Annotated in this window: 54 protein-coding genes, 3 pseudogenes and 1 riboswitch; of the genes and pseudogenes, 29 read left to right on the top strand and 28 right to left on the bottom strand. The window is 70.2% G+C overall.

Features of this window, described 5'->3' with window-relative positions:
- Positions 1-81: 81 nt before the first annotated feature.
- The 4 genes from GA0115233_RS17465 (at position 82) to GA0115233_RS17450 (ending at position 4,512) form a co-directional block, all read left to right on the top strand.
- Complete coding sequence (locus GA0115233_RS17465) at positions 82-1,062, top strand: tetratricopeptide repeat protein (RefSeq protein WP_093721155.1); 981 nt, start codon at positions 82-84, stop codon at positions 1,060-1,062.
- Positions 1,063-1,124: 62 nt separating this feature from the next.
- Complete coding sequence (def, locus tag GA0115233_RS17460; RefSeq protein WP_093721154.1) at positions 1,125-1,775, top strand: peptide deformylase; 651 nt, start codon at positions 1,125-1,127, stop codon at positions 1,773-1,775.
- Positions 1,776-2,053: 278 nt separating this feature from the next.
- Positions 2,054-3,139 (top strand): epi-isozizaene synthase, encoded by a 1,086-nt coding sequence (cyc1, locus tag GA0115233_RS17455; protein ID WP_093721184.1) that lies wholly within the window; start codon positions 2,054-2,056, stop codon positions 3,137-3,139.
- Positions 3,136-4,512 carry a bifunctional albaflavenone monooxygenase/terpene synthase gene (locus GA0115233_RS17450; RefSeq protein ID WP_093721153.1) on the top strand — a complete coding sequence of 459 codons (1,377 nt, stop codon included), beginning with the start codon at positions 3,136-3,138 and terminating at the stop codon, positions 4,510-4,512. Before cyc1 ends, GA0115233_RS17450 begins: the two co-directional genes overlap by 4 nt.
- A 4-nt stretch (positions 4,513-4,516) precedes the next feature.
- Here the strand turns inward: GA0115233_RS17450 and GA0115233_RS17445 are convergent, their stop codons facing one another.
- The 6 genes from GA0115233_RS17445 to GA0115233_RS17415 all read right to left on the bottom strand — a co-directional run bounded on the left by GA0115233_RS17445 (position 4,517) and on the right by GA0115233_RS17415 (position 11,101).
- Complete coding sequence (locus GA0115233_RS17445) at positions 4,517-5,482, bottom strand: GlxA family transcriptional regulator (RefSeq protein WP_093721152.1); 966 nt, start codon at positions 5,480-5,482, stop codon at positions 4,517-4,519.
- 232 nt (positions 5,483-5,714) lie between these two features.
- Positions 5,715-6,728 carry a ribonucleotide-diphosphate reductase subunit beta gene (locus tag GA0115233_RS17435; RefSeq protein WP_093721150.1) on the bottom strand — a complete coding sequence of 338 codons (1,014 nt, stop codon included), beginning with the start codon at positions 6,726-6,728 and terminating at the stop codon, positions 5,715-5,717.
- Complete coding sequence (locus tag GA0115233_RS17430; protein WP_093721149.1) at positions 6,728-9,079, bottom strand: ribonucleoside-diphosphate reductase subunit alpha; 2,352 nt, start codon at positions 9,077-9,079, stop codon at positions 6,728-6,730. The genes GA0115233_RS17435 and GA0115233_RS17430 overlap by 1 nt, the downstream gene beginning before the upstream one ends.
- A gap of 141 nt (positions 9,080-9,220) precedes the next feature.
- Positions 9,221-9,298, bottom strand: a riboswitch (cobalamin riboswitch).
- Positions 9,299-9,375: 77 nt separating this feature from the next.
- Complete coding sequence (locus GA0115233_RS17425; RefSeq protein ID WP_093721148.1) at positions 9,376-9,876, bottom strand: GNAT family N-acetyltransferase; 501 nt, start codon at positions 9,874-9,876, stop codon at positions 9,376-9,378.
- Between the two features lie 41 nt (positions 9,877-9,917).
- A complete protein-coding gene (locus tag GA0115233_RS17420) occupies positions 9,918-10,145 on the bottom strand; it encodes a DUF3311 domain-containing protein (protein WP_107406440.1) in 228 nt (75 codons plus the stop codon).
- A 191-nt stretch (positions 10,146-10,336) separates the two neighbouring features.
- Positions 10,337-11,101: a GntR family transcriptional regulator gene (locus GA0115233_RS17415; RefSeq protein WP_093721146.1), complete on the bottom strand. Its 765-nt coding sequence runs from the start codon at positions 11,099-11,101 to the stop codon at positions 10,337-10,339.
- Positions 11,102-11,410: 309 nt separating this feature from the next.
- On the opposite strand from GA0115233_RS17415, the gene GA0115233_RS17410 reads away from it, so the two are divergent.
- The 4 genes from GA0115233_RS17410 (at position 11,411) to GA0115233_RS17395 (ending at position 16,078) form a co-directional block, all read left to right on the top strand.
- Positions 11,411-12,688 (top strand): extracellular solute-binding protein, encoded by a 1,278-nt coding sequence (locus tag GA0115233_RS17410; protein ID WP_093721145.1) that lies wholly within the window; start codon positions 11,411-11,413, stop codon positions 12,686-12,688.
- A gap of 79 nt (positions 12,689-12,767) precedes the next feature.
- Positions 12,768-13,766: a carbohydrate ABC transporter permease gene (locus tag GA0115233_RS17405; protein WP_093721144.1), complete on the top strand. Its 999-nt coding sequence runs from the start codon at positions 12,768-12,770 to the stop codon at positions 13,764-13,766.
- Positions 13,763-14,593: a carbohydrate ABC transporter permease gene (locus GA0115233_RS17400; RefSeq protein WP_093721143.1), complete on the top strand. Its 831-nt coding sequence runs from the start codon at positions 13,763-13,765 to the stop codon at positions 14,591-14,593. The genes GA0115233_RS17405 and GA0115233_RS17400 overlap by 4 nt, the downstream gene beginning before the upstream one ends.
- Before the next feature lie 9 nt (positions 14,594-14,602).
- The gene (locus GA0115233_RS17395) at positions 14,603-16,078 is read left to right on the top strand and encodes a glycoside hydrolase family 3 protein (RefSeq protein ID WP_093721142.1); all 1,476 of its coding nucleotides are present in this window, start codon (positions 14,603-14,605) and stop codon (positions 16,076-16,078) included.
- Positions 16,079-16,205: 127 nt separating this feature from the next.
- On the opposite strand, the gene nagB is transcribed toward GA0115233_RS17395, so the two are convergent.
- Both nagB and GA0115233_RS17385 read right to left on the bottom strand, forming a co-directional pair.
- Complete coding sequence (gene nagB, locus GA0115233_RS17390; protein ID WP_093721141.1) at positions 16,206-16,991, bottom strand: glucosamine-6-phosphate deaminase; 786 nt, start codon at positions 16,989-16,991, stop codon at positions 16,206-16,208.
- 119 nt (positions 16,992-17,110) lie between these two features.
- Complete coding sequence (locus tag GA0115233_RS17385) at positions 17,111-17,863, bottom strand: SDR family oxidoreductase (RefSeq protein ID WP_093721140.1); 753 nt, start codon at positions 17,861-17,863, stop codon at positions 17,111-17,113.
- 92 nt (positions 17,864-17,955) lie between these two features.
- On the opposite strand from GA0115233_RS17385, the gene GA0115233_RS17380 reads away from it, so the two are divergent.
- The gene (locus GA0115233_RS17380) at positions 17,956-18,588 is read left to right on the top strand and encodes a TetR/AcrR family transcriptional regulator (RefSeq protein WP_093721139.1); all 633 of its coding nucleotides are present in this window, start codon (positions 17,956-17,958) and stop codon (positions 18,586-18,588) included.
- A 431-nt stretch (positions 18,589-19,019) separates the two neighbouring features.
- On the top strand, positions 19,020-20,486 hold the full coding sequence (locus tag GA0115233_RS17375) for a sensor histidine kinase (protein WP_093721183.1): 1,467 nt from the start codon (positions 19,020-19,022) through the stop codon (positions 20,484-20,486).
- 198 nt (positions 20,487-20,684) lie between these two features.
- On the opposite strand, the gene GA0115233_RS17370 is transcribed toward GA0115233_RS17375, so the two are convergent.
- Positions 20,685-20,942, bottom strand: coding sequence for a WhiB family transcriptional regulator (locus tag GA0115233_RS17370; protein WP_003992873.1), 258 nt, complete (start codon positions 20,940-20,942; stop codon positions 20,685-20,687).
- Between the two features lie 319 nt (positions 20,943-21,261).
- Positions 21,262-22,230 (bottom strand): diacylglycerol/lipid kinase family protein, encoded by a 969-nt coding sequence (locus GA0115233_RS17365; protein ID WP_093721138.1) that lies wholly within the window; start codon positions 22,228-22,230, stop codon positions 21,262-21,264.
- Between the two features lie 146 nt (positions 22,231-22,376).
- Here GA0115233_RS17365 and GA0115233_RS17360 point away from each other — a divergent pair, with 146 nt between their 5' ends.
- A complete protein-coding gene (locus tag GA0115233_RS17360; protein ID WP_093721137.1) occupies positions 22,377-22,811 on the top strand; it encodes a hypothetical protein in 435 nt (144 codons plus the stop codon).
- A gap of 17 nt (positions 22,812-22,828) precedes the next feature.
- Here the strand turns inward: GA0115233_RS17360 and GA0115233_RS17355 are convergent, their stop codons facing one another.
- From GA0115233_RS17355 to GA0115233_RS17345, 3 genes are all read right to left on the bottom strand, one after another.
- Positions 22,829-23,932, bottom strand: a complete 1,104-nt coding sequence (locus tag GA0115233_RS17355) for an RNA polymerase sigma factor SigF (RefSeq protein ID WP_093721136.1) — start codon at positions 23,930-23,932, stop codon at positions 22,829-22,831.
- Positions 23,929-24,342 (bottom strand): anti-sigma factor, encoded by a 414-nt coding sequence (locus tag GA0115233_RS17350; protein ID WP_015657891.1) that lies wholly within the window; start codon positions 24,340-24,342, stop codon positions 23,929-23,931. Before GA0115233_RS17350 ends, GA0115233_RS17355 begins: the two co-directional genes overlap by 4 nt.
- 258 nt (positions 24,343-24,600) lie before the next feature.
- Positions 24,601-24,861, bottom strand: coding sequence for a UBP-type zinc finger domain-containing protein (locus tag GA0115233_RS17345; RefSeq protein ID WP_093721135.1), 261 nt, complete (start codon positions 24,859-24,861; stop codon positions 24,601-24,603).
- Positions 24,862-24,943: 82 nt separating this feature from the next.
- Between GA0115233_RS17345 and GA0115233_RS17340 the strand changes: the two genes are divergently transcribed.
- Entirely contained in the window at positions 24,944-26,539 is a 1,596-nt protein-coding gene (locus tag GA0115233_RS17340) for a Na+/H+ antiporter (protein WP_093721134.1), read from the top strand.
- Between the two features lie 66 nt (positions 26,540-26,605).
- Here the strand turns inward: GA0115233_RS17340 and GA0115233_RS17335 are convergent, their stop codons facing one another.
- The gene (locus tag GA0115233_RS17335) at positions 26,606-27,523 is read right to left on the bottom strand and encodes a 1-aminocyclopropane-1-carboxylate deaminase/D-cysteine desulfhydrase (protein ID WP_093721133.1); all 918 of its coding nucleotides are present in this window, start codon (positions 27,521-27,523) and stop codon (positions 26,606-26,608) included.
- 156 nt (positions 27,524-27,679) lie between these two features.
- Between GA0115233_RS17335 and GA0115233_RS17330 the strand changes: the two genes are divergently transcribed.
- The 3 genes and pseudogenes from GA0115233_RS17330 to GA0115233_RS17320 all read left to right on the top strand — a co-directional run bounded on the left by GA0115233_RS17330 (position 27,680) and on the right by GA0115233_RS17320 (position 31,116).
- Positions 27,680-29,086 (top strand): family 2B encapsulin nanocompartment shell protein, encoded by a 1,407-nt coding sequence (locus tag GA0115233_RS17330; RefSeq protein ID WP_093721132.1) that lies wholly within the window; start codon positions 27,680-27,682, stop codon positions 29,084-29,086.
- A 143-nt stretch (positions 29,087-29,229) separates the two neighbouring features.
- Positions 29,230-30,254: pseudogene (locus GA0115233_RS17325) on the top strand (family 2 encapsulin nanocompartment cargo protein polyprenyl transferase).
- A gap of 229 nt (positions 30,255-30,483) precedes the next feature.
- Entirely contained in the window at positions 30,484-31,116 is a 633-nt protein-coding gene (locus tag GA0115233_RS17320; protein ID WP_093721131.1) for a GNAT family N-acetyltransferase, read from the top strand.
- Here the strand turns inward: GA0115233_RS17320 and GA0115233_RS17315 are convergent.
- The gene (locus tag GA0115233_RS17315) at positions 31,107-31,697 is read right to left on the bottom strand and encodes a TetR/AcrR family transcriptional regulator (protein ID WP_093721130.1); all 591 of its coding nucleotides are present in this window, start codon (positions 31,695-31,697) and stop codon (positions 31,107-31,109) included. The genes GA0115233_RS17320 and GA0115233_RS17315 overlap by 10 nt on opposite strands.
- 112 nt (positions 31,698-31,809) lie before the next feature.
- On the opposite strand from GA0115233_RS17315, the gene GA0115233_RS17310 reads away from it, so the two are divergent.
- The 5 genes from GA0115233_RS17310 (at position 31,810) to GA0115233_RS41760 (ending at position 34,769) form a co-directional block, all read left to right on the top strand.
- The gene (locus GA0115233_RS17310) at positions 31,810-32,394 is read left to right on the top strand and encodes a dihydrofolate reductase family protein (RefSeq protein WP_093721129.1); all 585 of its coding nucleotides are present in this window, start codon (positions 31,810-31,812) and stop codon (positions 32,392-32,394) included.
- Between the two features lie 18 nt (positions 32,395-32,412).
- On the top strand, positions 32,413-32,727 hold the full coding sequence (locus tag GA0115233_RS17305) for a hypothetical protein (RefSeq protein WP_093721128.1): 315 nt from the start codon (positions 32,413-32,415) through the stop codon (positions 32,725-32,727).
- A 96-nt stretch (positions 32,728-32,823) separates the two neighbouring features.
- Positions 32,824-33,237 carry a YciI family protein gene (locus tag GA0115233_RS17300; RefSeq protein WP_093721127.1) on the top strand — a complete coding sequence of 138 codons (414 nt, stop codon included), beginning with the start codon at positions 32,824-32,826 and terminating at the stop codon, positions 33,235-33,237.
- 5 nt (positions 33,238-33,242) lie between these two features.
- Entirely contained in the window at positions 33,243-34,442 is a 1,200-nt protein-coding gene (locus tag GA0115233_RS17295) for an RNA polymerase sigma factor (RefSeq protein ID WP_176711827.1), read from the top strand.
- 9 nt (positions 34,443-34,451) lie between these two features.
- A complete protein-coding gene (locus tag GA0115233_RS41760; RefSeq protein ID WP_176711826.1) occupies positions 34,452-34,769 on the top strand; it encodes a DUF952 domain-containing protein in 318 nt (105 codons plus the stop codon).
- 7 nt (positions 34,770-34,776) lie between these two features.
- On the opposite strand, the gene GA0115233_RS17290 is transcribed toward GA0115233_RS41760, so the two are convergent.
- A complete protein-coding gene (locus GA0115233_RS17290) occupies positions 34,777-35,610 on the bottom strand; it encodes an SDR family oxidoreductase (RefSeq protein ID WP_093721126.1) in 834 nt (277 codons plus the stop codon).
- Between the two features lie 150 nt (positions 35,611-35,760).
- On the opposite strand from GA0115233_RS17290, the gene GA0115233_RS17285 reads away from it, so the two are divergent.
- Positions 35,761-36,435 carry a TetR/AcrR family transcriptional regulator gene (locus tag GA0115233_RS17285; protein ID WP_093721125.1) on the top strand — a complete coding sequence of 225 codons (675 nt, stop codon included), beginning with the start codon at positions 35,761-35,763 and terminating at the stop codon, positions 36,433-36,435.
- A gap of 15 nt (positions 36,436-36,450) precedes the next feature.
- On the top strand, positions 36,451-36,702 hold the full coding sequence (locus GA0115233_RS17280) for a hypothetical protein (RefSeq protein ID WP_093721124.1): 252 nt from the start codon (positions 36,451-36,453) through the stop codon (positions 36,700-36,702).
- On the opposite strand, the gene GA0115233_RS17275 is transcribed toward GA0115233_RS17280, so the two are convergent.
- The 4 genes from GA0115233_RS17275 to sodN form a co-directional block, all read right to left on the bottom strand.
- A complete protein-coding gene (locus GA0115233_RS17275; RefSeq protein ID WP_093721123.1) occupies positions 36,681-37,433 on the bottom strand; it encodes a VOC family protein in 753 nt (250 codons plus the stop codon). The two genes, GA0115233_RS17280 and GA0115233_RS17275, sit on opposite strands and share 22 nt — an antisense overlap.
- A 28-nt stretch (positions 37,434-37,461) precedes the next feature.
- A complete protein-coding gene (locus tag GA0115233_RS17270; RefSeq protein ID WP_093721122.1) occupies positions 37,462-37,875 on the bottom strand; it encodes a VOC family protein in 414 nt (137 codons plus the stop codon).
- Between the two features lie 61 nt (positions 37,876-37,936).
- On the bottom strand, positions 37,937-38,338 hold the full coding sequence (locus GA0115233_RS17265; RefSeq protein ID WP_093721121.1) for a helix-turn-helix transcriptional regulator: 402 nt from the start codon (positions 38,336-38,338) through the stop codon (positions 37,937-37,939).
- A gap of 124 nt (positions 38,339-38,462) precedes the next feature.
- Complete coding sequence (sodN, locus tag GA0115233_RS17260) at positions 38,463-38,858, bottom strand: superoxide dismutase, Ni (protein ID WP_020123534.1); 396 nt, start codon at positions 38,856-38,858, stop codon at positions 38,463-38,465.
- 145 nt (positions 38,859-39,003) lie between these two features.
- Here sodN and sodX point away from each other — a divergent pair, with 145 nt between their 5' ends.
- Positions 39,004-39,438 (top strand): nickel-type superoxide dismutase maturation protease, encoded by a 435-nt coding sequence (gene sodX / locus GA0115233_RS17255; RefSeq protein ID WP_093721182.1) that lies wholly within the window; start codon positions 39,004-39,006, stop codon positions 39,436-39,438.
- On the opposite strand, the gene GA0115233_RS17250 is transcribed toward sodX, so the two are convergent.
- Entirely contained in the window at positions 39,342-39,971 is a 630-nt protein-coding gene (locus GA0115233_RS17250) for a CGNR zinc finger domain-containing protein (RefSeq protein ID WP_093721120.1), read from the bottom strand. The genes sodX and GA0115233_RS17250 overlap by 97 nt on opposite strands.
- Before the next feature lie 101 nt (positions 39,972-40,072).
- Here GA0115233_RS17250 and GA0115233_RS17245 point away from each other — a divergent pair, with 101 nt between their 5' ends.
- Positions 40,073-40,831 (top strand): class I SAM-dependent methyltransferase, encoded by a 759-nt coding sequence (locus tag GA0115233_RS17245; RefSeq protein WP_093721119.1) that lies wholly within the window; start codon positions 40,073-40,075, stop codon positions 40,829-40,831.
- Between the two features lie 63 nt (positions 40,832-40,894).
- On the opposite strand, the gene GA0115233_RS17240 is transcribed toward GA0115233_RS17245, so the two are convergent.
- From GA0115233_RS17240 to GA0115233_RS17230, 3 genes are read right to left on the bottom strand one after another with little or no spacing between them, the layout of a single operon-like run.
- Positions 40,895-41,656, bottom strand: a complete 762-nt coding sequence (locus tag GA0115233_RS17240; RefSeq protein ID WP_093721118.1) for an amino acid ABC transporter ATP-binding protein — start codon at positions 41,654-41,656, stop codon at positions 40,895-40,897.
- On the bottom strand, positions 41,653-42,621 hold the full coding sequence (locus GA0115233_RS17235; protein WP_093721117.1) for an amino acid ABC transporter permease: 969 nt from the start codon (positions 42,619-42,621) through the stop codon (positions 41,653-41,655). The genes GA0115233_RS17240 and GA0115233_RS17235 overlap by 4 nt, the downstream gene beginning before the upstream one ends.
- A gap of 31 nt (positions 42,622-42,652) precedes the next feature.
- A complete protein-coding gene (locus GA0115233_RS17230) occupies positions 42,653-43,615 on the bottom strand; it encodes an ABC transporter substrate-binding protein (protein ID WP_093721116.1) in 963 nt (320 codons plus the stop codon).
- Positions 43,616-44,221: 606 nt separating this feature from the next.
- Between GA0115233_RS17230 and GA0115233_RS17220 the strand changes: the two genes are divergently transcribed.
- The 4 genes and pseudogenes from GA0115233_RS17220 to GA0115233_RS17205 all read left to right on the top strand — a co-directional run bounded on the left by GA0115233_RS17220 (position 44,222) and on the right by GA0115233_RS17205 (position 47,731).
- The gene (locus GA0115233_RS17220) at positions 44,222-45,445 is read left to right on the top strand and encodes an NAD(P)-dependent malic enzyme (protein WP_093721114.1); all 1,224 of its coding nucleotides are present in this window, start codon (positions 44,222-44,224) and stop codon (positions 45,443-45,445) included.
- 460 nt (positions 45,446-45,905) lie between these two features.
- Positions 45,906-46,876: pseudogene (locus GA0115233_RS17215) on the top strand (zinc-binding dehydrogenase).
- Between the two features lie 82 nt (positions 46,877-46,958).
- Entirely contained in the window at positions 46,959-47,168 is a 210-nt protein-coding gene (locus GA0115233_RS17210; protein ID WP_093721113.1) for a helix-turn-helix domain-containing protein, read from the top strand.
- Positions 47,168-47,731, top strand: coding sequence for a Clp protease N-terminal domain-containing protein (locus GA0115233_RS17205; protein WP_093721112.1), 564 nt, complete (start codon positions 47,168-47,170; stop codon positions 47,729-47,731). The genes GA0115233_RS17210 and GA0115233_RS17205 overlap by 1 nt, the downstream gene beginning before the upstream one ends.
- Positions 47,732-47,735: 4 nt before the next feature.
- On the opposite strand, the gene GA0115233_RS17200 is transcribed toward GA0115233_RS17205, so the two are convergent.
- Both GA0115233_RS17200 and GA0115233_RS17195 read right to left on the bottom strand, forming a co-directional pair.
- On the bottom strand, positions 47,736-48,836 hold the full coding sequence (locus GA0115233_RS17200; RefSeq protein WP_093721111.1) for a PadR family transcriptional regulator: 1,101 nt from the start codon (positions 48,834-48,836) through the stop codon (positions 47,736-47,738).
- Between the two features lies 1 nt (position 48,837).
- Entirely contained in the window at positions 48,838-49,863 is a 1,026-nt protein-coding gene (locus GA0115233_RS17195; protein WP_093721181.1) for a DUF4097 family beta strand repeat-containing protein, read from the bottom strand.
- A gap of 158 nt (positions 49,864-50,021) precedes the next feature.
- On the opposite strand from GA0115233_RS17195, the gene GA0115233_RS17190 reads away from it, so the two are divergent.
- Positions 50,022-50,831: a hypothetical protein gene (locus tag GA0115233_RS17190; protein WP_255310242.1), complete on the top strand. Its 810-nt coding sequence runs from the start codon at positions 50,022-50,024 to the stop codon at positions 50,829-50,831.
- Positions 50,832-50,921: 90 nt separating this feature from the next.
- On the opposite strand, the gene GA0115233_RS17185 is transcribed toward GA0115233_RS17190, so the two are convergent.
- On the bottom strand, positions 50,922-51,101 hold the full coding sequence (locus tag GA0115233_RS17185; protein WP_003992906.1) for a DUF6104 family protein: 180 nt from the start codon (positions 51,099-51,101) through the stop codon (positions 50,922-50,924).
- 86 nt (positions 51,102-51,187) lie between these two features.
- Positions 51,188-54,513, bottom strand: a pseudogene (locus tag GA0115233_RS17180) (multifunctional oxoglutarate decarboxylase/oxoglutarate dehydrogenase thiamine pyrophosphate-binding subunit/dihydrolipoyllysine-residue succinyltransferase subunit); the annotation flags it as partial.

The following is a 54,513-nucleotide window of genomic DNA, read 5'->3' as shown; positions in this document are numbered from 1 at the left end:
TTGGATGCGAGGGAGAGGGTCTCCAAGAGGCTGTCCCGGGGGCACAGCCGGCCCACTCCTCGGAACTGGCAGGCGGGAATCGTGAGGATCTTCGGCAAGGGACGGCACCGGCCCTCCGCCTCCTGGCGGAAGGCGACCGACCGCGCGTTCACGCTGATCGGCGACGGCCGGTACGAGGACGCGGGCGCGCTCCTCACCCGCGCCGCCGACCTGGAGCCCTGGCTGTCCGAGTCCTGGTTCAACCTCGCCCTGCTGCACAAGTTCCGGCACGACTGGGAGCAGGCGCGGGCGGCGGGCCTGCGGGCCGTGGCGCTGCTCGACCGGGAGACCGGGGCGCCCGACTGGTGGAACGTCGGTATCGCGGCCACCGCGCTGCAGGACTGGCCGCTGGCCCGGCGGGCCTGGCAGGCCTACGGGCTGCGGGTGCCGGGCGGCGCCACCGACTCCGGGGAACCCGTCGGCATGGACCTCGGCAGCGCCGCCGTACGGCTGTCCCCGGAGGGGGAGGCCGAGGTGGTGTGGGGCCGCAGGCTGGACCCGGCGCGGATCGAGGTGCTGTCCATCCCGCTGCCGTCGTCCGGGCGGCGCTGGGGCGAGGTCGTACTGCACGACGGCGTCCCGCACGGCGAGCGGACCACCGCGGCCGGGCACGCGTACCCCGTCTTCGACGAGATCGAGCTGTGGGCGCCCTCGCCGGTGCCGACCTGGGTGGTGCTGCTGGAGGCGGCCACCGAGGCGGACCGGGACGCGCTGGAGCGGCTCGCGGCGGACGCCGGGTTCGCGGCGGAGGACTGGTCCTCCTCGGTACGGCTGCTGTGCCGGACCTGCTCGGAGTCCCGGATGCCCTCCGACGAGGGCGACGAGGAGCACCTGGACCCGCACGACCACAGCGAGCCGGGCCACCCCGGCCCGCTCGGGCACCGCACGGACGGGCAGTTGTGGGTCCCGGAGCGGGAGTGCGGAGTGGCCGCGCCGGCCTCGCTGGTCCGGGGGCTGCTGGACGGCTGGGTGGCGGACTCGCCCGATTCGAGGGACTGGCGGGACTTGGAAGAGGTCTGCTGAGCCCTCCCCTTTACCCTGTATTCGCAGAACTCACTTGGTTTTCAGGAAGGCGTACGTCGGTCATGGCGCAGCAGGACACCGATCAGCAGCACGCGGGCGTGCTCCCCGTGGACGACGAGGGCTTCGTCATCGACACCGAGGAGACCGAGGAGCGCGAGAACGCCTGGCGTGAGCGCGGTACCTCGCGGCCCATCACCGTCGTCGGCAACCCGGTGCTCCACAAGGAGTGCAAGGACGTCACGGAGTTCGGCGAGGAGCTGGAGCAGCTGGTGGCGGACATGTTCGCCTCGCAGCGCACCGCTGAGGGCGTGGGCCTGGCCGCCAACCAGATCGGCGTGGACCTGAAGGTCTTCGTCTACGACTGCCAGGACGACCAGGGCGTGCGCCACGTCGGTGTGGTGTGCAACCCCGAGCTGGTGGAGCTGCCCGCGGACAAGCGCCGGCTGGACGACAGCAACGAGGGCTGCCTGTCGGTGCCGACCGCGTACGCCTCGCTCGCCCGGCCCGACTACGCCGAGGTCACCGGCCAGGACGAGAAGGGCAACCCGATCAAGGTCCGCGGCACCGGCTACTTCGCGCGGTGTTTGCAGCACGAGACCGACCATCTGTACGGCTACCTGTACATCGACCGGCTCTCCAAGCGGGAGCGCAAGGACGCGCTGCGTCAGATGGCCGAGAACGAGCCCCGCTACCCGGTCGTGGCGAACGACTGACGTCTCCCAAGTCCCAGGCGCACGGCGCCTGTTCAGGAACCACTTCCGGAACAGGCGCCGTTCGTACGTCCGTCAGGTGTTCGATCCCATTGCCTTCTAGTGCCCCATATTCAGTCACACAAGGGGAGATTCTCGGCATCGTGGGGTAGTGAATGGAGCAAATCCGTTCCCAGACCGGTCAGTTGTAGTGCTGAATGGGAAGTGCGGGGATACGCAACGGCGCACGCCCGGCACGGCGGGAGGGGTGTGCGCAACTGGCGGCTGAGAGGGGCTTGTTCGTGCATGCATTCCCACACGGCACCACATCCACGCCGACTGCGGTCGCGGTCCCACCATCGCTCTCCCTTCCCGTGATCGAGGCGGCGTTTCCCCGGCAACTCCATCCGTATTGGCCCCGGCTTCAGGAGAAGACACGCGCCTGGCTGCTCGAAAAGCGGCTCATGCCGGCGGACAAGGTGAAGGAATATGCCGACGGACTTTGCTACACCGACCTCATGGCGGGCTACTACATCGGCGCCCCCGACGACGTCCTCCAGGCGATTGCCGACTACAGTGCGTGGTTCTTCGTCTGGGACGACCGGCACGACCGCGACATCGTCCACCGCCGCCCGTCGGCCTGGCGGCGGCTGAGGTTCCGCTTGCACGCGGCACTGGACTCCCCCGGGGACCACCTGCGCCACGAGGACCCGCTGGTGGGCGGGTTCGCGGACAGCGTGCTGCGGCTGTACGGGTTCCTGCCCGAGAGTTGGAACGCCCGGTTCGCCCGGCACTTCCACGCGGTGATCGAGGCGTACGACCGGGAATTCCACAACCGCACCCATGGTGTCATCCCCACCGTCGAGGAATACCTGGCGCTGCGCCGCCTCACCTTCGCCCACTGGATCTGGACCGATCTGCTGGAGCCGAGCGCCGGATGTGAACTGCCGGACTCGGTACGGAAACACCCGGCATATCGGCGGGCGGCGCTGCTCAGTCAGGAATTCGCCGCCTGGTACAACGACCTCTGCTCGCTGCCGAAGGAATTGGCGGGCGACGAGGTCCACAATCTGGGAATCAGCCTCATCAAACACGAGGGGCTGACCCTGGAGGAATCGGTGACGGAAGTACGGCGCCGGATCGAGGAATGCATATCCGAATTCCAGGTCGCCGAACGCGCCGCCCTCCGATTCGCCGACGATCTCGCCGACGGCACTGTGCGGGGAAAGGAACTGAGTGCCGCCGTACGGGCCTGCGTCTGCAATATGCGGAACTGGTTCAGCACCGTCTACTGGTTCCACCACGAGTCCGGCCGGTACATGGTCGACAGCTGGGACGACCGGTCCACGCCCCCGTACGTCAACAACGAAGCGGCAGGTGAGAAATGACCGTCGAGTCTGTGAAGCCCGAAGCGCAGATATATGCGGAATCCGAACTGCGGGAGCCTCCGGTGGCGGGCGGCGGCGTTCCGCTTCTCGGCCACGGCTGGAAGCTGGTGCGTGACCCCCTCGCCTTCATGGCGGGCCTGCGCGCGCACGGCGACGTGGTCCGGCTCAAGCTCGGCCCCAAGACGGTGTACGCCGTCACCACGCCGGAGCTGACCGGCGCGCTCGCCCTGTCCACCGACTTCAAGATCGACGGACCGCTCTGGGAGTCCCTGGAGGGCCTGCTCGGCAAGGAGGGCGTGGCCACCGCGAACGGCCCCCGCCACCGCCGCCAGCGGCGCACCATCCAGCCCGCGTTCCGGCTCGACGCCATCCCCGGCTACGGGCCGATCATGGAGGAGGAGGCGCATGCGCTGACCGTGCGCTGGCGGCCCGGCGAGACGATCGACTGCACCTCGGAGTCGTTCCGGGTGGCCGTCCGGATCGCCGCCCGCTGTCTGCTGCGCGGCGACTACATGGACGAGCGGGCGGAGCGGCTGTGCGTCGCGCTGGCGACCGTCTTCCGGGGGATGTACCGCCGGATGGTGATACCGGCCGGGCCGCTCTACCGGCTGCCGCTTCCGCCCAACCGCAAATTCAACCGGGCGCTGGCCGATTTGCACGCTCTGGTCGACGAGATCGTCGCCGAGCGGCGGGCATCTGGTCAAAAGCCGGACGATTTGCTGACGGCCTTGCTGGAGGCAAAGGACGAGAATGGCGAACCGATCGGGGAACAGGAGATCCACGACCAGGTGGTCGCGATACTCACCCCCGGAAGCGAAACCGTGGCGTCCACGATCATGTGGTTGCTACAGGTGCTCACGGAACACCCGGAGCACGCCGACCGCGTCGCCGCGGAGGTCGAATCCGTCACCGGTGGCCGTCCCGTCGCATTCGAGGATGTGCGGGCGCTGCGGTACACCAACAATGTCGTCGTCGAGGCCATGCGTTTGCGCCCGGCCGTCTGGATTCTGACCCGTCGCGCGGTGACCGACACAGAGCTGGGCGGGTATCGCATTCCGGCGGGAGCGGACATCATCTACAGCCCGTATGCGATCCAGCGCGATCCGCAGTCGTACGCGGACAACCTCCGCTTCGACCCGGACCGCTGGCTCCCGGAACGGGCGAAGGAGGTCCCGAAATACGCCATGAACCCCTTCAGCGTGGGCAACCGCAAGTGCCCGAGCGATCACTTCTCCATGGCGCAGCTGACGCTGATCACGGCGGCGGTGGCCGCGAAGTACCGCTTCGAGCAGGTGTCCGGCTCCAACGACGCCACCCGGGTGGGCATCACGCTGCGTCCGCACAACCTGCTTCTCAAGCCGGTGCCCCGGTAACGGCTCAGGCCGCCCGCGGGCCCCGGAAGGTGCGCCGGTAGGCGTTCGGGGTGACTCCCAGTGCGCGTACGAAGTGATGGCGCAGCGCGGCGGCCGCGCCGAACCCGGTGCGGCCCGCGATCGCGTCCACCGTCTCGTCCGTCGTCTCCAGCAACTGCTGGGCCAACAGCACCCGTTGGCGCAGGATCCAGCGGTAGGGCGTGGTCCCGGTCTCCTGCTGGAAGCGGCGGGCGAAGGTGCGCGGGGACATGTGCGCGAGGTCGGCGAGCTGCTCGACGGTGACCTCCTCGTCGAGGTGCCGCTCCATCCAGATCAGGACCTCGCCGACGGTGTCGCACTGCGAGCGGGGCAGCGGGCGGTCGACGTACTGCGCCTGCCCGCCGTCCCGGTGCGGCGGCACCACCATGCGCCGGGCGATGGCGTTGGCGACCTCCACGCCCTGCTCCTTGCGGACCAGGTGCAGACAGGCGTCGATGCCGGCGGCCGTGCCGGCCGAGGTGATCACCGGGTCCTCGTCGACGTAGAGCACATCGGGCTCGACCTTCGCGCGCGGGTAGCGGCGGGAGAGCTGCTCGGCCTGCATCCAGTGGGCGGCGCAGCGCCGTCCGTCGAGCAGCCCGGCGGCGCCGAGCACGAACACCCCGGAGCAGACGCTGAGCACCCGGGCGCCCCGGTCCACGGCGCGTACCAGGGCCTCCAGCAGCGCGGGCGGGTACTCCCGGTCGATGTAGTGGCTCCCGGCCGGGACGACGATCAGATCGGCCTCGTCCAGCCGGTCCAGGCCGTGCGGGGTGCTGACCGTGAAGCCGGGGACATGGGTGGTCAGCGTGGGGCCCTCGGCCGAGACGACCGCGAAGTCGTACACCGGGAGCCCCTGGTCACTGCGGTCGAGGCCGAACACCTCGCAGACCACTCCGAGTTCGAAGGGATGCACACCGTCGAGCAGGGCCACCGCCACGTTCCTCAGCATGCGGCCAGTGTCGCACGCCATTGGCAGTAATTCGACGGTGTCAGGCAGTCCTGCCACTGTCAGGAGTGTTCTTGCCGTACGACACTTACCTCATGGACGCATTCATCGGATTCCTGACCGTGACCGTTCTCTTCCTCCTCCTCGCGGCACCGGCGCTCGCGGGCATGCGCCACGAGCGCCGGATCGACCGCCAGCTGAACGCGGACCGCCCCACCGGGACGGACCGCCCGGCTCAGAAGTCCTCGTCGAGGTCGACGGTGCCCTCCACCGCCACCTGGTACGCCGAGGGACGCCGCTCGAAGAAGTTGGTCAGCTCCTGAACCCCCTGCAGCTCCATGAAGGAGAAGGGGTTCTCCGAGCCGTACACCGGGGCGAAGCCGAGCCGGGTCAGCCGCTGGTCGGCCACGCACTCCAGGTACTGCCGCATCGACTCGGTGTTCATCCCCGGGAGGCCGTCACCGCACAGGTCGCGCGCGAACTGCAGCTCGGCCTCGACGGCCTCCCGCAGCATGTCGGTGACCTGCTCCTGGAGCCGGTCGTCGAACAGCTCCGGCTCCTCCTTGCGGACGGTGTCCACCACGTCGAAGGCGAAGCTCATGTGCATCGTCTCGTCGCGGAACACCCAGTTGGTGCCGGTCGCAAGGCCGTGCAGCAGGCCCCGGCTGCGGAACCAGTACACGTAGGCGAAGGCACCGTAGAAGAACAGGCCCTCGATGCAGGCCGCGAAGCAGATCAGGTTGAGCAGGAAGCGCCGCCGGTCCGCCTGTGACTCCAGGCGCTCCAGCTTCTCCACCTCGTTGATCCACTTGAAGCAGAACCCGGCCTTCTCGCGGATGGAGGGGATGTTCTCCACCGCCGCGAACGCCGCCGCCCGGTCCTCCGGGTCGGGCAGGTAGGTGTCCAGCAGCGTCAGATAGAACTGGACGTGCACGGCCTCCTCGAAGAGCTGACGGCTCAGATACAGCCGCGCCTCGGGGGAGTTGATGTGCTTGTACAGCGTCAGCACCAGGTTGTTCGCGACGATCGAGTCACCGGTCGCGAAGAAGGCGACCAGCCGCCCGATCAGGTGCTGCTCGGCGGGGGTGAGCTTCGCCAGGTCGGCGACGTCCGAGTGGAGGTCGACCTCCTCGACGGTCCAGGTGTTCTTGATCGCGTCCCGGTAGCGCTCGTAGAAGTCCGGGTAGCGCATGGGGCGCAGAGTCAGTTCGAAGCCCGGGTCGAGCAGGTTCTGGTTACGGGTGGACATTACTGGCAGGCCTCGCAGGACTCGGGGTTCTCAAGGGAGCAGGCGACCGCCTCAGGGTCGGCGGCCTGCTGGACGGGGACGGTGGCCTGGGCGGCGCGGGCGATCCGGGTCGCCGGGCGCGAGCGCAGGTAGTACGTGGTCTTCAGCCCGGACTTCCAGGCGTAGGCGTACATCGAGGAGAGCTTGCCGATGGTCGGCGTCTCCAGGAACAGGTTCAGCGACTGCGACTGGTCCAGGAACGGCGTACGGGCCGCCGCCATGTCGATCAGACCGCGCTGCGGGATCTCCCACGCCGTGCGGTACAGCTTCCGCACGTCCTCCGGGATCCAGGCGAAGCCCTGCACCGAGCCGTTGGCGTCGCGCAGCGCCTCCCGGGTGCGGGCGTCCCACACGCCCAGCTCCTTGAGGTCCCTCACCAGGTAGGAGTTGACCTGCAGGAACTCACCCGACAGCGTCTCGCGCTTGAACAGGTTGGACACCTGCGGCTCGATGCACTCGTACACGCCCGCGATGGAGGCGATGGTCGCCGTCGGCGCGATCGCCAGCAGCAGCGAGTTGCGCAGACCGACCTCGGCGACCCGGGAGCGCAGCGCCGCCCACCGCTCCGGCCAGGTCAGCTCGACGTCGTAGTGGTCGGGGTGCAGCACGCCCCGGGCGGTACGGGTCTTCTCCCAGGCCGGGAGCGGGCCGTTGCGCTCGGCGAGGTCCGCGGAGGCCTCGTAGGCGGCGAGCATGATCCGCTCGGCGATCCGGGTGGACAGCGCCTTGGCCTCGGGGGAGTCGAAGGGCAGCCGCAGCTGGAAGAAGACGTCCTGCAGGCCCATCGCGCCCAGGCCCACCGGACGCCACTTGGCGTTGGAGCGGCCGGCCTGCTCGGTCGGGTAGAAGTTGATGTCCACCACGCGGTCCAGGAAGGTCACGGCCGTGCGGACCGTGGCGTCCAGCCGCTCCCAGTCCAGGTCGCCGTCGCGCACGAAGGCGCCGAGGTTGACCGAGCCCAGGTTGCAGACCGCGGTCTCCCCGTCGTCGGTGACCTCCAGGATCTCCGTGCACAGGTTGGAGGAGTGCACGACATGGCCGGGCAGGGCGGTCTGGTTGGCGGTGCGGTTGGCGGCGTCCTTGAAGGTCATCCAGCCGTTGCCGGTCTGCGCCAGGGTCCGCATCATCCGTCCGTACAGATCACGCGCCGCGATGGTCCTGCGGGCGAGCCCGGCCTGCTCGGCCTTGCGGTAGGCGGCGTCGAACTCCTCGCCCCACAGGTCCACCAGCTCGGGCACGTCGGCCGGGGAGAACAGGCTCCACTGCTCGTCGGCGTTGACCCGGCGCATGAACTCGTCCGGGATCCAGTGCGCGAGGTTCAGGTTGTGCGTACGGCGGGCGTCCTCACCGGTGTTGTCCCGCAGCTCCAGGAACTCCTCGATGTCGGAGTGCCAGGTCTCCAGGTACACCGCCGCCGCGCCCTTGCGCCGCCCGCCCTGGTTCACGGCCGCCACGGAGGCGTCCAGCGTCTTCAGGAACGGCACGATGCCGTTGGAGTGCCCGTTGGTGCCCCGGATCAGTGAACCCCGGCTGCGGATACGGGAGTAGGACAGGCCGATGCCGCCGGCGTGCTTGGAGAGCCGGGCGACCTGGTGGTAGCGGTCGTAGATGGAGTCCAGCTCGTCCTTGGGGGAGTCCAGCAGGTAGCAGGACGACATCTGGGGGTGCCGGGTGCCGGAGTTGAACAGCGTGGGGGAGGAGGGCAGGTAGTCGAGCCGGCTCATCAGCCCGTAGAGCGCGGTGACCTCGTCCACGGACCGGGCGCTGTCGTCCTCGGCGAGTCCGGCGGCGACGCGGAGCATGAAGTGCTGGGGCGTCTCGACGACCTTGCGGGTGATGGGGTGGCGCAGCAGGTAGCGGCTGTGCAGGGTGCGCAGCCCGAAGTAGCCGAAGCGGTCGTCGGCGGCCGGGTCGATCACCGCGTCCAGCCGCTCGCCGTGCAGCCGTACGAACTCGGCGGTCCGGTCGGCGATGAGTCCCTCGCGGTGCCCGACGGCCACGGACTCGGTGAAGCGGGTGACGCCCTGCGAGGCGGCCTCGGCGGCGATGGAGACCGTCAGTAGCCTGGCGGCCAGCCGCGAGTAGGCCGGGTCCTCGGAGATCAGCCCGGCGGCCGCCTCGGTGGCCAGCTCGCGCAGCTCCGCCTCGTCCGCGCGGGCGGACCGGCCGCGCAGCGCGGCGGCGGCGACCCGTCCGGGGTCGGCGTCGGGGAGGTCGGCGGTCAGCTCGGTCAGGGTCCGCAGCAGCGCGGCACCGGGACCGTCCGTCTCCACCGGTGCGGCTGAAGCCGGATCGGCTGGCGCGATGGTCACGTGGGGCTCTCCCTCGCTCGGCACGGGGCCACGCGGAGGACAGCGGGCAGCACGAGCGCACGGGGCGTCGCGTCCACCGGCCCATCCCACGAGGCCCGGACGTCGGGCACCCGGACCGGACGGCCGGGTGCACTGTCGGCAGGTCCTCGGACTGAACAGGCGTGCGGACACACGCCAGTACACCGTTGCGGGACAGTTCCGGATTCGCACCGGATTCCCCTGCGGCGACAGCGAGCATGAGCATACATCTTGTGCCGGGCTGCGATAGCACCCCCAGATGTTGTGTCGCGCTGGTCTCAGAGCGTCAACTCATAGGTGAGCAGAGTGAACTCGGGATGCTCCGGCAACGGGTGCCAGTCCCGCTCCGGGGCGCGGGTGAAACCCAGGCGTTCGTAGATGCGGTGGGCGGCGCGCATCGAGGGCTGGGTGGACAGGACGATGCCCGTGGCCGAGCCGGTGGCGCGGTCGACGCAAGCCTGGACCAGGGCCTGGCCGACACCCCGGCCGCGGGCCTCGTGGGCGACCGCGAGCATACGGATCTCGGCCTCTCCGGAGCGGGCGAGGTCGGCCATCGGACCGCCGGAGGGGACGTAGGTGACGCCGCCGAGGAGGCGGCCGGAGTCGGCGGCGACCAGGACGTCCGCGGCGGCGGCGCGCTTGGCGACGTCCTTCAGCTCGCCGAGGTACCAGTCGGCGTCGCCGAAGGCGAGCAGTCCGTCCCTCAGGTACGCCTGCGCGGTGATCTCACCCAGTTCGTCGTGCTCGGCGGGCCCGACCGGCCGGATCTCGAAGTCCATGGAGGGAATTCTGTACGAGTCCGGCCGCGCCCCGCGCCGGTTCACTCGCCGTCGGGTGCCGCCCCGCGGGAGCGCCGGTCGCGCCGGTGCAGCTTGTACGCGGCCAGGGTCAGCGCGGTGGACAGCACCACCCAGGCCAGCTGGTACCAGTAGAAGAACGGGACGCCGGCGACAGCCGGTTCGGCGCGCGCGTAGGAACCCACCCACAGCATCGCCACGAAGGGGGCGGTCAGGCACAGGGCGATGAGGACGCGGACCGGCGTCACCACAGGGCGTCGGTCCGCTTTCGGGGCGTCCGGCACCCGGGGTCCTCCCCTCACCGCAGATCCGTGCAATGCGCAGGCAATGTAGGCCACGGGCCGCGGCAGCGGAACCCCTCCGTGTCCCTCGATCGCCCCTGGGCAGCACGAAGGCCCTCCCGCCCCGCGTGGGACGAGAGGGCCGCCGGTGTGCAACGGGCCTATTCCGCGGGCCGCTTCAGGCGCGCCACGAACTTGTACCGGTCGCCCCGGTACACCGAGCGCACCCACTCCACCGGCTGTCCGTCGCGGTCCAGGGAGTGCCGGGAGAGCATCAGCATCGGCAGGCCCACGTCGGTGCCGAGCAGGCCCGCCTCGCGCGGGGTGGCCAGCGAGGTCTCGATGGTCTCCTCGGCCTCGGCGAGATGGACGTCGTAGACCTCGGCCAGCGCGGTGTACAGCGAGGTGTACTTGACCAGGGACCGGCGCAGCGCCGGGAAGCGCTTGGCGCTCAGGTGGGTGGTCTCGATGGCCATCGGCTCGCCGTTGGCCATGCGCAGCCGCTCGATGCGCAGGACGCGTCCGCCCGCGGTGATGTCGAGCAGGTCGGCGAGCCGGTCGTCGGCGGTGATGTAGCCGATGTCCAGCAGCTGGGAGGTCGGTTCCAGACCCTGGGCGCGCATGTCCTCGGTGTACGAGGTCAGCTGGAGCGCCTGCGAGACCTTCGGCTTGGCGACGAAGGTGCCCTTGCCCTGGATGCGTTCCAGCCGGCCCTCGACGACCAGTTCCTGGAGGGCCTGGCGCACCGTGGTGCGCGAGGTGTCGAACTCCGCCGCCAGCGTGCGCTCGGGCGGGACGGGCGTGCCCGGCGCCTGGGTCTCCGTCATGTCGAGGAGATGCTTCTTCAGGCGGTAGTACTTCGGCACGCGCGCGGTACGGACGGTCGCCCCACCCTCGTTCTCCGCACTGCTGACGTCGGTGCTCATGCTCTGCCTTCCAGGCTCCGGATGCGGCTCACATTCGTGATCCCTTCTATATACCGTCGCCACTGCTTTTGGTCTAGTCCATAAAGCCGAGTGGTCTAGCGGATGAGATTACTCCGGCAACGCTATTTTCGCTGCCTTCTTACTTAAAGGTTCCTGCATATGTAGGTCGCATAACGGCTGGTCAGCGCCCTTTCTGACCCCCTTGACAGGAATTTTGGTCTGGTCCAAGCTCCACCTACTGGTCTACACCATTGGTCCAGGTCCCGGCCCATGGGCGGGGGGTCCATGGGCATCCCTGAGGAGGGTGGCGTGAAGCGCAAGCTGATATCCGCGATCGGTGTCGCGGCAATGATGGTCTCCATCGCGGCGTGCGGGGGCGACGACGGCGACGACGGCAAGAAGGCCGGCGCGGACGGTTACGCGGGCCAGACCCTCACGGTCTGGGTGATGGACGGCTCGTCCCCCGACCAGTGGCAGAAGGACGTGGCCGCCGCCTTCGAGAAGAAGACCAAGGCGAAGGTCAAGTTCGAGGTCCAGCAGTGGAACGGCATTCAGCAGAAGCTGACCACCGCCCTGTCGGAGGAGAACCCGCCGGACGTCTTCGAGATCGGCAACACCCAGACCCCGGCCTACGCCAAGACCGGCGGCCTCGCCGAACTGGCCGACCTCAAGTCCGAGATCGGCGCCGACTGGACCGAGTCCCTGAACAATTCCTCGGTCTTCGAGGGCAAGCAGTACGCGGCCCCCTGGTACTTCGCCAACCGCGTCGTGCTCTACAACAAGAGCGTCTGGGCCGAGGCCGGTATCAAGGACACCCCCAAGACCCGGGACGAGTTCTACGCGGACCTGAAGAAGATCGGCGAGAAGACCGACGCCGAGCCGATCTACCTGCCCGGCCAGAACTGGTACCACTTCGTCGGCCTCACCATCGGTGAGGGCGCCGAGCTGGTGAAGAAGGACGGCGACAAGTACGTCTCCAACCTGGACGACCCGAAGGTCGCCGCCGCCATGGAGACCTACAAGAAGTTCCAGTCCCTCTCCAAGGCCCCGAAGGACAAGGACGAGGCCACCCCGCAGCAGGGCGAGGTCTTCGGCAAGGGCAACGTCGGCGCCTTCATCGGTATGGGCTGGGAGGCCGGTATCGCGATCGAGGCCAACCCGAAGATCGAGAAGGAGATCGGCTACTTCACGATCCCGGGTGCCACGGCCGACAAGCCCGAGGGTGTCTTCCTCGGCGGCTCCAACCTCGCCGTCGCCGCGGGCAGCAAGAAGCAGGAGCTGGCCAAGGAGTTCCTGCGGATCGCGCTCTCCGACGAGTTCGAGGGCCAGCTCGCCAAGGAGAACGGCGTCATCCCGAACAAGGAGGCGCTCCAGAGCAACCTGGAGGGCAACGCCGTCGCCGAGGCCGCCGCGCCGGCCGCCGCGGGCGGTGGCACCACGCCGCTGATCGCGGAGTGGGCCGCGGTGGAGAACGCGCCCAACCCGATCAAGACCTACATGACCGCCGTGCTGAACGGTAAGACCCCGGCCCAGGCGGCAGCCCAGGTCGAGGACGAGTTCAACAAGCGCCTGTCGCAGCAGCAGTAAGGCGCAGGTGGGGCGGGGGCCGCGGACAGCGGCCCCCTTCCCCGCGTACCGGCAGGTCTAGGAGGAAGAGAACGCGAGCATGACCGTGCAGACCGAACGGCCGCCCTCCGGCCCGGCGGACGTCCGCAAGACAGCGGGCGGCGCAGGATCCGGCAGGCCGAACCCGAGAGCGTCCCGCATCGGCGCGCTCGCCCCCTACCTGCTGCTGCTGCCCGCCGTCGCGGCCACGGTGCTGCTGCTCGGCTGGCCGCTGCTGAAGGATCTGTTGCTGTCGTTCCAGAACCTCAACATGGCGCAGCTGATCCAGCACGTCACCGAGTGGAACGGCGTCGACAACTACACCGAGGTCCTCACCGGTGAGGACTTCTGGCGGGTGACCCTCCGCTCGATCGTGTTCACGGCGGTCAACGTCGCCCTGACGATGCTTCTCGGCGGGCTGGTCGGCCTGCTGCTGGCACGGCTCGGCAAGCGCATGCGGTTCACGCTGATGATCGGCCTGGTGCTGGCCTGGGCGATGCCCGTGGTCGCCGCCACCACCGTCTACCAGTGGCTCTTCGCCCAGCGCTTCGGCGTGGTCAACTGGGTGCTGGACAAGCTCGGCTGGCACTCCATGGCCGACTACAGCTGGACCAGCGACCAGATGTCGACGTTCTTCGTCGTCACCGTGCTGATCGTCTGGATGTCCATCCCGTTCGTCGCGATCAACCTCTACGCCGCCACGACGACCATCCCGGGCGAGCTCTACGAGGCCGCGTCCCTCGACGGCGCAGGCGTCTGGAAGAGCTTCCTGACGGTCACCCTGCCGTTCCTGCGGCCCTTCCTGTACGCGACCACGTTCCTGGAGATCATCTGGATCTTCAAGGCGTTCGTGCAGGTCTACACCTTCAACCAGGGCGGCCCCGACCGCCTCACCGAGATCCTCCCCGTGTACGCCTACATCGAGGGCGTCGGCAACCAGCACTACGGCATGGGTGCCGCCATCGCCTTCCTGACCATCCTGATCATGGTCGGTCTCACCGCGTACTACCTGCGGATCGTGCTCAAGCAAGAGAAGGAAGAAGAGGAGGCCGGGCTGTGAAGCGCTCGCTCTTCGGCCGTATCTGGCCCAACGCCACGGCCGTCGTCCTGTTCATCGGCTTCGTCTTCCCCGTGTACTGGATGATCGCCACGGCGTTCAAGCCGACCGGCGACATCATCTCCGAGGACCCGGTCTGGTTCCCGACCGACATCACCTTCGAGCACTTCAAGACCGCGACCAGCGCGGACCACTTCTGGACGTTCGTCACCAACTCGCTGACCGTCACCGTCCTCGCCGTGGTGTTCTCCCTCGTCATCGCGCTGGCCGGGTCCTTCGCCCTGGCGCGGATGCGGTTCAAGGGGCGGCGCGGCTTCATCATCGGCTTCATGCTGGCCCAGATGGCGCCCTGGGAAGTCATGATCATCGCGATGTACATGATCGTCCGGGACGCCTCGATGCTCAACAGCCTCGTCCCGCTGACCGCCTTCTACACGATGATGATCCTCCCGTTCACCATCCTCACCCTGCGCGGCTTCGTCGCCGCCGTGCCGGCCGAGCTGGAGGAGTCGGCGATGGTCGACGGCTGCACCCGGATCCAGGCGTTCCGCCGGGTCATCCTGCCGCTGCTCGCGCCGGGCCTGATGGCCACCTCGATGTTCGGATTCATCACCGCCTGGAACGAGTTCGCCCTCGTGCTGGTGCTGAACAAGGACGCCGAGGCACAGACCCTGCCGCTGTGGCTGACCAGCTTCCAGACGGTGTTCGGCAACGACTGGGGTGCCACCATGGCCGCCTCGACACTGTTCGCCGTGCCGATCCTCATCCTCTTCGTCTTCCTCCAGCGCCGGGCCGTCAGCGGTCTGACCGCCGGCGCCGTGAAGGGATAACCGCACCCGATGACGACTTTCGCCAGCGATACGTTGACGCGGGACGCGCTCACCGTCCTCCAGCCCGGCTTCCCCGGCACCACCGCCCCCGACTGGCTGCTGCGCCGGATCGGCGAGGGCCTCGCCTCGGTCGGACTGTTCGGCCGGAACATCGCCACGCCCGAGCAGGTCGCCGCGCTCACCGCGCAGTTGCGCGCAGAGCGCGAGGACGTCCTCGTCGCCATCGACGAGGAGGGCGGCGACGTGACCCGGCTGGAGGTGCGCACCGGCTCCTCCTTCCCGGGCAACCACGCCCTCGGCGCCGTCGACGACGTCGACCTCACCCGCGCGGTCGCCCACGAACTGGGCCGCCGGCTCGCCGCGTGCGGGGTCAACTTCAACTGGGCCCCGTCCGCGGACATCAATTCCAACGCCGCCAACCCGGTCATCGGGGTGCGCTCCTTCGGCGCCGGCACCGACCTGGTCGCCCGGCACACCGCCGCCTATGTCACCGGCCTCCAGGCCGCGGGCGTGGCCGCCTGCACCAAGCACTTCCCGGGCCACGGCGACACCGCCGTCGACTCGCACGAGGCCATGCCGCGCATCGACGTCGGACTCGACGTGCTGACCGAGCGCGAACTGGTCCCGTTCCGCGCCGCCATCGCCGCCGGTTCACGGGCGATCATGACCGCGCACATCCTGGTCCCGGCCCTGGACGCCACCCGCCCGGCCACCCTGTCCCGGCCGATCCTCACCGACCTGCTGCGCGGCGAACTCGGCTACGACGGCCTGATCGTCACCGACGGCATGGAGATGCAGGCCATCTCCGCCACCTACGGCATCGAGCGCGGCAGCGTCCTCGCCCTCGCGGCCGGCGCCGACGCGATCTGCGTGGGCGGCGGCCTCAACGACGAGAACACGGTACGGCGCCTGCGCGACGCCCTGGTCACCGCCGTACGCACCGGGGAACTCCCCGAGGAACGGCTGGCGGACGCGGCGGAACGGGTCAGGGCGCTGGCCCGCTGGACGGCGGGCGCCGCCGCTGCGGCGGACGCCGAGCCGTCCGACGTCGGCATGGTCGCCGCCCGCCGCGCCCTGCGCGTGACCCCGGCCGTCGGGCACACCCCGGTCGCCGAGCCCGTCCACGTGGTCGCTCTGAGCCCGGTCGCCAACATCGCGGTCGGCGACGAGACCCCGTGGGGCGTGGGCGCCGAACTGGCCGTGCTGCTGCCCGGCACCGGGACCACCACCGGCACGGACGAGTCCGCGGCGGAGGAGGCCCTGAAGGCGGCGGGGGAGCGGCGGATCGTGGCCGTGGTCCGCGACGAGCACCGCCACCCGTGGATGGCGCGGGCCCTGGACACCCTGCTGCGCGCCCGCCCCGACACCATCGTGGTCGAGATGGGCGTCCCCCAGTCCGCCCCCCGCGGCGCCCTCCACATAGCCACCCACGGCGCGGCCCGCGCCTGCGGCCGAGCGGCGGCGGAGTACATCACCGGCCGCTAGCCGCCAGCCGCCAGCCGCCACAGACAGAAAGGCGCCGGTCCTCCGGATGGGGGAAGACCGGCGCCTTTCTTGTACCCAGAGTTGCCCTGGATGGGGTCGTCCTGGGGGCGCCCTGGACGGGCTTGCCCTAGATCCCCTGCCAGTCCGGCTTGTTGGCGTAGGTGTGGCGGAAGTAGTCCGCCAGCTTCAGCTTGGACGCGGCGGCCTCGTCGACCACCACCGTGGCGTGCGGGTGCAGTTGCAACGCCGACGCGGGACAGACGGCCGCCACGGGTCCCTCCACGGTCGCGGCGACGGCGTCCGCCTTGCCCTCGCCCGTGGCCAGCAGCACCAGGTGCCGCGCCTCCAGGATCGTGCCGATGCCCTGGGTGATGACGTGGTGCGGCACCTGCTCGATGTCCCCGTCGAAGAAACGGGCGTTGTCGATCCGGGTCTGCTCGGTCAGCGTCTTGATCCGGGTCCGTGAGGCCAGCGAGGAGCACGGCTCGTTGAACCCGATGTGCCCGTCGGTCCCGATCCCCAGCAGCTGCAGGTCCACGCCACCGGCCTCGGCCAGCGCCGCGTCGTACGCCTCGCAGGCCGCCTGGACGTCCTCGGCCGTGCCGTCCGGGCCCATGAACGCGTCCATGCCGATCCCGAGCGGCTCCAGCACCTCGCGCCGCAGCACCGAGCGGTAGGACTCCGGGTGCTCGGCGGGCAGCCCCACGTACTCGTCGAGCTGGGCGATCCGGGCCCGCGAGGTGTCCACCTCGCCGGCCCGCACCTTGGCCGTCAGAGCCTGGTAGATGGGCAGCGGCGTCGAGCCCGTGGCCACCCCGAGCAGGGCGTCGGGCTTGCGCCGCAGCAGCCGCGCCATGGCGTCGGCGATGAGCTCGCCACCCGACTTGGCGTCCGGAACGATGACAACTTCCACGCTGGCCTGCCGATCTGAAGAGGGGACTCAACCGGTACCCGAGAAGGGCTATGTGGTTTAGACCAATCTAACAGAGGAGGGCCCTCCCTCCCAGGCGAACGCGGGCTCCCGGCGCCCTGTCACTGCAGGCTCAGCAGCGACCCTCCCGTCGCGTCCAGGTGCTGCCCGGTCATCCAGCGCGAGTCCGGCGAGGCCAGGAAGGCGACCACGTCCGCCACCTCCTGAGTCGTCCCCACTCGCCCGAACACCGAGACCGACTCCGCGTGCGCCCGCATTCCGGCATCGGCCAGCACCGGGGCGGTGAGGTCGGTGTCGATGAACCCCGGCGCCACGGAGTTGGCCGTGATGCCGCGCGGCGCCAGCTCGACCGCGAGCGACCGGGTCAGCGTGGTCACCGCGCCCTTGGCCATGTGCGTGGCGGCGATGGCGGGTATCCCGAAGTCCGTGGCCGCCGTGACATTGATGATCCGGCCGTCGTCGCGCAGCCGCCCGAGCCCCTCCCGGATGACGAAGAACGGTGCCTTGGCGTTGAGCGCGTGCGCCCTGTCGTAGAGCTCCTCGTCGGTGTCGCCGACGGTCGCGAAGGTGGCCGCGCCCGCGTTGTTCACCATGATGTCCACCCCGTCCGCGTGCCGGTCGAACGCCTCCCAGAGGGCCCGCGCGTCCCCGGGCGCCCCCAGCACCGCCCGGACGGCGAAGGCGCTGCCGCCCGCCGCCTCGATCCCGGCCACCGTCTCCTTCGCCGCCGCCTCGCTGCTGCCGTAGTGCACGCCCACCCGTGCGCCGTCGCGGGCCAGCCGCTCGGCCACCGCCCGTCCGATCCCCCGGCTCGCCCCCGTGACCAGCGCCGTCCTGCCCGTGAGCACGCCCATGCCACACCCCCACATTTGTCTAGTGATCGCTACAGAAAGACCGTAGCGCACGACGGGATTCTTTCTCTAGTGCCCGCTATAGAATTCACCCCATGGAGCGCACCCAAGACCCCCGAACCGTCCCCGCGTCGCCCGCCGGCCGCCGTGGCCGGCCCCGCTCCTTCGACCGCGAGACCGCGCTGGAGAAGGCGATCATGGCCTTCTGGGAGCACGGCTACGAGGCCACCTCCGTCTCCGACCTCACCCGGATCATGGGTATCGGCGCCCCCAGCCTGTACGCGGCCTTCGGTGACAAGCGGGCCCTGTTCGACGAGGTCGTGGCCGAGTACGGCAGGCGCTACGCGGCCTTCGGCGAGCGCGCCCTGGCCGAGGAGCCCACCGCCCGTGCCGCCGTGGCCCGCATCCTGCGCGAGGCCGCCGAGTGCTACACCGCCCCCGACCGCCCCCAGGGCTGCCTGTACGCCCACGCGGCCACCAACTGCACCAGCCCCGAAGTGGGGGAGAGGCTGCGGGAGAAGCGCAACGAGGCCATCGCCGCGGTCGAGAGCCGGATCCGGGCGGACATCGCCGCGGGCCGCCTTCCCGCGGACACCGACGCCCGGGCGCTGGCCCGGCACGCCGGCGCTGTCGTCCAGGGCATGTCCCAGCAGGCGCGCGACGGCGCGAGCCGCGCGGAGTTGACGGCGCTGGCGGAAATTGCCCTGTCCATCTGGCCCCGCACATGAACCCACACGGGTTAGGCTTCGTGGTGGATGTCGGGGCGCCCGAGCCGGTGGCGCGCCCCGCGTCGGGCGTCACAACAACGAACATCCTTCAACGCATGGACACGTCGAGTGGTCTAGTCCACAATGGTGTGGAGAGTCCATGTGATACGAGGACGCGCAGCAGCTTCCGTCTTCCCCGCACAGGAAGACGGACGGAGGAACCGAGGCTCTCTGCCCTGACTGCCCCGGCTCCTCATCCTTCGGCCGACCGGGACCGCACACCCCACGGCCGATATTGCTCCGGGCTGCGGTGCCGGGAGGGTTGAGGGTCCCTCTCAGGCGCCGCGGCCCGCGGGTGTTTCCGGGGCCCCTTCCGCCGTACGGGCCCCGACGGCCGGCCGCCCGTTTCGGAGCCGCACAAACCCCCGGGTACGCTCGCACCCGTGCCCTCCATGAACGAGCTGGTCCACCAGCACACCGCTCTCGACGAGTCCGACCTTGAGTGGCTCCACCTGCTCGTCTCGGAGTGGCAGCTGCTCTCCGACCTGTCCTTCGCCGACCTGGTCCTGTGGGTCCCCACCCGCGACGGCACCCGGTATGTGTCGGTGGCCCAGATGCGGCCCAACACCGGCCCCACCTCCTACCAGGACGACATGGTCGGCCACCTCGTCCCGCGCGGCCGCCGCCCCATGCTGGACGCCGCCCTCGACGAGGGCCGCATCGTGCGCGAGGGCGACCCCGAGTGGCGCGAGGAGGTCCCGGTCCGGGTCGAGTCGATCCCTGTCCGGCGCGACGGCCGGGTTCTCGGCGTCATCGCCCGCAACACCAACCTGCTCACCGTGCGCACCCCGAGCCGCCTCGAACTGACGTATCTGCAGAGCGCCTCGGACCTGGCGCAGATGATCGCGGCCGGAGCCTTCCCGTTCGCGAACCAGCAGGTCGACATGGACGCCTCGCCCCGGGTCGGGGACGGCCTGATCCGCCTCGACGCCGACGGCATCGTCCAGTACGCCTCCCCGAACGCCCTCTCGGCCTACCACCGCCTCGGCCTCGCCGCCGACCTGGTCGGCCACCACCTGGGCAAGACCACCGCCGAACTCGCCCCCACCCACGGCCCCGTGGACGAGGCGCTCGCCAAGGTGGCCAGCGGCTGGGCGCCCCGTGAGTTCGAGATCGAGTCCGAGGACGGGGTCATCCAGTTCCGGGCGATCCCGCTCAAGCCCAAGGGCACCCGCATCGGTTCGCTGGTGCTGCTCCGCGACGTCACCGAACTGCGCCGCCGCGAACGCGAGTTGATCACCAAGGACGCCACCATCCGGGAGATCCACCACCGGGTGAAGAACAACCTCCAGACGGTCGCGGCCCTGCTGCGCCTCCAGGCCCGGCGGATCGAGTCCGACCGCGGCCGGGAGGCGCTCGAAGAGGCGGTGCGCCGGGTCGGCTCGATCGCGATCGTGCACGAGACGCTCTCCCAGAACCTGGACGAGCGGGTGGAGTTCGACGAGATCGCCGACCGGGTGCTGGCGATGGTCGCCGAGATCTCGCCCGGCAAGGTGACCGGCCGGCGCACCGGACGCTTCGGCATCCTGGACGCCGAGGTCGCCACGCCGCTGTCGATGGTGCTGACCGAGGTCCTCCAGAACGCCCTGGAGCACGGCTTCCGTCAGGGCGAGACCGGAACCGTCGAGGTCTCCGCGGTCCGCGGCGGCACCACCAAGGAGGCCCGCCTGCTGGTCACCGTCCAGGACGACGGCGTGGGCCTGCCGGAGGGCTTCGACCCGCACACCGCGGGCAACCTGGGCCTGCAGATCGTACGGACCCTGGTGGAGGGGGAGTTGGGCGGTACGTTCGACATGGTCCCGGCGCCGGAGCGCGGTACGCAGGTGATCCTGGACATTCCGGTGCGGGCGCACAAGTAGGCCGTACTGGCGGGGGCTTCGCAAGGGTCCCGAAAAGCGTAGGGCCCCGGAAAAGCAATGAGCCCCGGACCGAAAGGTCCGGGGCCAAAAGCTCGTGCTGCTCTTGCTAAGCGCATCGGGGGTACTGCGCGCTGCGGCTCGGGGGCGGGAGATGCGTACTCGCTGTACGCGCCGCCAAGCTCAGGCGGGGTGGGTGGGTCAGGCGGAGGCCTGACGGGCCCGGTTGCGGGCGGCACGGCGCTTCATGGCGCGACGCTCGTCCTCGCTGAGACCACCCCAGACGCCGGAGTCCTGGCCGGACTCAAGCGCCCACTGCAGGCACTGCTCGATAACCGGGCAGCGGCGGCAGACGGCCTTGGCTTCCTCGATCTGCAGCAGCGCAGGACCGGTGTTGCCGATGGGGAAGAAGAGCTCGGGGTCTTCCTCGCGGCAAACGGCGTTGTGACGCCAGTCCATGGCTGCTACCTCTCCTTGGTATTACGTGCAAGTTGCTTGTGAATGTGAACGCTTTCACGAATCCCTCAACAAGTGAAGGGCCGACCGTCAGGTTTCCCTGGCGTGGTCCTGTGATGTGAAGAGGGGTTCCGGTGATCTGTGGAGCCGGTGTTGCGGGCTGTCTCGATCGCCACGTAGAGACTCGCAAACCTCAGCGGCGGATACAACCCCTTCCGGAAAGTTTTTTTTGATTCCTCGGTGTCGACTAGGTCACAGCCGTACTTCCATGGGGTGGACCCTGGCCTAAACGTTCGAGTGAAAGGACTTTAGCCAGTTCTGCTCACACAATCACACGCAGTGCACGGCGTACGCCTGTGAACGTCACGCTCGTTCGCAGTCCCAGGTGGTCGCCGTCCATCTGAAGGGGCAGCGGGACCTTCGAATGCAAGGTGAACTGGTCCAGGTCGTGCAGTGAGGCGGCATGCTTGCCGTGCGGTCCCCGCTCGGGGGACGAAGTGAGCAACTGGGTCGCATACCGGGCAACCGCGAGCGTGGACATGCGGCTGAGACCGAGTACGTCGAGCCCTGTATCGAACGAGGCCTTAGGCGACGCGTACACCGGGCGATTGCCCAGATAGGTCCACGGAGCGGTATTGCAGACTATGGAGAGCACCAAATCGGTCACCGGTTCGGCACCGGGCCGCTCCAGGGTGATCGTGCCGTGCCGCCGGTTCGGCTCCTGGAGGAACTGGCGCAGCGCCTGCCGCATATAGAGGGCGTGCGTGGACTTCTTGCCCCGCTCGCGCTGCTGCTCGACCCGGCCGACCACACCCGCGTCGAAGCCGAGCCCCGCGCAGAAGGTGAACCAGCGGGCCGGAACCCCCTCGTCCTCGGTGCCCGGCGTCCCCGAGGCGATTCCCATGCCGACCGTCCGCCCGCTGCCCTCGCGCAGCGCGTCCAGTAGTGCGCCGGTCGCCTCCACCGCGTCGTTCGGCAGACCGAGCGCGCGGGCGAAGACATTGGTGGAGCCGCCGGGGACCACCGCGAGCCGCGGCAGCCGCTCCGGGTCGGGGCCGTTGTGCAGCAGTCCGTTGACCACCTCGTTGACGGTGCCGTCGCCGCCGAGGGCGACGACCAGGTCGACGTCCTGGCTCTCCGCGGCCTGCCGTCCGAGGTCGCGGGCGTGGCCGCGGTACTCGGTGGTGACCGCCTCCAGCTTCATCTCGCTGGCGAGCGCGTGGATCAGGACATCGCGCGTACGTGCGCTTGTGGTGGTTGCCGCCGGATTGACCACGAGAAGTGCACGCATGGATGGCAGCGTACCTACTGGGGGGTACCGAGCCCACACCGAACAGAGATCCAATATGAGAATCGGTGCGTGAACCTCACCACGGGCGCCCCGCGCGCACGCCGGGTGCCCGAGGGAGCGGACCCCGCGACGGCTACCCTGCTGGGGTGAGTGATGAGCAGAACCCCGCCCCGGAAGCCGGACCCCGCCCGCGGCGGCTGACGTACGCGGCGGCCCTCGCCGCGCTGGAGGGGCTCGCCCTGGTGGCCGGCGGGATCTGGATCCTCGTCCTGGGCGTGACCGGCGACCCGGACGACCGGCAGCAGGCGATCACCGGCGGAGTGACGCTGATGGTCCTCGCCCTGCTGCCGCTGCTCGCCGCCCGCGGACTGCTCGCCCGGCGCAGCTGGTCGCGCGGCCCGGCCGTGATCACCCAGATCCTGGCGCTGCCCGTCGCCTACAACCTGCTCCAGGCCGACAGCATGGCCATCCCCGCCGGGATCGCCCTCGCGGTGGTGGCCGTCGCCGCGCTGGTGCTGCTGGTGAACGCCGAGACCACCCGGGCCCTCGGTATCCGGGGGCCCGGCAACGCCTCCCAGTAGTACCCCGGCGCGGCCCCCTACTCCTCGACCAGCAGCTTCTCCCGCAGCTGGGCCAGCGTGCGGGCCAGCAGACGCGAGACGTGCATCTGCGAGATGCCGACCTCCTGCGCGATCTGCGACTGGGTCATGTTGCCGAAGAACCTCAGCAGCAGGATGCGCTTCTCGCGCGGCGGCAGATCCTCCAGCAGCGGCTTGAGGGACTCGCGATACTCCACGCCCTCCAGCGCCTCGTCCTCCGCGCCCAGGGTGTCCGCCACGGCCGGCGACTCGTCGTCGGTGTCGGGGACGTCCAGGGAGAGCGTCGAGTAGGCGTTGGCGGACTCCAGGCCCTCCAGCACCTCCTCCTCCGAGATGGCCAGCTTCTCGGCCAGCTCGTGGACCGTGGGGGAGCGGCCGTGCTGCTGGGACAGCTCCGCGGTGGCCGTGGTCAGCGCCAGACGCAGCTCCTGCAGACGGCGCGGGACGCGCACCGCCCAGCCCTTGTCGCGGAAGTGCCGCTTGATCTCGCCGACGACCGTCGGGGTCGCGTAGGTGGAGAACTCCACACCGCGGTCCGGGTCGAATCGGTCGACCGACTTGATCAGGCCGATGGTGGCGACCTGCGTGAGGTCGTCCAGCGGCTCGCCGCGGTTGCGGAACCGGCGGGCGAGGTGCTCCACGAGCGGCAGATGCATCCGCACCAGCTTGTTGCGCAGCTCCGCGTACTCGGGGCTGCCCTCCTTCAGCCCGCGCAGCTCGACGAACATGGCGCGCGCCCCGCTGCGGTCCTGCGGTTCACGCACCGGCGCCTCGTGCTGCGTGGCCGGCACGCCCTGTTCGTCGTCTCGCTCGTGCTCGCTCATCGTCCCGCCCGTCGCCCTCTGTCGAGCCCTTGTCTCAGCCCGGCCGGGGGTGCCCCCGTTCCGCCTCTGGCGAGGCGAGCCCTGTGCGGCGCCGTCCGGCGCTTCCGGCGCGCCGGCCGCGTCGTCCTCAGGATGCGGCCTGGCCTGCTCGGGAATGCCGTCCACGCCGTCCGCCAGGTGTCGGGAACCGCCCGGAGCGACCGCGTTGTCGGCGTTCTCGGCCGGCAGCTCCCGTGTGCCGCGCTCTTCGTCCCGCACCGGCCCGTCCCCGTCCTTCACGCCGGCCCGGGTCCCGCGCCGCGCTGTTTGTAGAGGCTGATCGAAACGGTTTTGTCGTCGTCCACGGCGGAGGAGACCTTGCCCGCCAGCGCGGACAGCACGGTCCAGGCGAACGTGTCCCGTGACGGTGCGTGACCGTCCGTGGTCGGTGCGGAGACGGTGACCTCCAGCGAGTCGTCGACGAGCCGGAAGACGCAACTGAGCACCGAGCCGGGCACGGCCTGCTGAAGCAGGATCGCGCACGCTTCGTCCACCGCGATGCGCAGGTCCTCGATCTCGTCGAGGGTGAAGTCCAAACGGGCCGCGAGGCCGGCAGTCGCCGTACGCAGCACCGACAGGTAGGCACCCGCAGCCGGCAGCCGGACTTCCACGAAGTCCTGGGTCGCGGGCTCGCCTGCGATCTGGGACACCCTCACCTCCAAGGTGGTACAAGCTTTTCGGGGCCGAGGGTCGCCCCTCGGGGTAACGCGATGTGTGGTTCAGCGGTGACGCTATCGCGCTCCGAACTTTCTTGTCCCCAGGACCCCAACCCCATGCTGTCACTCATAGTAAACACACGGATACGCTCCGTGGCTAGGGGGTCTGCGAGCCCAATTGGGAAGAGCGCGCGCCGGTTTGACGTACCCAGGCCGCCCGCACTCGAACCGTCCGGATGCGCAGTCGTGCCGTCACACCAGGACGTGGTCCACGAAACACCAGCGCCAGGCCTCACCCGGTTCGAAAGTCCGCATGATCGGGTGTCCGGACTCCTTGTGGTGCGCGGTGGCGTGCCGTCCGGGCGAGGAGTCGCAGCAGCCGACGTGACCGCAGCTGAGGCACAGCCGCAGCTGCACCGGGTGGGTGCCGTCCGCCAGACACTCCGGACAGGTCTCGCTCAGCGGACCTGGTTCCGGGTGAGGCAGCACGTCGGCATGCGTGCACTGTTTCATGATTGCCAGGTTACGACGGGCGTGTGCAAGGCCGCGCGGAAAATCGGCGGGCCGGACGGCGACGAGAGAGCGGGCGAGGCCCATGGACGTGATGCCCCTGCTGTTGCTGGTGGCGGGCAGTGCCGCGGTCGCGGCGGCCGCCCGGCGCACCCCGGTCCCGGCGCCGCTGCTGCTGGTCGCGGTGGGCCTGGCGGTGTCGTACCTGCCCGGCGTCCCCGAGTACACCCTCGACCCGCACGTCGTCCTCCCGCTGATCCTGCCGCCCCTGCTGCACACGGCCGCCACCGACAGCTCCTATCTCGACCTGCGGGCCCAGATCCGGCCCGTGGCGCTGCTGTCGGTCGGGTACGTGCTGTTCGCGACCTTCGTGGTGGGCTGGGCCGCCTATGCGCTCATTCCCGAGATGCCGCTGACCGCCGCCCTGGTGCTGGGCGCGGTGGTGGCGCCGCCCGACGCGGTCGCGGCCACGGCCGTCGCCCGCCGGGTGGGGCTGCCCTCGCGGATCACCACCATCCTCCAGGGCGAGTCCCTGGTGAACGACGCGACCGCCATCACCGCCTACCGGGTCGCGCTCGCGGCCGCCGTCGGCGAGGGCGCCACCTGGGCGGGCGGCATCGCCGAGTTCCTGGTCGCGGCGATCGGCGGCATCGGCATCGGACTGCTGCTCATGGTGCCGATCCACTGGCTGCGCACCCATCTGAAGGAGGCGCTGCTGCAGAACACTCTCTCGCTGCTGATCCCGTTCGTGGCCTACGCGGTCGCCGAGCAGGTGCACGCCTCCGGAGTGCTCGCCGTGGTGGTCGTCGCGCTGTTGCTGGGGCACCGCGCGTGGGAGGTCGATTTCGCCACCCGCCTCCAGGAGGAGGCCGTGTGGAAGATGGTCGCCTTCGTCCTCGAATCGGCGGTGTTCGCGCTGATCGGACTCCAGCTGCCGGTCGTCCTCAAGGGACTCGGCGAGTACGAGGGAGGACGCGCCGCCGCGTACGCGATCGTCGTCTTCCTGGTGGTCGTCGCCTCCCGGTTCGTGTGGGTCTACCCGGCGACCTTCCTGCCGCGCATGCTGTCGGCCCGGATCAGGGAGCGGGAGGACAACCCCACCTGGAAGGGACCGTTCGTCATCGCGTGGGCGGGCATGCGCGGCGTGGTCTCGCTGGCCATCGCCTTCTCCATCCCGCTCACCGTGCACGGCGGCGAGGAGTTCCCCGAGCGCAATCTGATCCTGTTCCTCACCTTCACCACCGTCATCGGCACCCTCGTCGTCCAGGGCGTCACCCTGCCCCCGCTGATCCGGCTGCTGAAGCTGCCCGGCCGCGACGTCCGGGCCGAGACCCTCGCCGAGGCCAACGCCCAGGCACAGGCGTCCCGCGCCGCCGAGCAGCGCCTCGACGAACTCCTCGCCGACGAGCGCAACGCCCTGCCGCCCCCGCTCGCCGACCGGCTGCGCAGCGTCCTGGAGCGCCGCCGCAACGCCGTCTGGGAGCGCCTCGGCCAGGTCAACCCGGTCACCGGGGAGACGGTCGACGACACCTACCGCCGCCTCTCGCGGGAGATGATCGGTGCCGAGCGCGAGGTCTTCGTCAAGCTCCGGGACGGCCGCTACATCGACGACGAGATGCTGCGCGCCCTGCTGCGAAGGCTGGACCTGGAGGAGGCGGCGGCCTTCCGCGAGGAGGGGTGAGAGGTCCACGACGCCTGGCGCCTGCACTACGGCCGCGGCGGCCTTCCGCGAGGAGGGGTGAGGCGATCAGGAGGCCGGGAACGGCCGTCCCGTGATCACCGCCGCGATCGTCGCCCCGCGCGCGAAGGCGCCCTCCTCGGCGAGCGTCAGCAGCCCGTACAGCAGCTTGGCGACGTACATGCGCTCCACCGGGACGGCGTGCCGGTCCTCGAAGTCGGCGGCGAAGGACTCCAGTTCGGGTCCGGTACGCGCGTAGCCGCCGAAGTGGAAGCGGTCGTCCAGGGACCAGTCCCCGCGCGGGCCGCCGAACGCCGCGTGCTGGAGGGCCCGTATCTCCCGCGTGAGGAAACCGCCCTTGAGCACGGGCACCCCGAGCGCCCGCCGGCCGGGGCCGAGACCCGCGGCCAGTCCGGCGAGGGTGCCGCCGGTGCCGCAGGCGACCGCGGCCACGTCGCAGTGGCCGCGCAACTCCTCGCCGAGGGCCCGGCAGCCGCGCACGGCGCGGATGTTGCTGCCGCCCTCCGGGACGACGTACGCCTCCTCGGCGCCTGCCTCCCGCAGGAGCGCGGCGAGGACGTCCGGCTCGGTCTTGCGCCGGTACGTCGACCTGTCGACGAAGTGCAGGCGCATGCCGTCGGCGGCGCAGCGGGCGAGGGAGGGGTTGAGGGGGCGGCCGGCCAGTTCGTCGCCCCGGACCACCCCGACCGTCTCCAGACCCAGCAGGCGGCCCGCGGCGGCGGTGGCGCGCAGATGGTTGGAGTAGGCGCCGCCGAAGGTGAGGACGGGCCGGCCGGCCGCCGCTGTGAGATTGGGCGCGAGCTTGCGCCACTTGTTGCCGATCAGCTCCGGGTGGATCAGGTCGTCGCGCTTGAGCAGCAGCCGCACCCCGCAGCGGGCGAATCGTTCGTCCACGATCTCCTCAAGCGGCGAGGGGAGCCGGGGCTGAAGGGCGTCGAGGCTGGTCACGGCACCATTGTCGAACATGATCGCGGTTCGCGACGCCCGTGTGCCCAAGCGGCTGGTGATCCATTCCCGCTCTTTCGTGTAATAGCATCGACACTCTGCGTAAGGAAGGCTTGGCCCTGCGATTCGATGCCCGGCGCGATCGGCGTCGGTGCATGACCGGGAGGGCAATTCCTTATGTCGGTAGGCGAAGAGATCCGCACTGACGAGAGCAGGCCGCAGCAGAGTCTCGGCACTGCCGCCGCGCGGAACCTGGCCACCACCACCAAGTCGGCACCCCAGATGCAGGAGATCAGCTCGCGCTGGCTGCTGCGGATGCTGCCGTGGGTCAATGTGCAGGGCGGTACCTACCGGGTGAACCGCCGCCTCAGCTACGCCGTCGGGGACGGCCGCGTCACCTTCGTGAAGACCGGTGACCGGGTCGAGGTCATCCCCGCCGAGCTGGGCGAGCTGCCCCCGCTGCGGGACTTCGAGGACCTGGACGTACTCACCGAACTCGCCCGCCGCTGCGAGCAGCGCGAACTCGCCGCGGGGGAGGTGCTCGCCTCCTTCGGCAGCCCCGCCGACGAGGTCTATCTGCTGGCGCACGGCCGGGTGGAGAAGATCGGCACCGGCCCCTACGGCGACGACGAGTCGCTGGGTGTGCTGGCGGACGGCGCCTACCTCGGCGACCACGCCCTGCTCGGCGAGGACGCCATCTGGGAGTACACGGTCCGCACGGTCACCGGCTGCACCCTCCTCGTGCTGTCCCGGCAGGACGTCGAACAGGTCGCCGAGCGCTCCGAGGCGCTCCGCGAGCACCTCACCGCGCACCGCGCGATCCCGGCCCAGCGCGCCAACAAGTACGGCGAGAAGGAGATCGACCTCGCCGCCGGCCACAGCGGTGAGGCGGACATCCCGCACACCTTCGTCGACTACGAGGCCAGCCCCCGCGAGTACGAGCTGAGCATCGCCCAGACGGTGCTGCGCATCCACACCAGGGTCGCCGACCTCTACAACCAGCCGATGAACCAGACCGAGCAGCAGCTCAGGCTGACCGTCGAGGCGCTCAAGGAGCGCCAGGAGCACGAGCTGATCAACAACCGCGAGTTCGGCCTGCTCAACAACTGCGAGTACGACCAGCGGCTCCAGCCGCACGACGGCGTGCCCAGCCCCGACGACATGGACGAGCTGCTCAGCAGGCGCCGCGGCACCAAGCTGTTCCTCGCCCATCCGCGGGCCATCTCCGCCTTCGGGCGTGAACTCAACAAGCGCGGGCTCGTCCCCGAGACCATCGACATGGCGGGCAACCGCATCCCCACCTGGCGCGGGGTGCCGATCTTCCCGTGCAACAAGATCCCGGTCACCGAGGCCCGTACCACCTCGATCATCGCCATGCGTACCGGTGAGGCCGAGCAGGGCGTCATCGGTCTGCAGCAGGCCGGCATCCCGGACGAGATCGAGCCCAGCCTGTCGGTGCGGTTCATGGGCATCAACGAACAGGCGATCATCAAGTACCTCGTGACCGCGTACTACTCGGCCGCGGTCCTGGTCCCGGACGCGCTCGGCGTGCTGGAGAACGTCGAGATCGGACGCTGGCGGTGACCCAGCCCCCGGCAGCCGGTGTCCCCGCCCTCCGGGGCGGGTACACCCTTGGGGTACGGCGATCGTCCGAGACGCGTGAAAGGCGGAGGCCCATCGGGACCCAGACACACGCCGGACCGGGTCCGCTCGACGGGCAGGAGGCGATGGCGATCCTGGAGCGTGCGCGAGGAGCCGTCGACCCCGAACTGCGGTCCGCCATCGAATCCTTGCCGGACGCCATGCGCCGGACCGCGCTCTACCACTTCGGCTGGCAGCACGCCGACGGCACGCCCGCCGCGGGCAACGCCGGGAAGGCGATCCGCCCCGCGCTCGTCCTCACCGCGGCCGAGGCGCTGGGCGGGCCCCCGCCCGCAAGGCGGCGGTGCGGGCCGCGGCGGCGGTGGAACTGGTCCACAACTTCACGCTGTTGCACGACGACGTGATGGACCGGGACACCACCAGGCGCCACCGGCCCACGGCCTGGACCGTGTTCGGTGACTCCAACGCGATCCTCGCCGGGGACGCGCTCCAGGCGCTCGCCCTGCGGCTGCTCGCCGAGGACCCGCACCCGGCGTCCACGGCGGCCGCCGGCCGGCTCGCCGCCTGTGTCGTCGAACTGTGCGAGGGGCAGCACACGGACACCGCCCTGGAGCAGCGGGCCTGCTCCGACGTCGGCCTCGACGAGACGCTCGCCATGGCCGAGGCCAAGACGGGGGCGCTGCTGGGCTGCGCCTGCGCCCTCGGCGCGCTCTACGCGGGAGCGTCGCGGGAGGACGTCGAGGCGATGGACGCCTTCGGCCGGCAGGCCGGGCTGGCGTTCCAGCTCATCGACGACGTGATCGGCATATGGGGCGACCCACGGCGCACCGGTAAGCCGGCCGGGGCGGACCTGGTGGCCCGCAAGAAGTCGCTGCCCGTGGTCGCCGCGCTGACCTCCGGCACTCCGGCGGCGGCCGCGCTGGCCGAGCTGTACGCGGTACCCCACGGCAAGGGAGGTCTGGCGGCGGAGGAGGAGACGGCCCGGACCGCACTGGCCGTGGAACAGGCGGGCGGACGGGACTGGGCCCAGGTCCAGGCCGCCGACCGGATGGCCCGCGCCATGCAGGAACTGGCCCGCGCCGTCCCCGAACCGGAGTCGGCGGGCGGCCTCCTGGCCCTCGCCGAGTTCGTCACCCGACGCACCACCTAGCTCACCGAAGACCCCGGACCGGTGGTCGTGAGGCTCCTGACCCCGCACGACCACCGGCTCCGGCCAGGCGGGTCCCGCACATCCCCACGGTGTGCGGGGCCCGTTCATGTGAGGGCGTGTGGGTTCCTGCCACCGGCAGGGGCCAATTCCCGTCAATCTCGGCCCCGTCGCACCACCGCACCCGCCAACCGCCATACGATCACCGCCGGTTCACACGGAGGGGCGGACGATGAGCGCAGGCATCCGGCAGGCAGGCCAGGGCGACCGGGACCTGGTCGTGCGGTTGCTCGACTCGGCCTTCCAGGACGATCCCGTCAGTGGCTGGGTCTTCCCCGGGGACGAGTACCGCCGGGCCACCCACCACCGCCTCATGGCGGCCTTCGCCGACATCGTGCTGGAGGCCGGGCGGATCGACATGACCGAGGACGGGTCCGCCTGCGCGCTCTGGCTGCCGACGCCCGCCGGGGGCCACGAGGCCGACGACGAAGGGCCCGCGCAGGTGCGGGCGGCCGTCGACCCCGACAACGAGCGCGTCGAACTCATCGCCAGGCTCACCGCCGGGATACACCCGACCGACCGCGCCCACGAGTACCTGTGGATGATCGGCGTCCGGCCGGGCCGGCAGGGCGAGGGGATCGGTTCCGCGCTCATGGGAGCCGTCCTCGACCGCTGTGACCGTGAGGGCACCCCCGCCTATCTGGAGGCGAGCAGCGAGCGCAGCCGGAAGCTGTACGAGCGGCTCGGGTTCGATCTGCTCGGCCGGCCGCTGCAACTGCCCGACGGCCCGCAGATGTTCCCCATGTGGCGCGAGCCGCGGCACTCCGGCGAGCCGCGCAACTCCGGCGAGCCGCGTCAGTCCTGAGGCACGATCGTCGCCACGATCCGGTCGATCAGCCCCCCCGGCACGCTCACCCCCGGCAGCACGCCGTCCAGCACCCCCGGCAGGGTCAGGTGCTCCAGGATCAGGCCGAGCATCGCCAGATAGAGCACCGCGACGGTCTCGTCACCGCCGGGGAGACCGGCGTCGCGGTGGAACTCCATGCCCTCGGTCAGGTCCCCGCGCACGGACGCGGTGTACGAGTCACGCAGTTCCGGGCGGCGGGTGGCCTCCAGGCGCATCTCCAGCAGGGCCAGGTATCCCGTGCGGTCCCGCGTGGCGCGGTCCATCAGGTCGTGCATGAACGCCGCGACCAGTGACCGGTCCTTGGGCCGTTCCAGCAGCTCCTCGATCACCTTCGGGTCGGGGGCGAGCCGTACGTGCAGACGGGCGTCGATCTGGCGGAGCAGGTCGTCGCGGCCGGTGAAGTAGTTGGACGCGGTACCCACCGGCACCCCCGCCTCGGCGTCCACCGCGCGGAACGTCAGCCCGCGCGCCCCTTCCCGCGCCAGCACCTCCACCCCGGCGTCCACCAGCGCGGCCCGGCGCTCCGGATTCCTGGCCAATGCGGAATCTCCTCTCCCACTTCAGTCCCGGCCCATAAATACGCTTGCAACCACTACAAGCGAAGTACTACAACTGGAGTTGTTCACGGTCAGCCTACGAAAAGAGACCGGCTTGCGAAAGCTCACGTACTTCGTCGCCTGCTCCATCGACGGTTTCATCGGCGCCCCGGACGGCGACGCCTCCTCGATGTTCGCCTTCCTGGACGAGGAGTTCCTCGGCTACCTCGCCGCGCAGTGGCCGGACACCATCCCCGTCCAGGGCCGCGAACAGCTCGGCCTCAAGGGCGCCGAGAACCTCCACTTCGACACGGTCGTCCAGGGCCGCGCCAGCTATCAGCTCGCCCTGGACGCCGGTGTCACCAGCCCGTACGGCCATCTGCGCGAGTACGTCGCCTCGCGCTCGCTCGGCACCTCCCCGGACCCGAACGTCACCGTCATCGAGGAGGACCTCGTCGGCCGGATCCGCGAGCTGAAGGCCGAGGAGGGAGAACTCGGCATCTGGCTCTGCGGCGGCTCGCAGGTCGCGGGCGAACTGCTCGACGAGATCGACGAGTTGGTGATCAAGACCTACCCGCAGGTGTACGGCGCGGGCATGCCGATGTTCGGCACCGGCTTCGCCGTCACCGACTTCACGCTGGAGGACGTCCGTACGTTCGGCAACGGCGTGGTCGTCCGCACCTACGCACGCAAGCGCTGACCGTCCTACCCTGAGGACATGGACAGCGAGACACGTGCCTGTCCGGCCTGCGGACAGTCCGTCGAAACGGTCGTCCGGCGCCACAAGACGCTGGGCGCGTGGGTACCGCGCTGGGTGCCGGGCCCCTGCCACAATCCCGACTGCGAGGCGTACGTCGAGGAGGGCGCCGAGGAGGAGCCGCACCCGCACCACCGCACGCACCACCATCACCCCCAGCCCTCGCCGGTGCGGTCCGTGAGCCCGGAACGGCCCGAGAGCCCGCAGCGGCCCGCGGGCCCGGATGGCTCCGAGGGCCCGGAACAGGCCGAACAGCCCGCCGCGAAAAATTCCTGAGTTTTCCCGCCGCACCATGTCGAGAGCGCGGGCCCGGCTCCGACGTCCCCTGTGAAGAGCCGCCCGGACGGGCGGCCCGAGACGAAGGAGCGAGTCATGAAGTACCTGGTCATGGTGCAGGGCAGCCAGGCGGACTACGAGGTGATGAAGGGCGGCGGACCGGAGGGCTCCCCGGTCTGGACCGAGCAGGACATCCAGGCGATGTTCTCCTTCATGGGCGCCCTCAACGACGAACTCGCCGAGAGCGGCGAACTGATCGACGCCCAGGGCCTGACCGAGCCCGCGCAGGCCCGGCACGTCGGCCTCGGCGACGACGGCAAGCCCGTCATCACCGACGGCCCGTACAGCGAGACCAAGGAGCTGATGGCGGGCTACTGGGTCCTGGACTGCGCCAGCCTGGAGCGGGTCACCGAGATCGCCGCCCGCGTGCTGGAGTGCCCCCAGCCAGCCGGTGCGCCGGTCTACCCGGTCGTCATCCGGCCCATCGGCGAGGCGGGCGGAGACATCTGAACCCCATGAGTACCCCCGTCGAGGACCTGCTGCGCGCCAGCGCGCCGCAGGTCCTCGGCGCGCTGGTACGCCGGTACGGCCATTTCGACGCCGCCGAGGACGCCGTACAGGAGGCCCTGCTCGCCGCGGCCGGGCAGTGGCCCGCGAAAGGGGTGCCGGACAATCCGCGCGGTTGGCTGATCAAGGTGGCCTCGCGGCGGCTGGTGGACGCGCTGCGGGCGGAGGGAGCCCGGCGGGCGCGCGAGGAGAAGGCGGTGGCGCTCGGGGAGCGCCTGGCCACCGGTGCGGACCGGGCGCCGCGCGAGGACGACTCCCTCTCCCTGCTCTTCCTGTGCTGCCATCCGAATCTGACCCCGCCCGCGCAGATCGCGCTCACCCTGCGCGCGGTCGGCGGACTGACCACGGCGGAGATCGCCCGCGCCTATCTGGTGCCGGAGGCGACCATGGCCCAGCGGATCAGCCGGGCAAAACAGAAGGTGCGCGGGGTGCGCTTCGGGCGGCCCGACCGCTGGGCCGAGCGGCTGCCCGCGGTCCTGCACACCCTGTACCTGATCTTCAACGAGGGCTACACGGCGACCTCAGGGGCGAGCCTGCAGCGGCGCGAACTGGCGGGTGAGGCCATCCGGCTCACCCGGATGGCCCACCGGCTGCTCCCGGACCTCGGCGAGGTGACCGGGCTGCTGGCCCTGATGCTGCTCACCGATGCCCGCCGCGACGCCCGCACCGGACCGCACGGCGACCTCGTCCCCCTCGACGAACAGGATCGCTCCCGCTGGGACAAGGCGGCGATCGAGGAGGGCATCGCCCTGATCACCCACGCCCTGCGCAGCGGCCCCGCCGGTCCCTACCAACTGCGCGCCGCCATCGCCGCCGTCCACGACGAGGCGCCCAGCGCGGACGCCACCGACTGGGAGCAGATCCTCGGGCTCTACGACGTGCTGGTCCGCCTCGTCCCCGGCCCCGTGGAGCGCCTGAACCGCGCGGTCGCCGTCGCCATGGTGCGCGGCCCGGCGGCGGGGCTCGCCGAAGTGGACGCGCTGGAGGGCGAACTGGGTCACCGCCGGGACGCCGTACGGGGTCATCTGCTGGAGCGGGCCGGAGCCTACGAGGAGGCGCGGGCCGCCTACGAGTCGGCGGCCGGGCAGACCATGAGCCTGCCGGAGCAACGGTACTTGCGGGCGCGGGCGGCCCGGCTGGGCCCGTAGCGTGACCGCATGAGCGAACCGATCGTCCATCTGACCCGACGCTCCCAGTGGGACGCGGCCCGTGCGCAGGGCATGTACGAGATCTCCACCCGCGGCCGGACCCTCCAGCAGGAGGGCTTCATCCACTGCTCCACGCGCACCCAGCTCCCGCGCATCGCGGCGGCCTTCTTCTCGGACCTGGACGATCTGGTGGTCCTGGTCGTGGACCCGGACCGGTTGACAGTGCCCGTGCGCTACGAAGCGGCCGAGCCCGGCGGCGAGGAGTTCCCGCATGTGTACGGGCCGATCCCGGTGGACGCCGTGGTCGGGGTGGAGCCGTGGAAGTGAGGGCCGGTCAGCGGAAGTCGGCGAGGTGATCGGTGGCCCAGGCGGTGAAGGGGCGGGGGGAGTGACCGGTCAGCTCCCGCACCGTGTCGGTGAGCGGCACGGGCCTGCCGTCGTGGGAGCGCCACCAGTTCAGCAGTGGCTCCGCGTAGTGCTCGGGCAGGTAGTCGGCGGTCTCCAGCTTCCACTCCTCCCGGCTGACGTGGCGCACGGCCACGGGCTGGGCCAGCACCTCGGCCAGCAGGTCGATCTGCTCTGCGAAGGTCAGCGACTCGGGCCCGGTGAGTGTGTAGTGGCCGCCGCGGAGACGGGGGTCGGTCAGGACGGCGAGGGCGGCCTCGGCGATGTCCCGTTCGTGGAGGGGGTCGCTGTGGGCGTTCGGGTAGGGGAGGCTGATCGGCTGTCCCGACCGGATGGGCCAGGCCCAGGCCGCCGCGTTGGAGGCGAAGGCGCCGGGGCGCAGGATCGTGGTGGTCAGCGGGGAGTCGAGCAGGGCGCGCTCCACGTCCAGGTGCGAGCGGGCCAGCGGGTCGTTCTCGGCGTCGGGGCCGAGGACTCCGGCGGAGGACAGGAGCACGATGTGCTCGACCCCGGCCTTGAGGGCGTGGCCGACGAAGTCGTGGATCTGCTCGGGGCGGGCGTAGAGGAACACCGCGTCGACGCCGTTCAGGGCGGTGGGGAAACCGGCGGGGTCGGTGAGGTCGAGCGGCACGGTCCCGACGCCGCCGGGCGGGTCGAGTTCGCCGGGGCGCGCTGAACCGAGCCGTATCGGCAGGCCCCGTGAGTGGAGCAGCTGGGCGAGGTGGGCGGCGACGGCGCCGCGGGCGCCGGTGATCAGGAACATGGGTTTTCCCCCTGGTGCGGCTGGACGCGAACGTTGTACGTAACGAACACTGTTCGCTTCGGTCATGACGGCGACCGTATGTAACGAACGTTGTTCGTGTCAAACGCTGTTCGTGTCAAACGTCGTTCGTGCCCGGGCTAGGCTTCCCCCATGAGCACCCCACCGGTCAGCCGCCGCGCGCGGCCCGCCAAGGCGCCCCTCAGCCGCGAGGTCATCGTCCGTACCGGCCTGGACATCCTGGACCGCGACGGCCTGGACGCCCTGACCATGCGCCGCGTCGCCAAGGAACTCGACACCGGCCCGGCCTCGCTCTACGTCTACGTCGCCAACCGCGACGACCTGATGGCCGCCATGCTCGACCAGGCCCTGGCCCCCGTCCCGCACACGGCGCCCCCCGCCGGGACCGGCTGGCGCGAGCGGCTGCACGCCCTGATGCGGGCCGCGATCGAGGCGATGAGCCGCCACGAGGGGCTCGCCCAGGTCGCCCTCGGCGCCATCCCCACCGGCGACAACGCCCTGCTCGTCATCGACCGCATGCTGGCCCTGCTCAAGGAGGGCGGCCTCGACGACACCACCGCCGCCTGGGCCGTGGACCTGCTCTACCTCCACGCCGCCGCGGCGGCGGCCGAACAGAGCGCGTACGACACCAAGGCGCAGGACGAACAGACCGCGGTCGCGGCGGCCGACGCGCACTTCGCCGCGCTCCCGCCCGACCGGTACCCCATGGTCACAGCCCTGCGCGGCCCCCTGTTCGCCCCCGGAGACCGGGACACCTGGGGCATCGACGTCCTGATCAACGGCATACTCCGCACACCCGCGGGCTGAGAGGGGATCACACGCATGCGACGGCGCCGGTTATGGCGATGGGCAGTGGTCGTGTGGGCGGTCGCGGTGACCGTCGCCGGAGGGGCCACGCTGTGGCTCCAGGACTCCCGGCCGCCGGGCGAGGACGGGAAGACGTACCGGTGGCAGGAGTTCGAGCCGCGGCCGACACACGACTCCGACTGCCCGGGTCCCGGAAAGACACCCACGCCCCGACCCGACGGCACGGTCGTGGATTGCGCCTACGCCTATTCGACCGTGGAGCCCTGAGCGGGCAGTCCGCCCGTGTGCGGGTCCCGGCCCGTCAGGCAGTACAGGCCGCCCGCCGGGTCGCGCAGCACGCTCCAGTGGGCGCCGTGGCGTACGAGTTCGGCGCCGAGGCGTTCGTGGGCGGCCAGGCTCGCCCCGATGTCCGCGCAGGCGAGGTCCAGGTGGGCGGAGGTGGGGCGCTCCTCGCCGAGCCGCTGGATGAGGATGCGGACCGGCAGCCCGGCCGGTGGCCGCAGGACATGGAACTCCGGCAGGGAGCCGGGGCGGGACTCCCAGGCGGGCAACAGTGCCGTCCAGAAGGCGACTTCGGCGTCGTGACGCGAGGGCGGGGTGTCCAGGCAGACCTGGTCGAGCCGGGTGCCGTGGACGACGGGCGGGCGCTCGGCCTCCCCGCTCCAGGGGACCGAGCAGAACAACTGCCCGGCGGGCGACCGCAGTACGGCCCACTCCCCGTGATCGGCGACCGACTCCGCGCCCGCGCGCAGTGCGTCCTCCCGGAACCCCGCGACATCCTCCACGGCGAAGTCGAGATGGGCGCCGCCCGGCCCCGCGCCCACGCCCTGCACCTTGACGCACGCGTCGCCGGACTCCGGCAGCAGGGTGACGAACTCGCCCTTGTCCCCCCGGAGTTCGGACAGCCGGGTGCCCGTGACGGCGGTCCAGAAGTCGCAGGCGGCGCCGAAGGAGCCGGCGGGGCGGTCGACGAAGGCGTACGTCCAGCGGATGGTCATGGACGCGATCGTAGATCGACCGCGGGGTTCACTTGTTCGGTTCCATGAACCGCAGCATGTTCCCGGCCGGGTCCCGGAAGGCGCAGTCGCGCACCCCGTACGGCTGGTCCATCGGCTCCTGGATGACGTCGCCGCCGGCCTCCCGCACCCGCTCGAAGAGGGCGTCGCAGTCGTCGGTGGTGAAGTTGACCCCGTGCAGCACGCCCTTGGCGAGCAGCCGCGCCATGGCCTCACGGTCGGCGGGGGAGATGTCGGGGTCGGCGCCGGGCGGCTCCAGCACGATGTCCACGTCGGGCTGGGACGGCGACCCGACGGTCACCCACCGCATGCCCTCGAACCCGACGTCGTTGCGGACCTCCATGCCCAGGACGTCCCGGTAGAAGGCGATCGCCTTGTCGTGGTCGTCGACGGCGAGGAAGCAGTTCTTCAGCCTGATGTCCATGGCGCCAGGCTAGGCCGTGTCCGCAAAGTCCCGCCTGCCGAGCGGCACGCCCTCTCGGCCGTTACGCCCGCTTCTTCCCCTTCGGACGGGTGAACCGGCGGGCCACGCAGGCCGGGATCACCGCCCCGTCGTCGTGCGGCCGGGCCCGGTACGCGCTCGGTGTCTCGCCCACCAGTTCGGTGAACCGCGCGCTGAAGGAACCCAGCGAGGTGCATCCCACCGCCATGCACACCTCCGTCACACTCAGGTCCCCCCGGCGCAGCAGCGCCTTGGCCCGCTCGATCCGGCGGGTCATGAGATAGCCGTACGGAGTCTCCCCGTACGCGGCGCGGAAGCTGCGCTGGAAGTGCCCCGGGGACATCAGCGCGGTCCGCGCGAGCGCGGCGATGTCGAGCGGCTCGGTGTACTCCCGGTCCATCCGGTCACGCGCCCGCCGCAGCCGTACCAGGTCCTCGGTGTCCACCTGGCCAGCATGCCACGAACGCCGAAGGGCCCGGCCGAGTGCTCGGCCGGGCCCTTCCGGAAACGCCCGTCGACCCGCGATGGTGCACCGACCGCCGGTCGGAGCGCTCCCAACAGGCCGTGGATCAGGCCTTCTTGGTCTCCCAGAAGATCTTGTCGATCTGGGCGATGTAGTCCAGCGCCTTCTGGCCGGTGGCCGGGTCCGTGGACGCCTTGGCGGCCGAGAGGGCCTTCAGGGCGTCGTTGACCAGCTGGTGCAGCTCCGGGTACTTCTCGAAGTGCGGGGGCTTGAAGTAGTCGCTCCACAGGACCGACACGTGGTGCTTGGCGAGCTCGGCGCGCTGCTCCTTGATGACGGTCGCACGGGCCTGGAAGTGCGGGTCGTCATTGGCGGCCATCTTCTCCTGCACGGCCTTGACCGACTCCGCCTCGATGCGGGCCTGGGCAGGGTCGTACACACCGCAGGGCAGGTCGCAGTGCGCGCTGACCTTCACCTTGGGGGCAAACAGGCGGGAAAGCATGGAGCATTCCTTCCTCGTGATCGTCTTCTCAGGTGGGACATTACTCCCTGAGGGACGGGTTTTCGCGAGTGCCCCCTTGGGCTTAGGACAAAAGTCCGGGGTCGGGCCGAGACTGGTGGAGGATAGGACAGGGGAGGTGCCGCTGATGCCGGAACTGTCGCAGGAGACCGAACGCGGGCGGCCGTTGCTGCCCTTCGGGCCGGCCGAGGTGACCGGGCCGTCGATGGTGCCCACGCTGCACCACGGCGACCGGCTGCTGGTGCACTGGGGGGCTCGTGTCCGGCCCGGTGACGTGGTCGTTCTGCGCCATCCGTTCCAGCAGGACCTGCTCGTCGTCAAGCGTGCGGCGGAGCGCCGCGAGGGCGGCTGGTGGGTGCTCGGGGACAACGCGTACGCGGGCGGGGACAGCACCGACTACGGGACGGTCCCGGAGGAGCTGGTGCTCGGCAGGGTGCGGGCCCGGTTCCGGCCGCGCAGGGCGGATCAGCGCTCGCCGCTCGCGCGGGCGCTCTGGGTGCTCTCCGCGGCCCGGCCGGTGCTCTCCGACCGGTCCGCCTCCAGGCGTTTGCGGGCCCGGTAGGCGGCCACGTTCGCCCGGGTGGCGCAGCGGTCGGAGCAGTAGCGCCGGGACCGGTTGGTCGAGGTGTCGAGGTAGGCGTTGCGGCACGGCGCCGCCTGGCACAGGCCCAGCCGGTCCACGCCGTACTCGGTGAGGTGGAAGGCCAGCCCCATGGCCGCGATGGCCGCGTAGCCGGAGGTCGCGTTGGAGGGGTGGTCGGCGAGGTGCATGTGCCACAGCGGGCGCCCGTCGTCGTCCCGGAAGTCGTGCCCGGAGATCTGCGGGCTGACCGGGAACTCCAGCAGCAGTGAGTTCAGCAGGTCCACCGCGAGGGTCTCGTCGCCGCCGTCCGCCGCCTCGAAGACCGCGCGCAGCCGGGCCCGCACCGAGCGGAAGCGGGTGACGTCGGCCTCCGTCGCGCGCCGCGCCGCCGACTGGTTGGCGCCGAACAGCTCGCGGACGGCCTCGACGGACGTCAGCGTGTCCTTGCCCCGGGCCGGGTCCTCGCTGTTGACGAGACGTACGGCGTAGTCCGAGTAATAGGCCAGTTCCACTTGTAGTCCTTACGGAGGCGTTCTATGGTCGTGGTGCGGTCGGAGTAACAGCTGATCGTGCTTCCAGGGTATTACGCATCCGTCCGAGGAGGGGGCTTCCCATGACGACCGGCACCCGTACCGACTGGCAGAGCTGGCAGGAGAGCTGGGACCGCCAGCAGGAGTGGTACATGCCCGACCGGGAGGAGCGCTTCCGGATCATGCTGGACATGGTCGAGGCGCTCGTCGGACCGAAGCCCCGGGTCCTCGACCTGGCCTGCGGCACCGGCTCCATCACCGCCCGTCTGCTGGCCCGGATGCCCGGCGCCACCAGCACCGGCGTCGACCTCGACCCGGCGCTCCTGACCATCGCCCGGGGCACCTTCGAGGGCGACGAACGGGCCAGCTTCGTCACCGCCGACCTCAAGGACCCCGCCTGGACGGCGAAACTGCCGTACGAGTCCTACGACGCCGTCCTGACCGCCACGGCCCTGCACTGGCTGCACAGCGAACCCCTCGCGGCCCTCTACGGTCAGGTCGCGGGGCTGGTCCGCGACGGCGGTGTCTTCATGAACGCGGACCACATGATCGACGAGACCACGCCCCGGATCAACCAGGCCGAACGCGCGCTGCGGCACGCCGGCATGGACCGCGCCAAGGACGCCGGCGCCCTCGACTGGGCCGAGTGGTGGCAGGTCGCCGCCGAGGACCCGGTGCTCGCCGAACCGACCGCCCGCCGCTTCGAGATCTACGGCGACCACGCCGACGGCGACATGCCCTCCCCGCAGTGGCACGCGCGCGTACTGCGCGAGAAGGGCTTCGGCGAGGCCCGCCCGGTGTGGTGCTCACCCTCGGACACGCTGCTGCTGGCGCTGAAGTAGGCGCCGGCGCCATGCGAAAGGGGCGGTACGGGAGACCCGTACCGCCCCTTCGGCGTCGTGCTGTCAGAGGACCTTCGACAGGAACGCCTGCGTCCGCTCGTGCTGCGGGTTGGTCAGGACCTCGCGCGGGTTGCCGGACTCCACGACCACGCCGCCGTCCATGAAGACCACGCTGTCGCCCACCTCGCGGGCGAAGCCCATCTCGTGGGTGACGACGACCATCGTCATGCCGGACTCGGCCAGGTCGCGCATGACGTCGAGGACGTCACCGACCAGCTCCGGGTCGAGTGCCGAGGTCGGCTCGTCGAACAGCATCAGCTTCGGCTCCATCGCCAGCGCACGGGCGATGGCGACACGCTGCTGCTGGCCGCCGGAGAGCTGGGAGGGGTAGTTCCCGGCCTTGTCGCCGAGACCGACCTTCGTCAGCAGCTCGTGCGCCCGCTCCCTGGCCTGGGACTTGCTCACGCCCTTGACCTGGATCGGGGCCTCCATGACGTTCTCGGCGGCCGTCATGTGCGGGAAGAGGTTGAACCGCTGGAACACCATGCCGATGTCCCGGCGCTGCTGGGCGACCTCGCTGTCCTTGAGCTCGTAGAGCTTGTCGCCCTTCTGGCGGTAGCCGACGAGCTCGCCGTCGACGTACAGCCGGCCGGCGTTGATCTTCTCCAGGTGGTTGATGCACCGGAGGAAGGTCGACTTGCCGGAGCCGGAGGGGCCGATGAGGCAGAACACCTCACCGGTCTGGACCTCCAGGTCAATGCCCTTGAGGACCTGGACGGCGCCGTAGGCCTTGTGGACGCCCTCGGCCTTCACCATGGCGGTCATGCCGACGCACCCCTTTCACGGCCGCCGATCGAGATCAGGTTCGCCTTGACCTTCTGCCACGGCGTCGGCGGCAGCTGACGCAGCGAGCCGCGGGCGAAACGGCGCTCCAGGTAGTACTGGAAGACACTGAACACACTGGTCATGACCAGGTACCAGATGGAGGCCACGAACAGCAGCTCCATCACCGCGTACGACGTGGAGCCGATCGTCGACGTGGCGCGCAGCAGCTCGTTGTACGTCACCACGTACACCAGCGACGAGGTCTTCAGCATGTTGATGAACTCGTTGCCGGTGGGCGGCACGATCACGCGCATGGCCTGCGGGATGACGATGCGGCGCAGCGTCTTGCCGTGGCTCATGCCGAGCGCGTGGGCGGCCTCCGTCTGGCCCTCGTCGACGGCCATCAGGCCGGCGCGGCAGATCTCGGCCATGTAGGCCGCCTCGTTCAGGCCCAGGCCCAGCAGGGCCGCCATGAACGGGGTCATGACCTGCACCATCTCGTCCTTGTAGAACGGACCGAGGTTCAGGTACTCGAAGACCAGCGCCAGGTTGAACCAGATGAGCAGCTGGACGTAGACCGGGGTCCCGCGGAAGATCCAGATGTAGAGCCAGGCGACCGAGCTGGTCACCGGGTTCTTGGACATCCGCATCACGGCCAGGATGACGCCGAGGACGACACCCATGATCATCGCCAGGATGCTGATCAGGAGCGTGCGGCCGGCACCCGCCAGGACGGTGGGGTCGAAGATGTAGTCCCCGACGGCGCCCCAGTTGATCTTCTTGGCGGTGGCGAACGCGTTGATCAGCAGGGCCAGCAGGCCGAGCACGATCACACCGCTGATCCAGCGGCCGTAGTGCCGGACCGGGATGGCCTTGATCGCCTCCGGCGCGAGGGCCGTGCCCTCCTTGGAGACCCCGGCCGACGGCTTGCCGTCGGCCGGCTCCTTGTCGAACTTGTCAGTCACGGTGACTGCCCTTCAAACGTGCTCGGGACGGTCACTTGCCGCCGTTGATGGCGGCCTTGTCGATCGCGCCGGTCTCGGCGCCCCACTTCTCAAGGATCTTCTTGTAGGTGCCGTCCTCGATGATGGCGTTGACGGCCTCTTCCAGCGCTGCGGTGAGCTCCTTGTTGTCCTTGTTCACCGCGATGCCGAACGGACCGGCGTCGATCTGCTCGCCGACGACCTCGAAGGCGTTGCCGTTGTCGGCCTTGCGGGCCAGGTCCACGGCAACCGGGTAGTCGTTGACGCCGGCCACGGCGCCGCCCGACTTCACCCGGGTCTGGGCCTCGGTGTCGTTCTCGAACGACTCGATCTTGACGGCCTTCTCACCGGCGTCCGTGCACTTCTTGGACTGGTCCTTCAGCGCCTGCTCGTAGGTCGTGCCGCGCTGGACGGCCGCGGTCTGGCCGCAGAGGTCCTCGATCGAGTTGATGTTCTTCGGGTTGCCCTTCTGGACGTACACCGCGGTGCCGGCCAGGAAGTAGTCCACGAAGTCGACACCGGGACCGAGCTTCTTGCCCTTGTCGTCCAGGCCCTCCTGACGCTGCTTGTTGTCCGTGATGGACGACATCGCGATGTCGTAGCGGCCCGAGTTGAGGGAGGTGATCAGGCCGTCGAAGGAGCCGGAGGTGAACTTGAAGTCCACGCCGAGCTTCTCGCCCAGCGCGGCGGCGATGTCGGGGTCGACACCGACGATCTTGCCGCCCTCCTGGAACTCCATGGGCGCGTACTCGGCGTTCGTACCGACCTTGATCTCGCCGGCGTCCTGGATCTTCTTGGGCAGCTTGTCGAACAGCGGCGCGGTGCTGGACTTGCCGGTCTCCTTGGACTCGGAGCTGCTGCTGTCCGTCTGGTCACCGCAGCCGGTGAGAATCAGCGCGCCTGCGACCGCGATCGAGCCGACCGCTGCCAGCCGGGAGCGCGCGGCGGTCGTACGACGGGTGGTGCTTGCGGTCATGGTGGGTTCCTCCGGCGGATGGGTGGAGTTGCCGATGGGTCGACGAGAGCACACGTCTTCGAGTGTCGCGACCTCGTGTGATTACGGCATCTTGCCATTCGGACTGTGCGATTCAGGGTGCCCGCTATGTCAAAATCGGATAACGGGTGACCCCCGAACCACTACAGGTCAGGACATCGCGACCGCATCTCTTCCGGGAATCTCCCCTTCCGGCCGCAAGATCTCCGGTCTGTCTCAGGATGTGACCGGTCGGTAGGTTCCGCTGGCCGTGCGCTTGAGCGTCAATCGGGCGTGCGTCAAGGGGGATTGACCAGTTGTCCATATGGCGGCGCATGATTCATGTCACCGGTAAACGGTGATCGATGATCGTTCTTCGTTCCGCCATGTGAGCTTGCGCCTATTGGACTCGTCCTCGACGGCGTCCGTCCGGTAAGAAGGTGCTTTACACCCCTCATCCGGGGCTCAGGGCGCGTGTGCGGCGCGCCCGTCGCGTATGCGCCCTCAAGTGACCGTACGTATCGGTAACTGGGCCGTGCGCGGTGCCCGCCCACCCCTCACCTGGGAGTGGCCACCCTCAAACCATGAATACTTAAGGGGTCAGACAAAGTGGCAGCGGAGATCGTCAATCCTCGCAGCGACAGCGATACGGGTCAGGACGGAGAGGCGGAGCCCTTCGATTCCTTCGACCCCGCGTTCGCGCTGCACCGCGGCGGCAAGATGGCAGTGCAAGCCACCGTGCCGGTCCGCGACAAGGACGACCTGTCCCTGGCGTACACGCCCGGCGTGGCGAAAGTGTGCAGCGCCATCGCCGAGCAGCCGGAACTCGTCCACGACTACACGTGGAAGTCCTCCGTGGTCGCCGTCGTGACGGACGGTACGGCCGTGCTCGGGCTCGGAGACATCGGGCCCGAGGCCTCCCTTCCGGTGATGGAGGGCAAGGCGATTCTGTTCAAGCAGTTCGGCGGCGTGGACGCGGTGCCGATCGCGCTGAACTGCACCGGTGTCGACGAGATCGTCGAGACCGTGGTGCGGCTCGCTCCCTCGTTCGGGGGCGTCAACCTGGAGGACATCTCGGCGCCGCGGTGCTTCGAGATCGAGCGCCGGCTCCAGGAGCAGCTGGACATCCCCGTCTTCCACGACGACCAGCACGGTACGGCGGTCGTGACGCTGGCCGCCCTGCGGAACGCGGCGCGGCTGAGCGGGCGGGAGATCGGGCAGCTCCGCGCGGTCATCTCCGGGGCCGGGGCGGCCGGGGTCGCCATCGCGAAGATGCTGGTCAGCGCCGGGATCGGGGATGTCGCGCTGGCCGACCGCAAGGGCATCATCTCGGCGGACCGGACGGATCTGACGGACGTCAAGCGTGAGGTCGCCGGGTTCACGAACAAGGCCGGGATCTCGGGGTCGCTGGAGGACGCGCTGGCCGGGGCCGATGTGTTCATCGGGGTCTCGGGTGGCACCGTCGCGGAGTCGGCTGTCGCCTCGATGGCGGAGGGCGCCTTTGTCTTCGCCATGGCCAATCCGAACCCCGAGGTGCATCCCGAGGTCGCGCACAAGTACGCGGCCGTCGTGGCCACCGGGCGGTCGGACTTCCCGAACCAGATCAACAACGTGCTGGCGTTTCCGGGGATCTTCGCGGGGGCGTTGCAGGTGCGGGCCTCTCGGATCACCGAGGGGATGAAGATCGCGGCGGCGGAGGCGTTGGCGTCTGTCGTCGGGGACGATCTGGCTGCCGACTATGTGATTCCGTCGCCGTTCGACGAGCGGGTTGCTCCGGCGGTTACGGCCGCGGTTGCTGCTGCGGCTCGGGCCGAGGGGGTGGCTCGGCGCTGAGGTTTGTGCGGCGCTGAGTTCTGTACGCAGGTGAGGTGACCCCGGTCGGGTGTATCGGCCGGGGTTATTTCTTTACCCGGGGGTTGGGCCGGGTGGGTGGTGGTGCGGGTGGGGGGCGTTTTTTCGCCCCCGCCGCCCCTTCCCGTTCCCGTCCCCAGGGGCTGCCGCCCCTTCGACCCCGCTCAGGGGGCTTTGCCCCCTGGACCCCCGTCGGCCTGGGCGGCCTCGTCCTCAAGCGCCGGACGGGCTGGAGGGGGTGGGGGTGGGTGGGTATCGGCCTGGACGGCCTCGTCCTCAAGCGCCGGACGGGCTGAAAGTGGCCTGGGTGGGTGGGCAGAGCATCTGGATGTGGCCGGGCTTCGTGGCTGTCTGCGGGTGGGTGGGGTGAGGGGGCACAAGAGGGGATGTGTCACAGGTGTGGGCCGTTTCGGTGGGGGTGGGGCGGGCCTATCGTCGGGGCATGTTTGCTGTGTATGCCGCCCGAATCGATCGCGACCAGCCGCTCAGCGGCCTTGAGTTGGGGGAGCGTCCTGCCCCACAGGCCCGTGCCGGCTGGAGCGTGGTCAATGTCAGGGCCGCCTCCCTCAACCATCACGACCTGTGGTCCCTGCGCGGCGTCGGCCTCGCCGAGGACAAGCTGCCGATGATCCTCGGGTGCGACGCCGCCGGTGTCGACGAGGACGGCAATGAAGTCGTCCTGCACTCCGTCATTGGGCAGAGTGGGCACGGCGTGGGGCCGAAGGAGCCCCGGTCCATCCTCACCGAGCGGTATCAGGGGACCTTTGCCGACCAGGTCGCCGTGCCCACCTGGAACATCCTTCCCAAGCCCAAAGAGCTGTCCTTCGAGGAGGCCGCCTGCCTTCCTACTGCCTGGCTGACGGCGTATCGGATGCTCTTCACCAACGCCGGGGTGCGGCCCGGTGACTCCGTGCTCGTGCAGGGTGCGGGGGTGGTGTCGCCACCGCCGCCATCGTGCTCGGCAAGGCCGCGGGGCTGCGGGTGTTCGCCACCAGCCGGGACGAGGCCAAGCGCAAGCGTGCTCTCGAACTCGGTGCGGTCGAGGCCGTGGAGTCGGGGGCGCGGCTGCCGCAGCGCGTCGACGCCGTCATCGAGACCGTCGGTGCCGCCACCTGGTCGCACTCCGTCAAGTCGCTGAAGCCCGGCGGCACGCTCGTCATCTCCGGTGCCACCAGCGGGGACCGGCCCTCCCACGCCGAGCTGACCCGGATCTTCTTCCTGGAGCTCAAGGTCGTCGGCTCCACCATGGGGACCAAGGACGAGTTGGAGGATCTTCTTTCCTTCTGCGCCGCCACGGGCGTGCGGCCCGTCATCGATGAGGTCCTGCCCATGGACCGGGCCCGTGAGGGCTTCGAGCGCATGGCCTCCGGGGAGCTGTTCGGGAAGGTTGTGCTGACCAACTCCGGTTCCTGAGGGTCTCTGGCTCCGCCGGTTATCACCCACCCCTGTCAACTCAGGTTGACAGGGGTGGGTTCGTCAACCTATGTTGACAGGTATGAGTGAGGCAACCGATCTCGCCGCACGTGCCGGTGACCGTGACCCGAGGGTTGGGCTGCGGGCCGTCGCCGCGTTGCGGCGGCTGTTGGAGCAACTGGAAGCCGTACAGGTGCGCAGTGCGCGCAATCAAGGGTGGTCGTGGCAGGAGATCGCCGCGGAGCTCGGAGTCAGCAGGCAGGCCGTTCACAAGAAGTACGGGAGGCATTGATGTTCGAGCGGTTCACCAAGGACGCCCGCGCCGTGGTGAAGGGCGCGGTCGAGTACGCGGAACGGTCCGGCGCCGGCACGGTCGACACCGAGCACCTGCTGCTCGCCCTGCTCGACCGGGAAGGCAGCCGTGCCTCCTTCGTGCTGGCCGCGCTGGGGCTCGCGGAGCGCAGGGAGTCCGTCCGCGACGCGCTCGGCGAGGCGCGGAGGCGGGCCGGGCTGTCGCAGGCCGAGTCCGACGCGCTCGCCGGACTCGGTATCGACGTCGCCGAGATCGTCGCCCGGGTCGAGGAGGTGCACGGCGTCGGCGCGATGTCCGGCGACCGCGGGGGGAAGGGCTGGTGGTCCGGCCGCCGGTCCTTCGGCCGGGACGCCAAGGGCGTCCTCGAACGCTCCCTGCGCATCGCCCTGGCCCACCGCGACCGGCACATCGGCGACGAGCACATCCTGCTCGCCCTCACGGCCTCCCCCGGGGTGCCGGCCGAGGTCCTCGCCGACCACGGGGTCACCAGCGCGTCGGTGACCCGGGTCCTCTACGGGCAGGGAGAGGCCAAGGCCGGCTGAGCCGCTACGCCTTCGGCCCCCTCAGCAGTGCCCCTATGTGGGCCGCCGCCGTGGACAGATGCCTGCGGGCGTCGCGGAGTTGATCCGCCGTCACACCGTGGTCGCGGGCCGCGTCACGGATGTCGTCACGGAAGCGGTCCAGCAGCCGCTCCAGGTCGCGGGCCGGGTCGCCGGTGGAGTCCTTGGCGTCCTCCTGGGCCCAGGACGGCTCGTACTCGGCGGGGAAGTCCTCCGGGGTCTCGGAGTACACCGGGGCGTCCGACGACTCCGGGTGCCGGTCGGTCTGGCCGGTCTGGCCGGTCGCCGTGCCGGGGCGGCCGAAGCCGAAGTCCTTCCCGAACTCCTTGCCGAAGTCCTTCCCGAACTCGCCGAACTCCTTGGCCAGTTCCGTGAGGCCCTCGCGCACGCCGGTCGGCCAGTCGCCGCGGGCGAAGTGGTCCTGCACATGGTCCTGGACCCGTTTGGCGATGCGCTGCATCTCCTCTTGGGCCTGGGCGCGGGCCCGGTCCTGAGCCTCCTTGGCCTGGCGCCGGGCGCGCTGGGCCTCCTCGCGGGCCCGACGGCTCTCGTCCTTGGCACGCCGGGCCTGCTCCTTCCACTCCTGCTTGGCCCGCCGCATCTCCTCCTTGGCCGCCCGCCAGGCCTCCTTGTCGGTGAAGTCGGTCAGGTCGCCGAGGTCGCCGAGCGGTCCGCCGCCCGCCTTGCCCTTGCCGTCCTGCCGGGCCTCGGAGGCCGCCGCGCGCATCTCCCGGCGCAGGTTCCCGGCCGCGCCGCGCACATCGGCCCGTATCTCCGCGGCCAGCTCCGCGACCGACTCCCGGATCTCCAGCTCCAGGTCGGCCAGTTCCCCGCTGCGGTCGGCCAGTTCGGCGCGTCCGGCGTCGGTGATGGCGTACACCTTGCGGCCGCCCTCGGTGGTGTGCGTGACCAGGCCCTCGCTCTCCAGCTTCGCCAGCCGGGGGTAGACCGTGCCCGCCGACGGGGCGTACAGGCCCTGGAAGCGCTCCTCAAGGAGGCGGATCACCTCGTAGCCGTGGCGCGGCGCCTCGTCCAGCAGTTTGAGCAGGTACAGGCGGAGACGGCCGTGGGCGAAGACGGGAGGCATGTCAGAGCACCTTCTTGTCGGTCGTACCGTCGGTCGTGCCGTCGGCCGGGTCGCCCGGGTCGGCTTCGGTGGGCGGTGTGGAGTCCTGGCCGGCCTCGGAATTCTCCCCCGAGCCGGGCGGTGCGGTCTCCGCCGAGCCGGGCGGTGCGGTCTCCGCCGAGCCGGGCGGTGCGGTCTCCGCCGGGCCGTCCTCCCAGAACTCCGCCTCCCACGGCTCCTCCTCGCGGGCCGGACGGCGCAGCAGGGCGATGGAGCCCGAGACGGTGGTCGCCCGCAGCTTGCCGTTGCCCGCGCCCAGCTTGCCGGTGATCTTGTGGGCGCCCCACTGGCCGTGCACCCGCAGTCCGTCGAAGGCGTTGGAGATGGTGCCGCTCGCGGTGTTGGCCTCGACGTCGGCGTCGGCCGGGTGGGGGAGGCGGATGGCGATCTCGCCCGAGACACTGGTGAGCCGTACGTCCGTCGGGCCCTCCGGGTCGAGGTCGACGATCATCGAGCCGCTGACCGAGTCCGCGCGCACGGAGGGGCCCGACCCCTCGACGACGGTGAGGTCGCCCGAGACCGAGTTGAAGCGGAGGTCGCCGGTGACGGCCTGGGCCTCCAGGTTCCCGGAGACGGTGTCGGCGCGGACCGGGCCGGAGAGGCCGACGAGTGTGGTGTCGCCGGTGACGCCCTTGACCACCGAGGGTCCGCGCACCCCGGAGACCACGGCGCCCGCGCCGACCACGCCCACCTCGACGCGGGTGTCGGCCGGGACCGCCAGCGAGACCACGGCGCTGCGCCGCCAGCCCTTGCGGTCGAGCCACTTCAGGAAGCCCTTCCAGGGCAGGTCCTCGTAGGCGACGGTGAGGGTGCCGCGCTCCTGGGTGACCACCAGGGGTGGGCCCTCCACCGCGGAGACTTCGAGGCGGGCGGAACCCTCGTCGGTGCCCACCACGTTCACCGTTCCGTTGACGATCCGTACGTGCAGCTCGCGCACCGGTTCGTCGAAGGTGAGCTTCTTCGGCTCCGTGACGGACCACTCGGTCATGGTGACGACCTCCCCGTGACAACGCGCCATATCGCGTCTCCTGTCAATCACGATATATCGCGCTCGGGGAAAGTCAAGACACTCTTTCGGGGGTGAGGGGAGGTCGACCGTCGGGTTCAAAAGTGACCAATCGCCACAGATCGCCCTACCGTATGAGCATGTCGACCCCCGGAGCCCTGCTGCTCTGCCGCGCCGAGCCGGAATCCGTCGCCCCCGTCGCCCCGCTGCTCCGGGAACCCATGCTCCTCGCCCCGGCGGGCGAGGAGTGGAGCGTGCTGGTGCCGGAGGGCACGCCCTGGGCGCAGAACGAGGAGCCGGTCGACCGCGTGCTCACCGGCTGGGCGAGCGCGCTCGCCGTCGGCGCGCCCTGGCCCGTACTCGCGCTGTGGTGGGACGAGGACCGCGCCGGGTTCACCCTCGCGTCCGGCTTCCGCCGCCCCGTCGGCTACATCTGGCTGCGCAACGGCACGCCCGTCGGTGAGGACGAGGCCATGCACACCTTCGCCGCCCGGCTGGGCCTGGACCCGGTGCTCGACATGGAGGCCCTGGACGCCCTGACGAAACCGGACCCGGACGCCGACGCCCCCGCCCGCCTGGCGGGCCTGCTCGCGGTCCTCACCCACGCCGGAGTCGCCCTCCCCGACGGCCTCGCCCCCGGCGAACCCGCCGACCGCCTGCGCGCCGCCGTACGCGCGCACCCCGGCGCCCACCCCGTCGAGCGCGCCGGCTGGCGTGAGACGGTTCGCGCGGAACTGGACGCCGTGGACGTGGGCCGTTTCACCCCCTGGTTCCCCTGGTCGGGCACCCCCCAGGCGCGCGCCCTGCACCTCGCCCAGCTCACAGCGGGCGTCCCGGCCACGGTCTGGGGTCTGCACCGCCGCAGCCCCGGCTGGCTCATCGCGGGAGCGGTGCTGCTGGCACACGGGGCGCTGGGGCTCGCGTTCGACGTGACCCGCCCGCGCGACTGACGGGCCGGCACCGCGCAGCAGCGGAACATCGCAGAGGCCGCACGGGAAACAGAAGAGGGCGCCTCCAAGAGACGCCCTGCGTGTGGGGTGTTACTCGTCGTCCTCGTCGTCCAGGCGGGCCAGCCACGTCGCGAGGCGCTCCACCGGGACCTCGAAGTCGGGGTTCAGGTCGACGAACGTGCGCAACTGCTCGGCGAGCCACTCGAAGGTGACTTCCTCCTCGCCGCGCCGCTTCTCCAGTTCTTCGATGCCACGGTCGGTGAAGTACATGCCCACAGGATAAGGCGGCAGGGCCGCACCCCCGATCGGGGTACGGCCCTGCCGGACAGCCAGACGCTTACGCCTCGAACCGGCGCTTACGCCTCGAAGACCTCGCGGACCAGCTGCTCCTGCTCGGCCTGGTGGCGCTTGGCCGAGCCGACCGCCGGGGACGAGCTGTGCGGACGCGAGATGCGGCGCAGGCGCTCGCCGTGCGGCACGTCCGCGCCGACCGCCAGGTCCAGGTGGTCGATGAGGTTCAGGGCGATGAACGGCCACGCGCCCTGGTTCGCCGGCTCCTCCTGGGCCCACAGGTACTTCTCGGCGTTCGGGTACTTGGCGATCTCGGCCTGGAGCTCGGCACCCGGCAGCGGGTACAGGCGCTCGATCCGGATGATCGCCGTGTCCGTGACACCGCGCTTCTGCCGCTCGGCCTCGATGTCGTAGTAGACCTTGCCCGCGCAGAACACGACCTTCTTGACCGCGGCCGGGTCCACCGAACTGTCGCCGATGACCGGGCGGAACTGGCCGGTGGTGAACTCCTCCGCCTTCGACGCGGCGGCCTTCAGACGCAGCATCGACTTCGGGGTGAAGACGACCAGCGGCTTGTGGTGCGGGTTGTGCACCTGCCAGCGCAGGAGGTGGAAGTAGTTCGACGGGAGCGTGGGCATCGCGACCGTCATGTTGTTCTGGGCGCAGAGCTGGAGGAACCGCTCCGGGCGGGCCGAGGAGTGGTCCGGGCCCTGGCCCTCGTAGCCGTGCGGGAGGAGGAGCGTGACGCCGGAGGTCTGGCCCCACTTCTGCTCCGCCGACGAGATGAACTCGTCCACGACCGTCTGGGCGCCGTTGACGAAGTCGCCGAACTGCGCCTCCCACATCACCAGCGACTCGGGGCGGGCCAGCGAGTAGCCGTACTCGAAGCCCATCGCCGCGTACTCGGAGAGCAGGGAGTTGTAGACGTTCAGCCGCGCCTGTTCCTCGGAGAGGTACATCAGCGGCGTGAACTCCTCGCCCGTCTCGCGGTCGATGATCACCGCGTGGCGCTGGCCGAAGGTGCCGCGCTGGGAGTCCTGGCCGGCGAGCCGGACCGGGACGCCCTCAAGGAGCAGCGAGCCGATCGCGAGGGTCTCGCCCATGCCCCAGTCGATGGTGCCCTCCTCGACCATCGTCGCCCGGCGCTGCAGCTGCGGCAGCAGACGCGGGTGGACGGTGATGTGGTCGGGGATGTTGACCTGGGACTCGGCGATCCGCTTGACGACCTCCGCGGAGACGGCCGTGCTGACCGCGACCGGGAACTCCGCCTGCGGGTCCACGTGCTCGGCGACGGCGGGCTGCGAGGTGGCCTCGCGGACCTCCGTGAAGACCTTCTCCAGCTGGCCCTGGTAGTCCTGGAGCGCCTGCTCGGCCTCTTCCAGGGTGATGTCGCCGCGACCGATCAGGGACTCGGTGTAGAGCTTGCGCACCGAGCGCTTCTTGTCGATCAGGTCGTACATCAGCGGCTGGGTGAAGGCCGGGTTGTCCGACTCGTTGTGACCGCGGCGGCGGTAGCAGATGAGGTCGATCACCACGTCCTTGTTGAACGCCTGGCGGAACTCGAAGGCCAGACGGGCAACGCGGACGACCGCCTCGGGGTCGTCGCCGTTCACGTGGAAGATCGGGGCCTCGATCATGCGGGCCACGTCGGTGGCGTACATCGAGGAGCGCGACGACTCGGGGGCCGCCGTGAAGCCGACCTGGTTGTTGATGACGATGTGGACCGTGCCGCCGGTGCGGTAGCCGCGCAGCTGCGACATGTTCAGGGTCTCGGCCACCACGCCCTGGCCCGCGAAGGCCGCGTCGCCGTGGATCGCCACCGGCAGGACCGTGAAGTCGGTGCCGCCCTTGTTGATGACGTCCTGCTTGGCGCGCGCGACGCCCTCCAGGACCGGGTCCACCGCCTCCAGGTGGGAGGGGTTGGCGACCAGGGAGACCTTGATCTGCTCGCCGTCCAGGCCGGTGAAGGTGCCCTCGGCGCCCAGGTGGTACTTCACGTCGCCGGAGCCGTGCATCGACTTCGGGTCGAGGTTGCCCTCGAACTCGCGGAAGATCTGCGCGTAGGACTTGCCGACGATGTTGGCGAGGACGTTCAGCCGGCCGCGGTGGGCCATGCCGATGACGACCTCGTCCAGGCGGGACTCGGCCGCGGAGTCGATGACCGCGTCCAGCAGCGGGATGACGGACTCGCCGCCCTCCAGGGAGAACCGCTTCTGCCCGACGTACTTCGTCTGCAGGAAGGTCTCGAAGGCCTCGGCGGCGTTCAGCCGGCGCAGGATGCGCAGCTGCTCCTCGCGCTCGGGCTTGGTGTGGCCGCGCTCGACCCGGTCCTGGATCCACTTGCGCTGCTTGGGGTCCTGGATGTGCATGAACTCGATGCCGGTGGTGCGGCAGTACGAGTCGCGCAGCACGCCGAGGATGTCGCGCAGCTTCATCAGGGACTTGCCGGAGAAGCCGCCGACGGCGAACTCGCGCTCCAGGTCCCACAGGGTCAGGCCGTGCTCGGTGATGTCGAGGTCGGGGTGCTTGCGCTGGCGGTACTCCAGCGGGTCGGTGTCGGCCATGACGTGGCCGCGGACCCGGTAGGAGTGGATCAGCTCGAAGACCCGGGCGGCCTTGGTGACGTCGTCGTCGTGGCTGGCGTCGATGTCCTTGAGCCAGCGGACCGGCTCGTAGGGGATGCGCAGGGCCTCGAAGATGTCGTCGTAGAAGCCGTTCTCGCCGAGGAGGAGGTTGGCGACCTGGCGCAGGAACTCGCCGGAGGCGGCGCCCTGGATGACCCGGTGGTCGTAGGTCGACGTGAGCGTCATGACCTTGGAGATGCCGAGCTTGTTCAGGGTGTCCTGGGAGGTGCCCTGGAACTCCGCCGGGTAGTCCATGGAGCCGACGCCCATGATCACCGACTGGCCGGGCATCAGACGCGGCACGGAGTGCACGGTGCCGAGGCCGCCGGGGTTGGTCAGGGAGACGGTGACGCCGGTGAAGTCGTCCATCGTCAGCTTGCCGTCGCGGGCGCGGCGGACGATGTCCTCGTAAGCCTGCCAGAACTCGAAGAAGTTCAGCGTCTCGGCCTTCTTGATCGCCGCGACGACGAGCTGGCGGTCGCCGTTGGGCTTGACCAGGTCGATGGCGAGACCGAGGTTGACGTGGTCAGGCTTGACCAGGGTGGGCTTGCCGTCCTTCTCCGCGAAGGAGTAGTTCATCGACGGCATGGCCTTGATGGCCTGCACCATCGCGTAGCCGATCAGGTGCGTGAAGGAGATCTTCCCGCCCCGGGCGCGCTTGAGGTGGTTGTTGATGACGATGCGGTTGTCGAACAGCAGCTTCACCGGGACCGCGCGGACCGGAGGTGGCGGTCGGCAGCTCCAGCGAGGCGTTCATGTTCTTCGCG

This window comes from Streptomyces sp. DI166 (genome assembly GCF_900091315.1).
GTDB classification, from domain to species: Bacteria; Actinomycetota; Actinomycetes; order Streptomycetales; family Streptomycetaceae; genus Streptomyces; species Streptomyces fuscus.
This window is presented reverse-complemented; position numbering and strand designations above follow the sequence as displayed.

Bases quoted from the DNA above. Each gene is read 5' to 3' on its own strand.
- GA0115233_RS17320 (WP_093721131.1), top strand. From the start codon at position 30,484: ATGAGCGCAGGCATCCGGCAGGCAGGCCAGGGCGACCGGGACCTGGTC.
- sodN (WP_020123534.1), bottom strand. From the start codon at position 38,858: ATGCTTTCCCGCCTGTTTGCCCCCAAGGTGAAGGTCAGCGCGCACTGC.
- GA0115233_RS17340 (WP_093721134.1), top strand. From the start codon at position 24,944: ATGGACGTGATGCCCCTGCTGTTGCTGGTGGCGGGCAGTGCCGCGGTC.
- GA0115233_RS17445 (WP_093721152.1), bottom strand. From the start codon at position 5,482: ATGCTGAGGAACGTGGCGGTGGCCCTGCTCGACGGTGTGCATCCCTTC.
- GA0115233_RS17330 (WP_093721132.1), top strand. From the start codon at position 27,680: ATGTCGGTAGGCGAAGAGATCCGCACTGACGAGAGCAGGCCGCAGCAG.
- GA0115233_RS17195 (WP_093721181.1), bottom strand. From the start codon at position 49,863: ATGACCGAGTGGTCCGTCACGGAGCCGAAGAAGCTCACCTTCGACGAA.
- GA0115233_RS17300 (WP_093721127.1), top strand. From the start codon at position 32,824: ATGAAGTACCTGGTCATGGTGCAGGGCAGCCAGGCGGACTACGAGGTG.
- GA0115233_RS17375 (WP_093721183.1), top strand. From the start codon at position 19,020: ATGAACGAGCTGGTCCACCAGCACACCGCTCTCGACGAGTCCGACCTT.
- GA0115233_RS17275 (WP_093721123.1), bottom strand. From the start codon at position 37,433: ATGACCATCCGCTGGACGTACGCCTTCGTCGACCGCCCCGCCGGCTCC.
- GA0115233_RS17190 (WP_255310242.1), top strand. From the start codon at position 50,022: ATGTCGACCCCCGGAGCCCTGCTGCTCTGCCGCGCCGAGCCGGAATCC.
- GA0115233_RS17205 (WP_093721112.1), top strand. From the start codon at position 47,168: ATGTTCGAGCGGTTCACCAAGGACGCCCGCGCCGTGGTGAAGGGCGCG.
- GA0115233_RS17240 (WP_093721118.1), bottom strand. From the start codon at position 41,656: ATGACCGCCATGGTGAAGGCCGAGGGCGTCCACAAGGCCTACGGCGCC.
- GA0115233_RS17345 (WP_093721135.1), bottom strand. From the start codon at position 24,861: ATGAAACAGTGCACGCATGCCGACGTGCTGCCTCACCCGGAACCAGGT.
- GA0115233_RS17305 (WP_093721128.1), top strand. From the start codon at position 32,413: ATGGACAGCGAGACACGTGCCTGTCCGGCCTGCGGACAGTCCGTCGAA.
- GA0115233_RS17230 (WP_093721116.1), bottom strand. From the start codon at position 43,615: ATGACCGCAAGCACCACCCGTCGTACGACCGCCGCGCGCTCCCGGCTG.
- GA0115233_RS17210 (WP_093721113.1), top strand. From the start codon at position 46,959: ATGAGTGAGGCAACCGATCTCGCCGCACGTGCCGGTGACCGTGACCCG.
- GA0115233_RS17245 (WP_093721119.1), top strand. From the start codon at position 40,073: ATGACGACCGGCACCCGTACCGACTGGCAGAGCTGGCAGGAGAGCTGG.
- GA0115233_RS17385 (WP_093721140.1), bottom strand. From the start codon at position 17,863: ATGGGCGTGCTCACGGGCAGGACGGCGCTGGTCACGGGGGCGAGCCGG.
- GA0115233_RS17280 (WP_093721124.1), top strand. From the start codon at position 36,451: ATGCGACGGCGCCGGTTATGGCGATGGGCAGTGGTCGTGTGGGCGGTC.
- sodX (WP_093721182.1), top strand. From the start codon at position 39,004: ATGCCGGAACTGTCGCAGGAGACCGAACGCGGGCGGCCGTTGCTGCCC.
- GA0115233_RS17370 (WP_003992873.1), bottom strand. From the start codon at position 20,942: ATGGACTGGCGTCACAACGCCGTTTGCCGCGAGGAAGACCCCGAGCTC.
- GA0115233_RS17290 (WP_093721126.1), bottom strand. From the start codon at position 35,610: ATGTTCCTGATCACCGGCGCCCGCGGCGCCGTCGCCGCCCACCTCGCC.
- GA0115233_RS17200 (WP_093721111.1), bottom strand. From the start codon at position 48,836: ATGCCTCCCGTCTTCGCCCACGGCCGTCTCCGCCTGTACCTGCTCAAA.
- GA0115233_RS17395 (WP_093721142.1), top strand. From the start codon at position 14,603: ATGACGACTTTCGCCAGCGATACGTTGACGCGGGACGCGCTCACCGTC.
- GA0115233_RS17425 (WP_093721148.1), bottom strand. From the start codon at position 9,876: ATGGACTTCGAGATCCGGCCGGTCGGGCCCGCCGAGCACGACGAACTG.
- GA0115233_RS17415 (WP_093721146.1), bottom strand. From the start codon at position 11,101: ATGAGCACCGACGTCAGCAGTGCGGAGAACGAGGGTGGGGCGACCGTC.
- GA0115233_RS17285 (WP_093721125.1), top strand. From the start codon at position 35,761: ATGAGCACCCCACCGGTCAGCCGCCGCGCGCGGCCCGCCAAGGCGCCC.
- GA0115233_RS17295 (WP_176711827.1), top strand. From the start codon at position 33,243: ATGAGTACCCCCGTCGAGGACCTGCTGCGCGCCAGCGCGCCGCAGGTC.
- GA0115233_RS17335 (WP_093721133.1), bottom strand. From the start codon at position 27,523: ATGTTCGACAATGGTGCCGTGACCAGCCTCGACGCCCTTCAGCCCCGG.
- GA0115233_RS17185 (WP_003992906.1), bottom strand. From the start codon at position 51,101: ATGTACTTCACCGACCGTGGCATCGAAGAACTGGAGAAGCGGCGCGGC.
- GA0115233_RS17435 (WP_093721150.1), bottom strand. From the start codon at position 6,728: ATGTCCACCCGTAACCAGAACCTGCTCGACCCGGGCTTCGAACTGACT.
- GA0115233_RS17405 (WP_093721144.1), top strand. From the start codon at position 12,768: ATGACCGTGCAGACCGAACGGCCGCCCTCCGGCCCGGCGGACGTCCGC.
- def (WP_093721154.1), top strand. From the start codon at position 1,125: ATGGCGCAGCAGGACACCGATCAGCAGCACGCGGGCGTGCTCCCCGTG.
- GA0115233_RS17270 (WP_093721122.1), bottom strand. From the start codon at position 37,875: ATGGACATCAGGCTGAAGAACTGCTTCCTCGCCGTCGACGACCACGAC.
- GA0115233_RS41760 (WP_176711826.1), top strand. From the start codon at position 34,452: ATGAGCGAACCGATCGTCCATCTGACCCGACGCTCCCAGTGGGACGCG.
- GA0115233_RS17365 (WP_093721138.1), bottom strand. From the start codon at position 22,230: ATGCGTGCACTTCTCGTGGTCAATCCGGCGGCAACCACCACAAGCGCA.
- GA0115233_RS17450 (WP_093721153.1), top strand. From the start codon at position 3,136: ATGACCGTCGAGTCTGTGAAGCCCGAAGCGCAGATATATGCGGAATCC.
- GA0115233_RS17380 (WP_093721139.1), top strand. From the start codon at position 17,956: ATGGAGCGCACCCAAGACCCCCGAACCGTCCCCGCGTCGCCCGCCGGC.